Source organism: Candidatus Methanosphaera massiliense (assembly GCF_028890305.1).
GTDB classification, from domain to species: domain Archaea; phylum Methanobacteriota; class Methanobacteria; order Methanobacteriales; family Methanobacteriaceae; genus Methanosphaera; species Methanosphaera massiliense.
Window position 1 is genome coordinate 2,501 of record NZ_JARBXM010000001.1, and the last position, 57,671, is coordinate 60,171.

At 30.2% G+C, this 57,671-nt stretch carries 63 protein-coding genes and 1 tRNA gene (1 of these 64 cut by a window edge); 35 read left to right on the forward strand and 29 right to left on the reverse strand.

Annotation, left to right across the window (positions count from 1 at the left end):
- The first annotated feature begins 243 nt into the window (after window positions 1–243).
- A complete protein-coding gene (locus tag OTK55_RS00020) occupies window positions 244–1,266 on the forward strand; it encodes a class I SAM-dependent methyltransferase (RefSeq protein WP_274869813.1) in 1,023 nt (340 codons plus the stop codon).
- Between the two features lie 33 nt (window positions 1,267–1,299).
- Here OTK55_RS00020 and mtnA read toward each other — a convergent pair whose 3' ends face one another.
- The 11 genes from mtnA to OTK55_RS00075 all read right to left on the reverse strand — a co-directional run bounded on the left by mtnA (window position 1,300) and on the right by OTK55_RS00075 (window position 11,337).
- Complete coding sequence (gene mtnA / locus OTK55_RS00025) at window positions 1,300–2,244, reverse strand: S-methyl-5-thioribose-1-phosphate isomerase (RefSeq protein WP_274869814.1); 945 nt, start codon at window positions 2,242–2,244, stop codon at window positions 1,300–1,302.
- Window positions 2,245–2,401: 157 nt separating this feature from the next.
- Window positions 2,402–3,271 carry a radical SAM protein gene (locus OTK55_RS00030; protein WP_274869815.1) on the reverse strand — a complete coding sequence of 290 codons (870 nt, stop codon included), beginning with the start codon at window positions 3,269–3,271 and terminating at the stop codon, window positions 2,402–2,404.
- Window positions 3,272–3,332: 61 nt separating this feature from the next.
- Window positions 3,333–3,884, reverse strand: coding sequence for a methanogenesis marker 17 protein (locus OTK55_RS00035; RefSeq protein ID WP_274869816.1), 552 nt, complete (start codon window positions 3,882–3,884; stop codon window positions 3,333–3,335).
- Between the two features lie 38 nt (window positions 3,885–3,922).
- Window positions 3,923–5,176: a methanogenesis marker 15 protein gene (locus OTK55_RS00040; protein WP_274869817.1), complete on the reverse strand. Its 1,254-nt coding sequence runs from the start codon at window positions 5,174–5,176 to the stop codon at window positions 3,923–3,925.
- A 1-nt stretch (window position 5,177) separates the two neighbouring features.
- Window positions 5,178–5,627: a methanogenesis marker 5 protein gene (locus OTK55_RS00045; RefSeq protein WP_274871716.1), complete on the reverse strand. Its 450-nt coding sequence runs from the start codon at window positions 5,625–5,627 to the stop codon at window positions 5,178–5,180.
- The gene (locus OTK55_RS00050; protein ID WP_274869818.1) at window positions 5,627–6,268 is read right to left on the reverse strand and encodes a DUF2112 family protein; all 642 of its coding nucleotides are present in this window, start codon (window positions 6,266–6,268) and stop codon (window positions 5,627–5,629) included. Before OTK55_RS00050 ends, OTK55_RS00045 begins: the two co-directional genes overlap by 1 nt.
- Before the next feature lie 28 nt (window positions 6,269–6,296).
- A complete protein-coding gene (locus OTK55_RS00055) occupies window positions 6,297–6,695 on the reverse strand; it encodes a methanogenesis marker 6 protein (RefSeq protein WP_274871719.1) in 399 nt (132 codons plus the stop codon).
- 82 nt (window positions 6,696–6,777) lie between these two features.
- Window positions 6,778–8,310, reverse strand: coding sequence for a methyl-coenzyme M reductase-associated protein Mmp3 (mmp3, locus tag OTK55_RS00060; protein ID WP_274869819.1), 1,533 nt, complete (start codon window positions 8,308–8,310; stop codon window positions 6,778–6,780).
- Window positions 8,311–8,536: 226 nt separating this feature from the next.
- Window positions 8,537–9,520 (reverse strand): methanogenesis marker 2 protein, encoded by a 984-nt coding sequence (locus OTK55_RS00065; RefSeq protein ID WP_274869820.1) that lies wholly within the window; start codon window positions 9,518–9,520, stop codon window positions 8,537–8,539.
- A gap of 153 nt (window positions 9,521–9,673) precedes the next feature.
- Entirely contained in the window at window positions 9,674–10,801 is a 1,128-nt protein-coding gene (locus OTK55_RS00070) for a DUF2117 domain-containing protein (RefSeq protein ID WP_274869821.1), read from the reverse strand.
- Window positions 10,802–10,827: 26 nt separating this feature from the next.
- Entirely contained in the window at window positions 10,828–11,337 is a 510-nt protein-coding gene (locus tag OTK55_RS00075; RefSeq protein ID WP_274869823.1) for a PIN domain-containing protein, read from the reverse strand.
- Window positions 11,338–11,506: 169 nt separating this feature from the next.
- Here OTK55_RS00075 and OTK55_RS00080 point away from each other — a divergent pair, with 169 nt between their 5' ends.
- From OTK55_RS00080 to OTK55_RS00090, 3 genes are all read left to right on the forward strand, one after another.
- Window positions 11,507–11,779 carry a PRC-barrel domain-containing protein gene (locus tag OTK55_RS00080; RefSeq protein WP_274869824.1) on the forward strand — a complete coding sequence of 91 codons (273 nt, stop codon included), beginning with the start codon at window positions 11,507–11,509 and terminating at the stop codon, window positions 11,777–11,779.
- Window positions 11,780–11,818: 39 nt separating this feature from the next.
- Window positions 11,819–12,358 (forward strand): orotate phosphoribosyltransferase, encoded by a 540-nt coding sequence (gene pyrE, locus OTK55_RS00085; RefSeq protein WP_274869826.1) that lies wholly within the window; start codon window positions 11,819–11,821, stop codon window positions 12,356–12,358.
- A gap of 75 nt (window positions 12,359–12,433) precedes the next feature.
- Entirely contained in the window at window positions 12,434–13,000 is a 567-nt protein-coding gene (locus OTK55_RS00090; RefSeq protein ID WP_274869827.1) for a PRC-barrel domain-containing protein, read from the forward strand.
- 72 nt (window positions 13,001–13,072) lie between these two features.
- Here OTK55_RS00090 and OTK55_RS00095 read toward each other — a convergent pair whose 3' ends face one another.
- The 3 genes from OTK55_RS00095 to OTK55_RS00105 are packed head-to-tail and all read right to left on the reverse strand — an operon-like array spanning window position 13,073 to window position 14,142.
- Window positions 13,073–13,402, reverse strand: a complete 330-nt coding sequence (locus OTK55_RS00095; protein WP_274869828.1) for a hypothetical protein — start codon at window positions 13,400–13,402, stop codon at window positions 13,073–13,075.
- Between the two features lie 10 nt (window positions 13,403–13,412).
- Window positions 13,413–14,042, reverse strand: coding sequence for an MBL fold metallo-hydrolase (locus OTK55_RS00100; RefSeq protein WP_274869830.1), 630 nt, complete (start codon window positions 14,040–14,042; stop codon window positions 13,413–13,415).
- Window positions 14,014–14,142, reverse strand: a complete 129-nt coding sequence (locus OTK55_RS00105) for a hypothetical protein (protein WP_274869831.1) — start codon at window positions 14,140–14,142, stop codon at window positions 14,014–14,016. The genes OTK55_RS00100 and OTK55_RS00105 overlap by 29 nt, the downstream gene beginning before the upstream one ends.
- Before the next feature lie 515 nt (window positions 14,143–14,657).
- On the opposite strand from OTK55_RS00105, the gene OTK55_RS00110 reads away from it, so the two are divergent.
- From OTK55_RS00110 to OTK55_RS00120, 3 genes are all read left to right on the forward strand, one after another.
- Entirely contained in the window at window positions 14,658–16,604 is a 1,947-nt protein-coding gene (locus OTK55_RS00110) for an Ig-like domain repeat protein (protein WP_274869832.1), read from the forward strand.
- A gap of 151 nt (window positions 16,605–16,755) precedes the next feature.
- A complete protein-coding gene (locus tag OTK55_RS00115; RefSeq protein WP_274869833.1) occupies window positions 16,756–18,057 on the forward strand; it encodes a phenylacetate--CoA ligase family protein in 1,302 nt (433 codons plus the stop codon).
- 23 nt (window positions 18,058–18,080) lie between these two features.
- Complete coding sequence (locus tag OTK55_RS00120) at window positions 18,081–18,521, forward strand: acetolactate synthase (protein ID WP_274869834.1); 441 nt, start codon at window positions 18,081–18,083, stop codon at window positions 18,519–18,521.
- A 31-nt stretch (window positions 18,522–18,552) separates the two neighbouring features.
- On the opposite strand, the gene OTK55_RS00125 is transcribed toward OTK55_RS00120, so the two are convergent.
- Window positions 18,553–19,140 carry an indolepyruvate oxidoreductase subunit beta gene (locus OTK55_RS00125; protein WP_407652401.1) on the reverse strand — a complete coding sequence of 196 codons (588 nt, stop codon included), beginning with the start codon at window positions 19,138–19,140 and terminating at the stop codon, window positions 18,553–18,555.
- Window positions 19,141–19,145: 5 nt separating this feature from the next.
- Entirely contained in the window at window positions 19,146–21,002 is a 1,857-nt protein-coding gene (iorA, locus tag OTK55_RS00130) for an indolepyruvate ferredoxin oxidoreductase subunit alpha (protein ID WP_274869835.1), read from the reverse strand.
- A 269-nt stretch (window positions 21,003–21,271) separates the two neighbouring features.
- Between iorA and tfrB the strand changes: the two genes are divergently transcribed.
- Window positions 21,272–22,771, forward strand: a complete 1,500-nt coding sequence (tfrB, locus tag OTK55_RS00135; RefSeq protein WP_274869836.1) for a fumarate reductase (CoM/CoB) subunit TfrB — start codon at window positions 21,272–21,274, stop codon at window positions 22,769–22,771.
- 93 nt (window positions 22,772–22,864) lie between these two features.
- Here the strand turns inward: tfrB and OTK55_RS00140 are convergent, their stop codons facing one another.
- On the reverse strand, window positions 22,865–23,185 hold the full coding sequence (locus tag OTK55_RS00140) for a YbjQ family protein (protein ID WP_274869837.1): 321 nt from the start codon (window positions 23,183–23,185) through the stop codon (window positions 22,865–22,867).
- A gap of 122 nt (window positions 23,186–23,307) precedes the next feature.
- Window positions 23,308–23,844 (reverse strand): DUF308 domain-containing protein, encoded by a 537-nt coding sequence (locus OTK55_RS00145; RefSeq protein ID WP_274869838.1) that lies wholly within the window; start codon window positions 23,842–23,844, stop codon window positions 23,308–23,310.
- 211 nt (window positions 23,845–24,055) lie between these two features.
- Between OTK55_RS00145 and OTK55_RS00150 the strand changes: the two genes are divergently transcribed.
- From OTK55_RS00150 to OTK55_RS00165, 4 genes are read left to right on the forward strand one after another with little or no spacing between them, the layout of a single operon-like run.
- Window positions 24,056–24,769, forward strand: a complete 714-nt coding sequence (locus OTK55_RS00150) for a TrmJ/YjtD family RNA methyltransferase (RefSeq protein ID WP_274869839.1) — start codon at window positions 24,056–24,058, stop codon at window positions 24,767–24,769.
- A gap of 4 nt (window positions 24,770–24,773) precedes the next feature.
- On the forward strand, window positions 24,774–25,367 hold the full coding sequence (gene dcd / locus OTK55_RS00155) for a dCTP deaminase (protein WP_274869840.1): 594 nt from the start codon (window positions 24,774–24,776) through the stop codon (window positions 25,365–25,367).
- On the forward strand, window positions 25,367–27,109 hold the full coding sequence (glyS, locus tag OTK55_RS00160; protein WP_274869841.1) for a glycine--tRNA ligase: 1,743 nt from the start codon (window positions 25,367–25,369) through the stop codon (window positions 27,107–27,109). Before dcd ends, glyS begins: the two co-directional genes overlap by 1 nt.
- 11 nt (window positions 27,110–27,120) lie before the next feature.
- Window positions 27,121–27,885 (forward strand): TatD family hydrolase, encoded by a 765-nt coding sequence (locus tag OTK55_RS00165; protein WP_274871721.1) that lies wholly within the window; start codon window positions 27,121–27,123, stop codon window positions 27,883–27,885.
- A 90-nt stretch (window positions 27,886–27,975) separates the two neighbouring features.
- On the opposite strand, the gene OTK55_RS00170 is transcribed toward OTK55_RS00165, so the two are convergent.
- The 5 genes from OTK55_RS00170 to OTK55_RS00190 form a co-directional block, all read right to left on the reverse strand.
- Window positions 27,976–28,455, reverse strand: coding sequence for a hypothetical protein (locus tag OTK55_RS00170; RefSeq protein WP_274869842.1), 480 nt, complete (start codon window positions 28,453–28,455; stop codon window positions 27,976–27,978).
- A 1-nt stretch (window position 28,456) separates the two neighbouring features.
- Window positions 28,457–29,512, reverse strand: coding sequence for a DUF1611 domain-containing protein (locus tag OTK55_RS00175; RefSeq protein ID WP_274869843.1), 1,056 nt, complete (start codon window positions 29,510–29,512; stop codon window positions 28,457–28,459).
- A gap of 153 nt (window positions 29,513–29,665) precedes the next feature.
- Window positions 29,666–30,673 carry an SIS domain-containing protein gene (locus OTK55_RS00180; RefSeq protein ID WP_274869844.1) on the reverse strand — a complete coding sequence of 336 codons (1,008 nt, stop codon included), beginning with the start codon at window positions 30,671–30,673 and terminating at the stop codon, window positions 29,666–29,668.
- Window positions 30,674–30,804: 131 nt separating this feature from the next.
- The gene (locus tag OTK55_RS00185) at window positions 30,805–31,203 is read right to left on the reverse strand and encodes a zinc-ribbon domain-containing protein (protein ID WP_274869845.1); all 399 of its coding nucleotides are present in this window, start codon (window positions 31,201–31,203) and stop codon (window positions 30,805–30,807) included.
- Between the two features lie 15 nt (window positions 31,204–31,218).
- Window positions 31,219–31,713 (reverse strand): zinc ribbon domain-containing protein, encoded by a 495-nt coding sequence (locus OTK55_RS00190; RefSeq protein WP_274869846.1) that lies wholly within the window; start codon window positions 31,711–31,713, stop codon window positions 31,219–31,221.
- A gap of 88 nt (window positions 31,714–31,801) precedes the next feature.
- Here OTK55_RS00190 and sfsA point away from each other — a divergent pair, with 88 nt between their 5' ends.
- From sfsA to OTK55_RS00240, 10 genes are all read left to right on the forward strand, one after another.
- A complete protein-coding gene (gene sfsA / locus OTK55_RS00195) occupies window positions 31,802–32,518 on the forward strand; it encodes a DNA/RNA nuclease SfsA (RefSeq protein WP_274869848.1) in 717 nt (238 codons plus the stop codon).
- Window positions 32,519–32,529: 11 nt separating this feature from the next.
- A complete protein-coding gene (locus tag OTK55_RS00200; RefSeq protein ID WP_274869849.1) occupies window positions 32,530–32,967 on the forward strand; it encodes a TM2 domain-containing protein in 438 nt (145 codons plus the stop codon).
- Window positions 32,968–33,311: 344 nt separating this feature from the next.
- A complete protein-coding gene (locus tag OTK55_RS00205; protein WP_274869850.1) occupies window positions 33,312–33,587 on the forward strand; it encodes a hypothetical protein in 276 nt (91 codons plus the stop codon).
- Window positions 33,588–33,590: 3 nt separating this feature from the next.
- Entirely contained in the window at window positions 33,591–33,803 is a 213-nt protein-coding gene (locus tag OTK55_RS00210) for a TIGR04165 family Cys-rich peptide (protein WP_274869852.1), read from the forward strand.
- A 25-nt stretch (window positions 33,804–33,828) separates the two neighbouring features.
- A complete protein-coding gene (locus OTK55_RS00215; RefSeq protein ID WP_274869853.1) occupies window positions 33,829–33,993 on the forward strand; it encodes a 4Fe-4S binding protein in 165 nt (54 codons plus the stop codon).
- 8 nt (window positions 33,994–34,001) lie between these two features.
- The gene (locus OTK55_RS00220) at window positions 34,002–35,183 is read left to right on the forward strand and encodes an NAD(P)/FAD-dependent oxidoreductase (RefSeq protein WP_274869854.1); all 1,182 of its coding nucleotides are present in this window, start codon (window positions 34,002–34,004) and stop codon (window positions 35,181–35,183) included.
- A gap of 49 nt (window positions 35,184–35,232) precedes the next feature.
- Window positions 35,233–36,153, forward strand: coding sequence for a DUF5591 domain-containing protein (locus tag OTK55_RS00225; RefSeq protein WP_274869855.1), 921 nt, complete (start codon window positions 35,233–35,235; stop codon window positions 36,151–36,153).
- A gap of 58 nt (window positions 36,154–36,211) precedes the next feature.
- A complete protein-coding gene (locus tag OTK55_RS00230; RefSeq protein WP_274869856.1) occupies window positions 36,212–36,511 on the forward strand; it encodes a metal-sulfur cluster assembly factor in 300 nt (99 codons plus the stop codon).
- Window positions 36,512–36,649: 138 nt separating this feature from the next.
- Window positions 36,650–36,724 (forward strand) — tRNA-Ile (locus tag OTK55_RS00235).
- A 595-nt stretch (window positions 36,725–37,319) separates the two neighbouring features.
- Entirely contained in the window at window positions 37,320–38,270 is a 951-nt protein-coding gene (locus OTK55_RS00240; protein WP_274869858.1) for a transposase, read from the forward strand.
- 49 nt (window positions 38,271–38,319) lie between these two features.
- Here OTK55_RS00240 and OTK55_RS00245 read toward each other — a convergent pair whose 3' ends face one another.
- Window positions 38,320–38,544, reverse strand: coding sequence for a HypC/HybG/HupF family hydrogenase formation chaperone (locus tag OTK55_RS00245; RefSeq protein ID WP_274869859.1), 225 nt, complete (start codon window positions 38,542–38,544; stop codon window positions 38,320–38,322).
- 275 nt (window positions 38,545–38,819) lie between these two features.
- Between OTK55_RS00245 and OTK55_RS00250 the strand changes: the two genes are divergently transcribed.
- Complete coding sequence (locus OTK55_RS00250) at window positions 38,820–40,202, forward strand: YhgE/Pip domain-containing protein (protein WP_274869861.1); 1,383 nt, start codon at window positions 38,820–38,822, stop codon at window positions 40,200–40,202.
- Window positions 40,203–40,247: 45 nt separating this feature from the next.
- On the opposite strand, the gene OTK55_RS00255 is transcribed toward OTK55_RS00250, so the two are convergent.
- Entirely contained in the window at window positions 40,248–40,736 is a 489-nt protein-coding gene (locus tag OTK55_RS00255; protein ID WP_274869863.1) for an amino acid-binding protein, read from the reverse strand.
- A gap of 168 nt (window positions 40,737–40,904) precedes the next feature.
- Between OTK55_RS00255 and OTK55_RS00260 the strand changes: the two genes are divergently transcribed.
- The 8 genes from OTK55_RS00260 to OTK55_RS00295 all read left to right on the forward strand — a co-directional run bounded on the left by OTK55_RS00260 (window position 40,905) and on the right by OTK55_RS00295 (window position 48,852).
- A complete protein-coding gene (locus OTK55_RS00260; RefSeq protein ID WP_274869865.1) occupies window positions 40,905–42,281 on the forward strand; it encodes an anthranilate synthase component I family protein in 1,377 nt (458 codons plus the stop codon).
- A complete protein-coding gene (locus OTK55_RS00265) occupies window positions 42,278–42,850 on the forward strand; it encodes an anthranilate synthase component II (RefSeq protein ID WP_274869866.1) in 573 nt (190 codons plus the stop codon). The genes OTK55_RS00260 and OTK55_RS00265 overlap by 4 nt, the downstream gene beginning before the upstream one ends.
- Before the next feature lie 4 nt (window positions 42,851–42,854).
- A complete protein-coding gene (locus OTK55_RS00270) occupies window positions 42,855–43,649 on the forward strand; it encodes an indole-3-glycerol-phosphate synthase (RefSeq protein ID WP_274869867.1) in 795 nt (264 codons plus the stop codon).
- Window positions 43,650–43,675: 26 nt separating this feature from the next.
- On the forward strand, window positions 43,676–44,356 hold the full coding sequence (locus OTK55_RS00275; RefSeq protein ID WP_274869869.1) for a phosphoribosylanthranilate isomerase: 681 nt from the start codon (window positions 43,676–43,678) through the stop codon (window positions 44,354–44,356).
- 10 nt (window positions 44,357–44,366) lie between these two features.
- A complete protein-coding gene (gene trpB, locus OTK55_RS00280; protein ID WP_274869870.1) occupies window positions 44,367–45,548 on the forward strand; it encodes a tryptophan synthase subunit beta in 1,182 nt (393 codons plus the stop codon).
- Window positions 45,545–46,357: a tryptophan synthase subunit alpha gene (trpA, locus tag OTK55_RS00285; protein WP_274869871.1), complete on the forward strand. Its 813-nt coding sequence runs from the start codon at window positions 45,545–45,547 to the stop codon at window positions 46,355–46,357. Before trpB ends, trpA begins: the two co-directional genes overlap by 4 nt.
- Window positions 46,358–46,359: 2 nt before the next feature.
- Window positions 46,360–47,409, forward strand: a complete 1,050-nt coding sequence (trpD, locus tag OTK55_RS00290) for an anthranilate phosphoribosyltransferase (protein ID WP_274869872.1) — start codon at window positions 46,360–46,362, stop codon at window positions 47,407–47,409.
- A 135-nt stretch (window positions 47,410–47,544) separates the two neighbouring features.
- Window positions 47,545–48,852, forward strand: coding sequence for an FAD-dependent oxidoreductase (locus OTK55_RS00295; protein WP_274869874.1), 1,308 nt, complete (start codon window positions 47,545–47,547; stop codon window positions 48,850–48,852).
- A gap of 112 nt (window positions 48,853–48,964) precedes the next feature.
- Here the strand turns inward: OTK55_RS00295 and OTK55_RS00300 are convergent, their stop codons facing one another.
- The 4 genes from OTK55_RS00300 to OTK55_RS00315 all read right to left on the reverse strand — a co-directional run bounded on the left by OTK55_RS00300 (window position 48,965) and on the right by OTK55_RS00315 (window position 52,722).
- Window positions 48,965–50,014 carry a glycosyltransferase family protein gene (locus OTK55_RS00300; protein ID WP_274869875.1) on the reverse strand — a complete coding sequence of 350 codons (1,050 nt, stop codon included), beginning with the start codon at window positions 50,012–50,014 and terminating at the stop codon, window positions 48,965–48,967.
- A 191-nt stretch (window positions 50,015–50,205) separates the two neighbouring features.
- Complete coding sequence (locus tag OTK55_RS00305) at window positions 50,206–50,439, reverse strand: ferredoxin (RefSeq protein WP_274869876.1); 234 nt, start codon at window positions 50,437–50,439, stop codon at window positions 50,206–50,208.
- Window positions 50,440–50,594: 155 nt separating this feature from the next.
- Window positions 50,595–51,569 carry a cell wall biosynthesis protein gene (locus OTK55_RS00310; protein WP_274869878.1) on the reverse strand — a complete coding sequence of 325 codons (975 nt, stop codon included), beginning with the start codon at window positions 51,567–51,569 and terminating at the stop codon, window positions 50,595–50,597.
- Window positions 51,570–51,666: 97 nt separating this feature from the next.
- Entirely contained in the window at window positions 51,667–52,722 is a 1,056-nt protein-coding gene (locus OTK55_RS00315; RefSeq protein ID WP_274869879.1) for an mRNA surveillance protein pelota, read from the reverse strand.
- A gap of 170 nt (window positions 52,723–52,892) precedes the next feature.
- Between OTK55_RS00315 and OTK55_RS00320 the strand changes: the two genes are divergently transcribed.
- The 4 genes from OTK55_RS00320 to OTK55_RS00335 all read left to right on the forward strand — a co-directional run.
- A complete protein-coding gene (locus OTK55_RS00320) occupies window positions 52,893–53,201 on the forward strand; it encodes a hypothetical protein (protein ID WP_274869880.1) in 309 nt (102 codons plus the stop codon).
- Between the two features lie 53 nt (window positions 53,202–53,254).
- Window positions 53,255–54,586 carry a prephenate dehydrogenase gene (locus OTK55_RS00325; protein WP_274869881.1) on the forward strand — a complete coding sequence of 444 codons (1,332 nt, stop codon included), beginning with the start codon at window positions 53,255–53,257 and terminating at the stop codon, window positions 54,584–54,586.
- Between the two features lie 356 nt (window positions 54,587–54,942).
- Window positions 54,943–57,135: a CDC48 family AAA ATPase gene (locus tag OTK55_RS00330; RefSeq protein ID WP_274871722.1), complete on the forward strand. Its 2,193-nt coding sequence runs from the start codon at window positions 54,943–54,945 to the stop codon at window positions 57,133–57,135.
- A gap of 201 nt (window positions 57,136–57,336) precedes the next feature.
- Window positions 57,337–57,671, forward strand: partial view of an adenosylhomocysteinase gene (locus OTK55_RS00335; RefSeq protein WP_274869882.1) — the start only. Its footprint extends 919 nt past the window's final position; only the first 335 of its 1,254 coding nucleotides appear in the window; it begins with the start codon at window positions 57,337–57,339; its stop codon lies off the right edge, out of view.

The following is a 57,671-nucleotide window of genomic DNA, read 5'->3' on the forward strand; positions in this document are numbered from 1 at the left end:
GTACCAGTTCATGTGTTTCGCTTTTTGTAGCACATACTATACTCACCACAAGAACCATCACAAGAAAAATAGAAAATACTGCACAAAAATATTTTGTAGAATATAATTATCTAACAAAAAAGATAGATAAAAAAAAGTACAGAGAACATAATATAATAAAAAAAATTCAATATTATCTTATAACAGGAAATATATGATAAAATAGAATAATCCCTTTTTTTCATCAATTAAATGAGTGTTTCTATGAATGGTATAAAAATTAGTAAAAAAAATGCAAATGAATTACGAAAAAAATTAATCAAAGAAAATCAAGTGAACATGGAGTATAAGATACGAAATGATAAGACAAATGTATATATTCCACTTAGTGATAACTATGACAAAACACTGATTAAGAAACTATCAGAAGAATATCCCTTTAAACTGGATAACTATGATTTTTCTATGTCAAGACACAGAGCAAAAAATTTCATGGAATATTTAAATGATAAAATACCTGAAAAAGAATTAAAAGATATAAGAAAATCATTTGATATAATTGGGGATATTGTTATACTAGAAATTCCACCAGAACTAGAAAATGAGAAAAAAATTATTGGTGAAGCAGTTCTTAAATTCACAAAAAGAAGAAGTGTATACTACAAGAAAAGTAAAATTCATGGAGTTAGAAGAACACGTGACTTAGAATTTCTTGCAGGAGTTGATGATTTAGAAACTATTCATAAAGAATATGGTATCCGATTTAAACTAAATCCTTCAACAGTATACTTTAGTCCAAGACTTGCTACTGAAAGATCCAGAGTAGTAAATGAAGTGAAAGAAGATGAGATAATTATAGATTTCTTTGCTGGTATTGGTTCTTTTCCTATAAGTATTGCTCATGTGAAAAAATGTAAAATATATAGTGTGGATATTAATCCTGAAGCATACAAGTATGTTAACGAAAATATAAAACTTAATAAACTTGTTGGAGAAGTAATTCCTATTGAAGGTGATATAAGAAATGTTATAGTTGACCTTCCATTAGCTGACAGAATAATTATGAATCTGCCTGGAATGGCTAAGGACTTCCTGGATATAGCAGTTAATCATCTGAAAAAGGGAGGTATTCTAAATTATTATGAATTTGCATCAGATTATGAAACCGTTATTAACCGTGTGAAAAATGTTGCATATCCACGAAAAGCTGAAATACTTAACATTAGAAAAGTAAAATCCCAAAGCCCGGGAGTATGGCATATCGGTGTGGATGCAAAAATTATCTAAAAAAAAGAGGAAATTTAGGTTAAGGTGTTAATTTTATAATGGTTTTTTAATACCTTCCTCTGTTATGATTCCTGTTATTAAATTTGATTCAACAATGTCAAATGCAGGATTTTCTACTCTTGTTTCTTCTCTTGCAATATATTTTCCATTAACTACCAGTACCTCTTCAGGATTTCTTTCTTCTATTTTTGTATCGAAAATATTATTTTCAAAGTCAAATGTACTTATTGGTGCTGCTACATAAAATGGTATATTATATCTTTTTGCTGCTAGTGCAACCATTAAGGAACCTATTTTATTTGCTACTCCGCCCTTGGCTACTCTGTCAGCTCCTATAACCACTTTATCAACTTCACCTTTCTGCATCATATGTCCTGCTGCTCCGTCTACTATGAGTCTTACAGGTATATTTTCCTCCTGCATTTCAAATACACTTAATCTTGCACCCTGAAGTACTGGTCTTGTCTCATCACAAATTACATTAATATTCTTATCATGTTCATTTGCTGCTCTTATTACACCTAATGCTGTTCCATATCCTGCACATGCCAGTGCTCCTGCATTACAGTGTGTTAGTATAGTATCACCATCATCTATAACAGTATTTCCATATTCACCTATTTTTTTGTTGATTGATATGTCCTCTTTTTCCATTTGTATTGCTGTATCCACTGCTGTGTTTCCTTGTTCTACTGATTTTAGTACTTTATCTACTGCCCAGAACAGATTAATTGCTGTTGGTCTTGCCTGTTTTATTTCCTGTCCTGCTTGTTCTAAGTTTTCACCCTGTACTTCTGCTAGTGCCATTGCATATGCTGCTGATACACCAATTGCTGGTGCTCCTCGTACTTTCATTGTTTTTATTGCTGTGATTACTTCCTGATAAGTTTTACATTCACAGTATTCTATTTCATGTGGCAATATTGTTTGATCTAACAGGTATAATTTATTGTCTTTCCAGTATAATGTTTCTATCATAACACTCATTTACTCCATAATATTTTCTTTTTAGATTATTTACAATTCTCTTTACTTATTACATTATATTTATTTTATAGAATTAGAATCTAACTACTTTTAATTTTATAGAAAAAAAAAGATTTAAAAAAAGGGGATTGGTGGTTATTATAGGGTACTAATAATGACTATTAGGCACCATTTCTAGTGAGAAATCCTGATTCTTCTTGCCAGGTATTCCAAATGCATCTGCCCTGCACTGAGTACAAGCCCGGAATACTGGAAGATATTCCTCAACTTCCTCTCTTACGGTGCTTAACATTCCACATCCTGGTCTTTCAACATCCTTAAATTTATTGAGTGGAATTAGTGGCAGTACATTCATAATTGATGCACCCTTACTTTTCACAACTCTTGCAATCTCAACTATATGCTTATCATTAACACCTGGTATAAGTACACTGTTAACCTTTACTATTACTCCGAGATTTGATAACATCTCTATACCCTTCAACTGATTTTCCAGCAGTATGTTGAATCCATCTATTCCATGATAGACTTCACCATCATATTCTATGTCATCATATATCTGAGCACCAATCTCCGGGTCTACAGCATTTACTGTGACAGTCACTGTCTTTACTCCTACCTCTGCTATTTCCTCAGCATATCTTGGTAGTAGCAATCCATTAGTACTCATACATAGAATTAAATCCGGAAATTCCTCCCGTACTCTTCTGAATAACTCCAGTGTACCTGAGTTACATAAGGAGTCACCTGGACCTGCTACGCCAACTACACTAATAGGCATTTTACTAGTTGTTTCGCGTATATGTTCTAAAGCCTGATCTACTGTCATGACACATGAAGCTACTCCAGGCCTATTTTCCTTGCCATCTAGTTTTCTTGTGCAGAATCCACATTGTATGTTACAGCTTGGTGCTATAGGTATATGGATTCTTCCTACTTTATCATGTATCTTCTCATTAAAGCAGGGGTGTGCCTGTGTTACATGGGCAAAGTGTTTCATCCTCTTTTCATCATCCATAATAAAAACACTCCTTATTATGTTACTGGTTTTACATGCCAGCCATGATATTCACTAATCTTTATTGATTTTTTACTTCTTCAATTACTTCATTAAATTTCTTGTTCCATTTTTCATCAATAATTTCATCACTACTCATGAGACAGACAAGATTTCCTTCACTTGCATTACGTGTCATACGGAATCCTTCAGGCATTACCCTGAATAATGCATCATATACTCTGCGTTTTAGTTCTTTTGATGGGTCAACAACCATTAGATTCTCAGGGTCTATTGTCGGATTAGATATTTCAATCTTATACCTGTCTGGCTGTGCAACATTAACACGGCCTTCCTCTCTCCATAATACTCTTAACAAGTCAGGAGTATAATTCTCATTATCTATAAGTATCTTTAGTAAATCACCCTCATACTTATATGATGCCATGTCTTTCAGGTATATTGGCTGAGAAGCTTTCTCTAATTTTACAACAGCTATGAATATTGCATCTCTTGGGTCTATAAATACTTTCACTGCATTAATTGCACGTGCTAGTTTTAGTTCCTGAAGTGCATGTCTTAGTAGTGTATCATATACTTCTGCTCCTACCTCATCATAACATTCTACATACATCTTAAGTTAACCTCCACAAATAAAATGATATAAAATTCTTAGTATTTTTTACTATCATCAATATCTGTATCTTTAAGTCCTGATACTAGCATTGCTGCTCCTATAGAACCAATGTACTGTGAATATTCTGGTACAATTATCTCTATTCCACCAAGAATGTCCTGTACAGCATCTACTAATCCGCCAATTAGTGATGTTCCACCTACCTGTATTAATGGTTCACGAATATCAATTTCCTGTAATTGCTGTTCATATACCTGTTCTGCTACAGAGTGACATGCAGCACTAGCAGCATCTTCCTTCTTTGCTCCTCCTGCAAGAGATGTTACAAGGTCCTGTATACCGAATACAATACAGTAACTGTTTAGTAATGCGTTTTTATAGTTACCTTTCTGTGCCAGTGGTCCTAGTTCTGTAATATCCACCTCTAGTCTTCTACTGGTCATATCTAGGAAACGTCCTGATGCACCAGCACATATACCACCCATGGTAAAGTTATCAGGTATACCATTATTTACAGTGATTACCTTGTTATCCATACCACCAATATCCAGTACTGTTGCTTCTCCTTTCTGAGCATCAGCCAGATATACGGCACCCTTACTGTTAACAGATATTTCTTCCTGTATAAGTTTTGCTCCAAGAGCTTTTCCTATGGTCATACGTCCATAACCAGTTGTTCCTATTGCTTCCACATCGCCTAAGTTATAGTCTGTTTCTGCAAATGCTTGTTTCATTGCATCATCAGTACATCCCAGTATATCTCCTGTCGGAACCCATCCTGTACCTATTACTTCATCATTTTCCATGAGTGCTACTTTTGTTGTGGTGGATCCGCTGTCTATTCCAAGAGTAAGTCCTTCCTGTTTTTCACGTGCAAGTATACTTTTTCGTGATACAACTGTTGTTAATGCTTCCATACGTATAAATAACTCTGATGCTTTTGTTTTCTCTGTGAAGGAGTATGTTACTACTGGCAGGTCTGTATTATTTTGGATTAATCTACGTACTTCATTTCTTGTAATAGCTGCTTCTGCACATCTGAAACAGGTACATATGAATACTGCATCTGCCTCGTTTTTACCTTCTACTAATGACATTGCTCTTGCTATCATCAGTTTTAAACTAGAACTTGCACAGTTTAAACCAAATTTTTCAAATGCTTCGTCAATATCATCAAGGTTTACATCAGGTAATACCATCTGTGCTCCGAACATTTCAGCTGCTTTTTCTATTTCCTTTTGTATACCACTGTATTCAGTACCACATGATAATTGTGCTATCTTTATCATATTATTCCTCCTCCTCTTTTAGATTGTCAAGAAATGTATTTATTTTATACACCATTTCTACTGTAGCATCTCTAGATGTTGGGTACTCTAATTCAAGAATTGGAATGTTTCGTCTTCTTAGTGAAAATACTGTTAATTCTGCAGAACGTGCGCATCCCACACATCCAAATCCATATGGTGCTTCACTCATTATTATTGCTGCTTCTGCTTGTTCTATTATTGGTCCAAATAGAGACATACGACCTCTTACACCGGAAGGCACTTCAATTGCAGCATATTTAAGTCCATTTATTGGGTCTTCTTCTGTCATGTTAAATGGTGGCGCATCTATATCCGGACTTGTTACTTTCTGCTTCATTTCTTTTTGAACTACTAGCGGTTCATGTCCACTTCTAACTATCATGTCTGCTAGAATCATAGAGTTAGGTGGAAATATTGCAACTTTCATAATTATTTATTCTCCTTATTAAATCTTTCTTCTTGTTCTACTTCATTTACTATATTTCTAAATTCATAGGGTGTTATTTTTTTATTAGATGGTCTTAACTCTACAGTTAAGTTATCATCATTTATTATTCCCGGCTTTATCTCATCAGTTCCCAGTTTCTGAAGAAAATCATTTACTCTATTAATTAGACTTATTATTTCATCTCTATTAGTAGGGTATGCTAATTCTAGTATAGGAATATTCTTCTGTTTTAGTAATTTCACTACTAATTTATATTGATTTGCACAGCCAATACAGCTGAATAATATTAACTCATTTAGATTGTCATACATGTGCTTATACTTACGTGGAGGCGGTCCTAATATTATTGCCGCTTCTGAATTCTGAATTATATTATCAAATAATGATAAACGTCCTCTTAATCCTGATGGTGTTTCACAGGAGGCATATTTATTACCAGCCATTACTTCATGTCCTTTCATATTAAATGGTGGCTCATCACGGTCAAAAGCTTCATCTGCATATGGGTCTCTGTCACGTAATTTATCTTCACTCATATTTGTTGCTGATAATACTTCATGACCATTCTTTGTTACTAGATGTGTGATTATCATTGCAAGGTCAGGTAGTACTGCAACCTCCATATTATCATCCCATGAGTCTTTTTTCTATTTACTTGTTTTTCTCTGTTTCTTCAACTATTTTCTTAAATTCTTCTACAGGAATCTTTTTTGGAGGATTTAAGTCAACATGTTTCGGATGTTCTAATGCATAACTTACATCAGGTAATAATTTATATTCTGCTTCTAGTTGATGGAATCCTTCACGGGCTCCTCCTCTTTTTGCCCTACATCTTCTAGGGTCACCTGGTGGAAATCCTCTGAATTTTATGAAAATATGTGTTGGATCTAATGCTCTTGCCTTAGTAACAGCTTCCATAACATACTCCGGAACACCATTAATATTTGCTCCATAGCATGTTAGACGAATATTTATTGGTAGTTCTAGTAAATGTAAGAAGTTCATTAATTCCTTTGAACTTACAGCACATCCAGGTCCTAAAACTATCATCCTGGTTATTTTATCTTTTTGATCAGAATCCCTGTATGTTCCATCCCCCATAGGGATATGACAGAATTCTGTGTCAATATCTTTATCGTTCTTTGACATAAACAGTATCTCCTTCCTTGAATGCTTTGAAGTTTTCAAATCCTGCAGTTACTTTTCCTATTATATTTGTTCCACTGAATGATTCACCAGTAGGACCAAATTCATCATTATCTATAAATCTGATTCCTATGTTACCAACGTGTTTTGTTGCAGTGTTACTTACACAGATTTCCCATGCTTTTACTTCTCCGTCTGGTAATTTTTCAGGTATTAGACCTTTTGCTTCTTTATTCACTGCTTTAAACATTATCAGATTCATTTCAGGTATGGCCATGTTTGTTCTTAAGTGTCCTACATCACCACTTAATAGTCCTGATATCTTTCTGAAATACCATACTGAGCTTGGACTTTCATCTTCATATAATTCTATTTCTACAAAGTCCTCTGGTGGTACTCCTAGTGTTTTTATTTTCTTGGATTTATCTATATCTACTGTGTATAATGGGTCTTGTGCTACTACCACTGCATCATCATCTGTTAGACCATCACGTGTATGTTCTATTCCTCTAGATTCTAGGTATTCATCTGCTTCTTTTTGTGTTAATGCTACTGTTGATATTCTCTCAGGATTTGTTATTATTGTTATTTTATCGTTTTCTTTAATTGTGTCTAGTAATTGCATTCCTTTTGTAACATGACCTACAATATTATGTGTTGGTACGGATACTCTGTCTTCTCTGTAGATGTATATTTTACCTACACCTGCACCTTGATTTCTTAGAGTAACTGCACCTCTTTTTCTTTTCTCGATTACCTCAGAATCTCTTTCTAAACCTTTTAATGTATCGTTTTCGACGAATGTTTCTGATTCATAGTCTACTTTTAGTGTTCCTTTTTCTATGATTTTTAGAAAGTGTTCGAATGATACTGGTGCATCAGGGTTTGCTGTGACTTCTAAATATGTGAAGATTTCATTTCCTTCTTGTAGTTCTGTTGAGAAATCTGTTACAGCTGCACTTTTTATAACGCTTTTTCTTTCAATTACAGGTTCTATATCTATGATTTCATCAGTATTATCTAGTTTTAGTAAGTTTCTTTTTCCACCTACTACTGTTGCGAATATTCCTTTATTTTGGTCAGGAACACCATATACTGATTGATGTTTAGATTTAGAGAAGATTATATGAGTAGCCTCATTTGAAAATCCGGATAAGCTTATTATCACATCCCACCTATTATATAAAAATTCATCATTAGTAGGTTCTAAATCAGATACTATTGAACCCATTGCTACTTCATGAGTAGTGGTCCACCGTATGACTTTACTAATAAATTCTTTATAATTATTCTTCCAGAAATCAGTTAAAATATCAGCATTTTTAACTAATTCAATAATTATACTGCCCTTTGTAGTTTTTATTTTATACTTATTAACATGGCCTTCTAGTACCTCTCTTCCTTCTATTAAGGCAATAGCTGAGCCATCTATATAAGGAGCATTTGATTTTTTTATAGCATCTTCAACGGTTGAACCAGCATTCATATCCATTTCAACATCATTGATTTTTATTTGCATTTTTTCGCCTCAATAAGAACTAAAATTTTTTTTGATTGAAAAAAATTATCAATTCTTAAATATATATTAGAAATTATTTTTGAAGTATTTCTATATTTTTAATTTATAAGTTTTATAGTATTAATAACTTCTAATTAATTAGATATTATCTTAAATAAGAAGTAGTAAAAAAGGCTGATAATAATAAATTATCATAAAAAGAGAATAAAAGGAGATTATAGTGGATTTATTTGTCCTCTGAGAATCCCATGATAATTTCTGAGCTAAAATCAAAGACTGTTTTTTTATCATTTTTGTATGACATAGATAGTTTATGATTATCTGTTACTTTACCTATACATTCTGCATTGATGTGTGAATTGTTAAGTAATCTGATTGCTTCGTCGGTTGTTTCTTCTGGTGCTGTTAGTACAAATGCACTTCCAGGATACATTTTAAACCATTGTATCCAGTCAATGTTATCTGCTCGTGGTATTTTTTCCATGTCTATGTCTGCACCCATATTAGATGCTTCTAATAGCATTCCTAAAGTTCCTACTATTCCAGGGTTACTTATATCTTTTCCTGCATGTACTAATTGTTTTTTACCTATTGTGTTCATTATTTTTATTTGGTCTTGAACGTATTGTGGTGTTTTATCGCTTGTTGTATCCCAGTTGATATCTGTTCCTGGGTATACTTGACCATCTAGATCTATTGCTACTATTACATTGTCATCTTTTTTTGCACCACAGCTTGGTATTATTGCATCTTTATCTACAATACCACTAATAGCAACATCTAATGCATTGTATGGTGTGTCTGGATGAGTATGACCACCAACCATTGGAACACCAAATTTCTTAACACCCTCTTTTATTCCATCCATAATTTGTGATGTGATATCAGAATCAGATGATGATAATACATTAGTCATTCCCATTGGAAGTCCGCCCATAGCAGCTATGTCATTTACATTTACTAGTACTGAACAATAACCTGACCACCATGGGTCCACACTCATTAATGAACCCCATATACCATCAGTTGCTAGTAACATTAACTGATTATTACCTATATCTACAGCTGCTGCATCATCGCCAAAAGCTAGGTAAACATTACCTGATATATTATAAATATCTTTAAGTTTTTCACGTACATCTGCTATGGAGTGTTTTCTTGTTACTCCCTTAAATGTTCTTATTGATTCAATTATTTCATTAAAATCCACTGTTCATTCCTCGTTTATTCTATAAATAATGTTATGCTATGAAAAAATAAAATTATTTTATATATTCAATCTAATTAGTAGTTATGTTTTTCTAGTATAAAATAATATTATTCATTATCAATGAATAACCTTTATTGTAATTATATTCTATTACTATTCTAATTGTTTATCAACAAATTTATAATCCAGTCCTGATTTATCAATAACATCCAATAAACTATTAGTGAATGTAGATATATCATCTATGTTTATCTTTTCTTTACCATCAAATAAACAATCATGTATTTTATGACCAATTATATCATCATTTCCCTGTTCAACCTGTATAATAATTGAGTCTTTATGTTTAAATCCTTCAAGTACAACTTTATCTAAATCTCCATCAGTAATACCAATTATAGGAATATTAAACCTATAAAGAATATCAGAAGATAACAATGTAGTATCATCACCTACACTAACAAGTAAATCAACATCCCTATACTTATAAATATCCTCAGCTGCATGATCAAGAAATGCCACAACGAGATTATCGTTAGACTCATGTTCAATAATTCTAGGCTTTATATTATCTGCCTTTCTTAATAATCCCGTTTTAACTATAGCGGTAGATAAATCAACCTCACCTAACTTCTCCAGGCCATGTTGCTTTATAATACCACCAATCATCTCAACAATATGATTATCTTCACCAATAATTACCAGCTCATCTGAAGTAGCTTTTCCAACAATTGTACCATTAACCATTATATTCTCTCCAGGTGACACCCCTGCTATCTTACGTTCAATACGAGAATTATTCTTATCATACCCTGTTAAATCTTTTACTAATGATTTCACTTCATCTGCCTTTATAACTGGAAGATTTAAATCAGTAGCTACACTATTTATTAAGGTCACATCTGATTTTTCATTCCATTGTATAATAGTTCCATCATCTTCACCCGGTCTTTCTATTTGCACAAGATTAATATCATTACCTGCATTACCTAACACCTTATATCCGAAAGTATGGCCAGTAACAGTTGATTTACCATAATTTAAAAGAAACAGTACGTCATTATTATTAGATAATAATTTTATTGACTGACTAGGTAATAATTTCTCACTAATATCAATAATATCCTCTAAATTACCATCAATAACGGCAGTTCTTCCCATTGTTCCACCAAGCTTACATGAAACAACACCATACTTTGATAATACTTCAATAATTTTCTTTGCATAACCTGAATCTATAATTCCTGGACCATGCACTATTACACCAATTCTTAGAGTCATGTTTCAATCCCTTTTTTTAATTATATTTAATGATTACTATGTGCATTCACTCTTTTTCTTATAATTGGAGAACCACATATTTCACATACTTCCTCAGTACTATCACTAGGATATTCCTTTCTGCATCCCTTACAAATTCTCTTCCACTGGACCGTACTATTAATACCCTTTGTTCTAACCGACTTAAATTCAATGTTTAACAGTTTTAATGAATTTTGCATGGAATAATCATCAGTAACTGTAACTACATCATCACCATCTTGCTTATGTTTTAATGCAAGTGCAATAATATCCTTATCAGTACTAGAAAGTCTCATAAGATCACCACTAGATAATAATACCTCCCTAATTTCAGGATTATCATCATAATTAACATCTTCTATATGAATAAGACCCTCATTTATACAATTCTCCAGTAATATTTGAGTATTAATATCTTTAATTTCAGATACTGTTGAAGAGGTCATAAAGTTAGGTGATTTTTTTGAATAAAAACCATTAATTAAACCAGATGCATCTAAGATATAAACTTTCATAATAATCTTCTTTCCTTCCCAATTAAAGTTGTTATCTAATATATTATATTAAACTTAATTTATTAATTATTTAATAATAAAAAAAACTTATTACATGAATTATAAATAAGTATGTATAATCAAAAATTCTAAGAAAATTAATAAAAAGATAACTATCAAAGTGATAAAAATGCGTTTATTAGATGACATAATTGGTAAAGAAGTATTAGATAATACTGCTTCTGTGATGGGAAAAGTTAAAGATATTGAATTAGATACATCTTCAAACAAACTAGAGTCCATTATAGTTACTAAAGGTGGAATTTCTGAAAGTATTGGTATATCCAAGAATGAAATTATTGTTCCTTTTGAAATGATTAAACGTGTTGGTGACAAAATACTTCTTAAAAAAACTATTGATGATGCGGAAATCATGGTAGAAGAACTAGAAAACGATTTATAAAATAATTAATGTGAAAATAAAAAAACAAAGGGTTATAATATGACAGATTATAAAACTAAACTAATTGAATTACTAAAGGCTAACGATGTAATTAAATTCGGTAAATTCACTTTATCATCAGGTAAGGAAAGTGACTACTACGTGGATATGAAAAAAGCTATTACAATGCCTGAAATACTTGAATGTGTTGCCCACTTAATCACCGAACAAATCAAGGATGATGAAGTAGATAAAATCGCAGGTCCAGCACTAGGAGCTGTTCCAATAGCTACAGCAACATCACTCATATCAAAAAAACCAATGCTAATGATAAGAAAACAAAAGAAATCATATGGTACTAGTAAACAAATTGAAGGTGAATTACTAGAGGGAGACAATGTAGTAATAGTAGAAGATGTTACTACAACAGGAGGATCATTACTAAAAGCAATAGATGTAATAGAAGATAATGGTGGACATATTACACAAGCATTTGTGATTGTTGATAGAGAAGAAGGAGCACAGTCAGCATTCGAAGAAAAAAATATTAAATTTAACCCTTTATTAACTATAAGTGAATTTAAAAGTTATCTAGATTAGAAAAATAATAAAAAAGATATATATGAAAATAGATATACTAAAAAATTAATGAAATAATTGATTAATGGTGAAAATATGAATACTAAAGATGTATTTGGAATGAAAATAATAGATAAAAATGCTAAAGAAGTAGCAAAAATTGCAGAATTTGAATTCAACGTGAAAACATACAAAGTAAACAAAATATACGGATCCTTCGGAAACCCTATAAATAAAAAATACTACGAAATAGATCCTAACACTATAATATCCATAGGAGATTACTTATTAATCGACACAACAGTTGAAAAACTATCCGAAAACACACTCGATAAAATACCAAAAGCAGAACAAAACGATTTAAAAGTAAATGAAGCAATGGGAAAAACAGTACTTGACGCAGAAGGAAATACCGCAGGAAAAGTAAGTAACATAGACATAGACTTTGATAATTTTGAAATAACAAATATAACAATAAGCAAACAAACATCCTCCTTCGGAAAAAAAGATGTGAATGTAATACATAAAGATGAGATAAAAGGTATGGGAGACTACGTAATAGTAGACAAAGTATTCAACGGAGAAACTAAAGACTCTGAAAAAGAAGATAAAAAAGAAGATGAAAGCAACGAAAAAGTCAAAGTCAACATTAACATTGACTAAATCTATTTATTCTGTGTAAAAATAAAATAAAGGGGAATACCAAATACAAGTATTCCATACACACTATTTTTTTTAAACTAGTTTTTTTAACTCATTTAAATTCATTTTAATAAAATCAGTAGCATTAGGCTTAGCAAGAATTTTAAACTGTTTCTTATTAGTTTTTTTATAAGCTTCAAGCATGACAGCCTGTAATTCCTTAACATCTGATGTTAATATTAAATCTAACTTTTCTCTCTCATCATCAGATAATCCCTCTAAATTAGAAAGAACAACATTATTAAACTTCTTAACTAAATTAGTATTTCTTTTCACCATAGTACCTAACAAAAATGAAGGTGCAATAGTAAATAACGATTCATATGGTTTCAAATCAGAATATGTAATTTTTCCATCAGTCATAAATATCATCTCATAAACTATGTCCCAGTATAATATTAATATTATATTTATCTTTAAATCTTAAAATTCTTTCTAAAGACTTCTGAGATACATTTTTATTCCAAGTATAATCAGAAGCAGTAACACCATACTTCAAGCCATGCCTAGTATAACACGCGTCACCAGCAAACAAGACCTTATTCTCACCATTAAGTAAGTATGATAAATGACCAGGAGTATGACCAGGAGTATAAATAGCATAGAATGATGAATCACCGAACACGTCAAAACATCTGCCGAGAATAGGTGTATCAACAAAAGAATCCACATCTAAAACTTGAATAAACTTCTTAGACCTAAAATATTCAGCATAATAAAAAGGCTTTAAATCCATACTCTTCTCCCTATTAGAGAAAAATATGGGAATACCATCATCCAAATCAACAATACCCGATACATGATCCACATGAGTATGAGTCAAGAAAACACCAGATAAGTCAATTTCTCTTTCTTCAACAAAATCAGATATACTAGAACCCTCTTCTTGAATAAAAAAAGAACCATAATCCTTCAGTAAACTACCACGACAACGACCAAAACCATTAGTAGCATAAGATTTATCTAATCCAGCATCAACAAGAAAAATATCCGAATTTTTCATGAACAAATATATGAGATAATACAGGCACATAAAAACTAACGTCAGGCACGTCATCAATAAATTCATAATCAACACTAACCGTACCTCGTAAATTTAACATAACTTTACCCGATATAATAGAATCAACAAAATGAATATCACAATCTAAAGATAAAACATCATCCCAACAACTAAAATCATTACCATTACCTTGAAAAGAACTAATATTCATATTAAAAACTTCCATAAAAAATCTAAACAAACATCTGCTAGAATAAACATTTCTTAAAAGATATACTCTGTTTAATTGTATTTTCTAATTTAAATAAATTAATTATCAACATTAGATAAAATTTATATATTCTATATCAATAACTTTTCTTGTTGATTGTTTATTAGTGTTTTATTTTATTTCTGTTTGTTTTATTTTCTCATTAAATATTATATTAGTAACTACTATTTTTTTTACTGTGTATACTGTTTTTTTCATTAAAGATTATTAAATAAACTTTTATATGTAATAAAAATGTTATATTTAATTATGTTAGTTATTAGAAAATAATTAACTTCGAAAGTTGAATAATATAATATCCAAATTTCATTAAGGAGGTTTAATTCATAAAGGGTTATTTTGGAATGATTCTATTAATTATCACAGTTATATTTTTAGTAGGATCAGTAGCAGCTGCTGATACTGCATCCAATGATAACACAATAATTCAACATGATTCAAGTACTACTGAGGTAAGTACTAGTTCAGTTGTATCTGATACTTCTAGTGTTTCTACTTCAGATAGTTCTAAAAGTTCCTCATCTTCAAGTAGTTCAGTAGGTACCAGCGTTGGTACTACAGTCAATGCAAGTTCTTCCAGTAGTTCTAGTCATAGTTCTAGTAAATTAATTAGTAATACCTCTAGTAAATCTATTAAAAGTAGTTCAGATAGCTCTACCTCTTCAAAAATAAAAACTACCACTTCAGTAAATAATGCTGAAGTAGGTGGATATGATACTTTAATACTGAATGCTACAGTTAAAAATTCTAATAACAAGGTTATTTCGGATGGTACTGTAGTATTTGAGATTAATGGAAATAAAATTGGAACAGCTACCGTTGATAATGGTTATGCTATTTATAAGTATAATATACCTGGGTATGCTGCTAATAAATACACAATCAGTGCTAATTACTCTGGTACTGATAAGTATTATTCTAGCAGTGATAAAAGTACATTAACTGTAAATAAGTATAATACCAACATTAAAATTTCATCTATACACGCTACGCCGGGTAAGACAATTACTCTGAAGGCAACTGTTAAAACAAGTAGTGGATCTAATGTTAAGAATGGAAAATTAACATTCAAAATTAATAAAAAATCCATTAATACTGTGAGAGTGTCTAATGGTGTAGCTACTACCAATTATACTATCCCAAAATCATGGGCTGATAGAACATATTCATTATATGTCGTGTATGGAGGTAATAGTGTATATAAATCATCAACAACTGATGATGGAAAATTATACTTAAATAGTGTTGTTAATACAAAGGTAACTGTTAAAACTGTTTCCGTTACTGCTAGTAATACTGTTACTTTAAGTGCAAGTGTTAAAGACGCTAAGACTTCAAGTAATATTAATGGTGGTAAACTCTCTTTCAAGATTAATGGTAAAACTATTGGAACAGTAAAAGTATCTAAAGGAGGAGCAACCTTAAAATATAAAGTACCTGCAACATGGAAGGGTTCTTATAAAATTTCAGTAGTGTATGGAGGATATAACGAATATAAATCAGCAAGTGCTACAGGTACATTAAAAGTATCTCAAGCACCATCAACAAAGATAACAGTAAGTAATATTAAAGGTGCAGCTGGATCAAATGTTACCTTAAAAGCAACTTTAAAAACTAGTACTGGTAGTCTGGTAAAAAGTGGAAAAATTGCTTTTAAGATTAACAGTATAACAGTTAGAACTACTACTGTTAAAAATGGTGTTGCAACGCTGAAATTCCATATTTCATCAGAATTTGCTGATTCATCATACACTATTTCCGCTGTATATGGAACTAATAATAACTATTTATCAGCAAGAGCTAATGGTACATTATCCATTATCGCTAAGGATAATATCCCATCAAATCTAAAGGAATATCTTAAAGCTACAAGAAATTGTGAAGTAAATAGTAAAACAATACAATCCATTGCTAAAAAATTCTCTGGATATACTAGTACAAAAGCTAAAGCTACAGCAATATTTAATTACTTAAACTCTATTACATCATATAGTGGTTATTATGATACTAGATATGGTGCAGTAGGTACCTATCAACGTAGATATGGTAATTGTGTGGATATGTCACATTTATTAATTGCTGTTTCAAGAGCTTCTGGTATTCCAGCAAGATATTGTCATGCTACATGTACATTCCGTAGTGGACTTGTAGTAGGTCACGTATGGGCGGAATTATATGTGAATGGTAAATGGGTAAGTTGTGATTTAACATCCAGCAGTAATCGTTTTGGTAAGATTGTAAACTGGAGATCACATACAACAATACATAGATATATATCCTTACCATTCTAAGCTCCTCCACAAAAATCTCATTTTTTTCTTTTTTTTATTTTATTATTGTAATCATTGTTCAATTGCTATTTTTATTTTGATTAGAAAAAATTTAATTAAACACTTTTTATAAATCTATTATTTAATAACAACTTTAGGGAGTAGTAATTAAATGATATGGGATGAAGAAATTGAATGCATGTCCAAGGAAGACATGGAAGAATTACAACTAAAACGATTACAGGAAGTCGTTACAACAGCTTATAACAAAGTACCCTATTATCATAAGAGATATAGTGAAGAAGAAGTATATCCTGAGGACATAGAAACTCTTGAAGATATAGAAAAATTACCATTCACAACAAAAACTGATTTAAGAGCATCATATCCCTTCGGATTATTTGCAGTACCACAGAAAGACATAGTAGAAATCCACACATCCAGTGGAACTACAGGGAAACCAACAGTATCTGGTTATACAAGAGCAGATTTAGATATTTGGTCAGAAGTTATGGCTAGAGGTTTGACTATGATGGGCATAACTGATGAAGATATAATACAAAACACTCATGGTTATGGGTTATTTACTGGTGGTTTTGGTGTACATTATGGTGGACAAAAAATTGGTGCAACAGTAATACCAATATCTACTGGTCAAACACTAAGACAAATCGAGTTAATGAGAGATTTCCAGACAACAATGATAATTTTCACTCCATCCTATGGATTACACATAGCAGAAGAATTAGAGGAAATGAATATCAAGCCATCTGACCTAAATCTTAAAGTTATTGGTTTTGGTTCTGAAAGTTGGACAGATGAAATGAGAAAACAAATAGAAGATAAATTCCAAACTCCAGCATACAATATCTATGGTTTAACAGAAGTAATGGGTCCTGGTGTAGCAATGGAATGTTCAGAACAAGATGGACTACATTTATATGAAGACCACTTCTATCCTGAAATAATTGACCCAAACACTATGAAACAAGTACCTGAAGGACAAGAAGGCGAACTAGTTTTAACAACATTAACAAGAGTAGGAATGCCATTAATACGATTTAGAACTAGAGATATTACAACATTACAGCATGGAAAATGTGGATGTGGAAGAACACTTGCAAAAATAAGTAAAATAAAAGGAAGAACCGATGATATGCTTAAAATCAAAGGTGTAAGCGTATTCCCATCACAAATTGAGAAATCATTACTGTCTATTGAAGGTGTAGAACCACACTACCAGATTATATTAACAAGACCTGATGTTTTAGACCAAATAGAAGTTAAAGTTGAAGCATCCCCAGAAATATTCTTCGATAATGTGAAAGAATTAGTGGGTATAAAAGACAAATTAGCTGAAGCAATACATGACGAGATAGGATTAAGAGTTAATGTAACACTTGTAGAACCAAAAACTATAGACCGTGTTGATTCAGGAAAAGCAAAAAGAGTAATTGATAAAAGAAATGAATAAAAAAAATATTAAGATGTGAAAATATGTCAGACATTTATGTAAACCAATTATCTATATTTTTAGAAAACAAGGAAGGAAGAATGTTAAACACCCTTGATATCATAGAGAAATTAGGCATTAATATAAGAGCATTATCCATAGCTGATACATCTGAGTTTGGTATACTTAGATTAATTGTTACAGAACCTGAAAAAGTAAAAGAAGTTCTAGAAAAAAATAATTTCATTGTAAAAATTACAAAAGTATTAGCTGTTTCAATTAGTGATGAGCCTGGAGGACTAAATCAGGTTCTAAGAATATTAGATGATGCAAATATAAACCTGGAATACCTATATGCATTTGTAGAACAAAAAACCTACCATGCTATAGTTATACTAAAACTAGAAGATATGGAGAAAGGAATAAAAATATTAGAAGAAGGAAATGCAAATATTATTTCTCCAGAAGAAATATACTCCATATAATCATTTCCTTAAACTTTCACTTTTTTTAATACTATTTTTTACATGAATTATATCCATCACTAAATGCTTTGATGTTAATATCTATTGATTTTGGTGGAAGATTATCCTTCATTGTATCAATTACTGATTCTGTATCTAAGGGGAATGTTGATATTGCTGTTGCTCCACCAAGCATTGCCATGTTCATAGATAATGGATGTCCTGCATTTAATGCTATTTTATTTGCATCCATACTATAAACCTCTGCTACTTTACTATCTAACTCGGATAATATATCATCAATTTCTGGATAGTCAATGTCTTGTTGATTAATTGTTGATGGAAGTACAGGAGATGTATTTAATACTATGATTGTATCCTTACTTGTTTTTTCTAGTGCACGTGAAGCTTCTATCGGTTCAAATGCTAGAACTAAATCAGCATGTCCACTTTGAATTATAGGACTTTGATCTTCCCCAATCTTTAATTCTGTGGAAACTACTCCCCCTCTCTGTGACATTCCATGTATCTCACTCATAACAACATTTTTATCTAATTTAAGTGCTGTTTCCCCTATTACTATAGATGTTTTTATTATACCTTGTCCACCTATACCACAAATGTAAATATTATATGCCATGAATATCACTCCTGTTTATGAATTGCACCTGTAGGACATACGTCTACACAAACTGCACAATTATTACAATCCAGATTGATTGTTATTTCACCATTTATTTCATTTAAACTAGGACATGCTAGTTGATCTATACATTTATTACAGTGTACACATTTACTATTATCAACTACTACCTTATAATTACGTGCTCTTATTTCTTTCTTATTAATTAAATTACATGGATATTTAGCAATAATTACAGATACTCCATCATAATCTAATGCTTTCTTATAAACATCAATCATATCATTAACATTTAATGGATTAATTGTTTCAACAAATCCTACACCAATAGATTTTACAAGTGCTTCTATGGATATTGCTGGTGCTTCATCACCCATACCATCAATTGGTATTCCAGGGTTTGTTTGTCCACCAGTCATAGCAGTAATTCTGTTATCAAGTACTACTAGTGTGAATTTGGTTTTATTATGAACAGCATTTATAAGAGGTGGTATTCCTGCATGGAAAAATGTTGAATCTCCAATAAAACTTATTATTGGCTGGTCTTCTGTTGCTTTACTAAAACCGCAACTTGTACCTACACTAGCACCCATTGACATAAGATAGTTTGCCATGTTATATGGTGGTGCTATTCCTAGAGTATAACATCCAATATCTGATGGATGTATACTTTCAATATCTAAGTTTAAACTGTTTATTGCTTGCCTTGCTGCATAGAATGATGCTCTATGTGGACATCCAGAACATAATGTAGCTGGTCTTGAAGGTAGTGGAATATCAGATTTAGTATTAGCAATTACATCAGTATCTACTGATAATAGTTCACATAATGCATCACTTATAATATCTGGAGTATATTCAAATATCTCAGGAAGCATACCATCCTTTTTACCATGAATTTTAACATCAATATTATTTGCTCCTGCAACTGCTAATGTTTCCATTTCATTAATTGGATCTACTTCTTCCACAACAAGTACCTCATCATTATCTACTAGGAATTGTTTAACAAGTTCTTCAGGAAATGGATGTGAAAATCCTAGCTTTAAAATGTTAACATTAAAATTATTTTTATTAACTACATCTGCTACATAGTTATATGCTCCACCAGATGTGATTATTCCAATGTTAGAACCTTTATCAATTACCTTGTTTAGTGGACTGTTATTTGATACTTCTCGTATATCTTTTATTTTTTCTACCAGATTTTTATGCATTGTTCTTGCTATTTCTGGTACTGGTACATGTAATCCTTCATTTTTGAATTCACCAGATGTAATCTGATTTTTTGTGTATTTACCTGTTTCAACAATACCTCTCATATGTGAAACTCTAGTTGTTGTTCTTACAATAACAGGAGTGTTAAATTTATCTGAGATATCATATGCATATATGATAAAATCTTTTATTTCCTGAGGATTTGATGGCTCAAATATAGGTATATTTGCCTGTCTTGCAAAGTGTCTTGTATCTTGTTCATTTTGTGATGAAAATGTAGAAGGATCATCTGCTACTAGTAATAAGAAACTACCCTCTACTCCCATGTATGCACTGGTCATTAATGAATCTGCAGCCACGTTTACACCTACATGTTTCATGAATGAGAATGTACGTAAACCAGAACTTGCAGCTGCTGATGCTACTTCAACAGCTACCTTTTCATTTGATGAAAATTCAAAGTATACATTAGCATCTTTTGCTATTTTAAATAAGATATCCCCTATCTCTGAAGAGGGTGTTCCCGGATATGTTGCTGCTAATGAAAGACCAGCTTCTAAAACTCCACGAACTGCTGCTTCATTACCTAGCATGAAATATTTCTCATTTTCACCCGGACTTAGTAAGTCATTTATAATCATATTTCTTCTCCTTATAAATTCATAAAATAGTATTAATAAAAAGTCTTAATTATCATAGATGAATTCTATAATTAATAATTATGATAATATATCTATTTTATAAAATATTTAAGTTATGATAATAAAAATAATATTTACTTTAAAATGAAATATATAATAGATATAACAAAATAATAATTATATACTAGAATTATAATAATTCGTTAGACATATTAAAATAATTTAATAAAAAACATGTTAATTATAGTTATAAAAATTAGGGGTAGCATATGATTACTGTTAACGTTAAAAGATATGATCCAGAAGAAGATAAACATTATATTGAATCATATGAAATTGAAAAAACAGATAATATGAAAGTTTTAGATGCATTACAGCAGATAAACAATAAATATGATGCGAAAATAGCCTACAGATACTCTTGTAGAGCCGGACAATGTGGGTCATGTGCAATAAAAATAAATGGAAAAGCAAAACTTGCATGTAAAGCAGAAATTAATGATAATGACACATTAGAGCCATTAGATTTCAAAGTATTAAGAGATTTAATTGTTGACCGTGAACCATTAAACTCAAAAACAAAAGAATTAAATCTATATATGGCATCAGAAGATTGCGTTTCTAACCAAAAAGAACCATCCAAACTAAAACCAGAAACATATGCAAGAACAGAACCATTACGAGGATGTATAGACTGTTATTCATGTATATCCATGTGTCCAGTTATCAAAAAAACAAATGAATATGTAGGTCCATACTTCATGAGAGCATACTCAGATATATGTTTTGATCCACGTGAAGATTTCTCAAGAAGTGAAGAAGCAGTAGATTCAGGAATATACTGCTGTACATCATGTGGTCAATGTTCTAAAACATGTCCGAAAGAAATTGACATCTATGGAAAAGCAATAGAAAAACTAAGAGCTCAAATATGTTCTGAAAAAGAAGGACCATTAGCTAAACATATAAAAATAAGAGAAGCAGTACTTGGAACTGGTCGCAGTGTACAGCCCGATGAGAATAGTAAATATCCTGAAGGATTTATAAAAGAATACAACAAACAACATCACTTCGAAGAAAAACCAAAAATAGCATTCTTCACGGGATGTATGATTGATAATAAACTTCCATGGATTGCAGAGTATTTCGTGAAAATATTATCAAAACTAGGATATGAAGTAGATATTCCAGAAGGACAAGTATGTTGTGGCTCACCATTAATGCGTACAGGACAGGTGGATATAATACCAGACCTTGTAAATACAAACTATGAAATCTTTAAAGATTATGATTTAGTATTAACTGTCTGTGCTGGTTGTGGATCAACACTGAAAAATAATTATCCTGATTATGGTGTAAAACTCAACGTAATGGATATTACAGAATTCCTACAGGGCAAACTTAACACTGAAGATATGAAAAAATTAAATCTTAGAGTAACCTATCACGACCCATGTCACCTAGTTCGTGGACAAGGAATATCCGAGGAACCACGTAACATATTAAAACAGATGAATGGTGTAGAATTTATAGAAATGGATAAACCAGATCTCTGTTGCGGTGCTGGTGGAGGAGTAAAATCAGGAAAACCAGAAATAGCAAATGCATTAGCAGATGATAAAGTAGAAATGATAGAAAAATTAGATGTTGATTATGTTGTAACTATTTGTCCATTCTGTGAATTTAATATACAAGATGCATTAAACAGAAATAACTCTGATACATCAGTTATCAATTTAATGGAATTATTAAACCAAGCATATGAATAAAAAAAATATTATTATTCATATCTTTTATTTAATCTCTTTTTTTAAAAAATAATTATTATTACTATACTTAAAATAATAGATACAATCCTCGCCTTAATATAATACTGCTGTTCCATTAACACTAACTAGTATAGTATTACCCATAGTACCGCCAAGATTACTGTATTTTATCCTAATATTTAGTATTGCATTAGCACCTAATAATTCAGCCTTCTCTACCATACTATCTATTGCTACTTCTCTTGCTTTTCTTAGTTCTATTTCATATGATGATGTTCTTCCACCTACAACATCTCTCACACCAGAAAAGATGTCTTTATAGACGTTAGCTCCTACTAATCCTTCACCATTTACTATTCCATAATACTTTTTAATGGTTTTTCCTTCAATATTAGGTGTTGTTACTAATAACAAAAATTATCAACTCTTAGCATTGTATTAATAATATTTTATGTTTGTTGAAGTTAATAAATATTAAAAAAAAAATAATTTATGAAAAAGAAGGTTAAGTTTAGAAATAAAAAAAAATAATTTTTTTATTCAGATTTTTGTATATCAATATATTCCTGTCTTGTTAATGTAAAACAGGATAATATTCCCATTAATATTAACCAGATTCCTATAACTACTCCCATGTTCCATGGATTCTTAACTATTACACCTACTAATATGTATATAATACCAAATATTACGTCAAGTATTCCCATAATACGTAGAGGTTTAAATTTCCATGTTGCAATTAGATGTGAAATACCTGCTATTATCATTATAAATCCAAGAATATAAATCATGTAACTTGCAATTACTGAGATTACAGCAGGATTAAATAATAATAACCAACTGAATATTATACTAATAACAGCAAGAATTATTGATAAAATACCAACTGCTTTATTAAAAACCATTTGACCTGCAGCTATTGTAAATAACATTAATGCAACCATTAAAAACATGAAACCGGATATAATACCTATAGTCATTGTTGATACTAATGGAAAGAGAATAGATATAAGTCCCAGTAATATCAATATTAATGCAGAGAAGTTTAATTGAAAATTCCTTTTAAAATTCATCAGCATTATCCCTCCTCTTATTTTTATTAAAATATTATATGTAATACATTTATAAAATAATTGTTTATTAAAGAAATAATTCCCCAAGTTCAATATTGAAAAATGTTATTTATTCTAATTGTATAAAAATTCATTCTTAATAGGATAATAATTATTTGGGCTAGTTAAATATTTTAAAAATATCAGACAAATATATAGATAGTGATTCTTTTTGAAAATTTATACAGTATTTGTTGAACCAGAAACATCAGGAAACATAGGTTTTCTTGCAAGAAGTATGAAAAACTTTGGATTAACCGATATGGTATTAATTAATCCATGTGAACTAAAAGATGATGCATATTACCAAGCAATGCATGCAAAAGAAGTAGTACAGAATGCATCAATCTATGATACTTTAGATGAATTCTTTTCAGATAAAGAAATAACTTCAATAGTGGGAACTACAGGTACTCCTGGTGGAAGTTATAATATTCCAAGAATTCCAATAACACCTGAAGAACTTGGAAAGAAAATGAATGTGAACGGCAATATAGCTCTACTATTTGGAAGAGAAGGTGATGGATTAACTAATGAAGAACTAGAACAATGTGATGTTCTAGTATCCATCCCTACAAGTGATGAATATCCAATTATGAACATAACCCATGCTGCAACAATTATATTCTATGAAATATTCAAAAACAAGAAAAGCTATCCTATAGACAACTTAGACGTTGCAAGCTATGAAGATAAACATGTGCTAACACAACTATCCGAAAGCATAATATCTAAATTAGATTACCCAGAACATAAAGAAAGACAAGCAAATATAATTGTAAAACGTATAATTGGAAGAGCATTTATAGCAGGCCGTGAATCACGAACATTAAGAGGTACATTAAAACGTATAAATTCAAGAATTAATAATTCTCATGAGGAATAAATCTATGGCAATACTTAGTGACATTGATATAAAAAAATACCTAGATGAAGGTAAAATTGTAATTGACCCATTAAAGGATGAGAAACAAATACAGCCATCATCAGTAGATTTAAGAATAGGAAATGAATTCAAAGGATTTAAGATAATAACAAAACCATTTATAGATCCTTTTGATGATACTGATTTAGAATCATACATGAGTTCCTTTACAATAGAAGAAGGACAACCATTCATAATACATCCAGGAGAATTTACATTAGCAACAACATATGAAACAGTTAAACTACCAGCAGACATTGTAGCACGGGTAGAAGGACGCTCATCAATGGGAAGACTTGGAATTACCATGCACGTAACCGCTGGATATATAGACCCTGGATTTGAAGGTAAAATAACTCTTGAAATTTCTAACATAGGAAAAATGCCCGTAGCATTATATCCGGGACAAAGAGTATGTCAAATAGTATTTGAAACAATGACATCACCATCAATAAAGCCATATGGTCATGAAGATAGAGATAGTAAATATATGGGACAAACAGGACCACAAGTAAGTAAAATAAAAGAAGATTTTGATATTAAAAATGGGGGAAAATAATGGGAAATGAAGAAATGATGAGTATATCAAAGAAAAGAGGATTTTTATATCCATCCTTTGAAATATATTCAGGAGTAGCAGGATTCTATGATTACGGACCACTTGGAGGAATACTAAAAAACAATATAATGAATCTCTGGAGAAAATATTATGTTGCACGTGAAGGATTCTATGAAATAGAAGCACCAACAATAATGCCAAGAGAAACATTAAAAGCATCAGGACACGTAGATAACTTCACAGATCCAATGACACAATGTACAGAATGTCATGAAGTATACCGTGCAGATCATATTATTGAAGCTGCAATAAACAAAGAAGTAGAAGGATTACCTGACGAGGAATTAACAAAGATAATTGAAGATAATAATATAGTATGTGAAAACTGTGAAGGTAAATTATCTCCTGTAAGAAGCTACAATCTCATGTTCAAGACAGAAATAGGTGTAAGTGGAAAACAAATAGGATACATGAGACCTGAAACAGCACAGGGTATATTCATAGCATTCAAAAGAATCAGCAGATTCTACAAAGATAAACTACCATTTGGAATAGTGCAACTAGGAAAATCATACAGAAATGAATTATCTCCAAGACAAGGAGTAATCAGATTAAGAGAATTCACACAAGCAGAAGCAGAAATCTTTGTTGACCCATCAGATAAAAGCCATAGATACTATAAAAACATAGAAGACTATGAATTAGAATTATACAGTCAAGAAGAACAATTAAATGATAAAAAACCAGTCAGGTTAACAGTGAAAGATGCAATAGAATCTAATGTTGTCTCAAGTGAAATGCTAGTATACCAATTAGTATTAGCACGTGAATTTTTAAAAGATCTTGGAATACCTAATGAAGCTATCAGATTCAGACAACACTTACCAGATGAAATGGCCCACTATGCAATAGATTGCTGGGATGCTGAAGTAAAAACAGACCAGTACGGATGGGTGGAAATCATAGGAATAGCAGACCGTACTGATTTTGATTTAAAATCACATATCAAACATAGTAAAGAAGATTTATCAGTATTCAAAGAATATGACACTCCTAAAAAAGTAGTTAAAACAACACCATCATTTAACATGAAGAAGTTTGGTCCAACATTCAAAGGAGATTCTCCTAAAGCAAAGGAAATCCTAGAAAACACAAATCCTGAAGTAATTATTGATTCATTCAAGACAAATGGAACCTATAAATTCAATATAGGGGATAATGAATATGAAATTGATGATAGTTTCATAACCTTTGAAACAAAAGAGGAAGAAATACGTGGAGAAAGAATTGTACCGCACGTAATAGAACCATCATATGGTATTGATCGTATAATCTACTCAACACTCCTACACTCATATACTGAAGATGTATCAGATGAGGGAGAAAAAAGAGCATATCTTAAAATACCTGCAATAATAGCTCCAATAAAAGTAGCTATACTACCATTAGTAAACAAGGAACCATTAGTGGATATTGCAAAGGATATAGAAATAACACTTCGTGAAAACAACATGATTTCATCATTTGATGGTAGTGGAACCATAGGAAGAAGATATGCACGTGCAGATGAAATAGGAGTTCCATTTGCAGTTACAGTAGATTATGATACTATTGATGATAAAAAGGTTACAATACGTAATCGTGATACCTTTGAACAGAAGAGAGTAGCAATAAGAAGACTACCAATAATAATTAAAGAACTTGTAGAAGGAAATATTACTTTTGAGGAATTAGAAGAATAGTAGTGATTAAAATGATAATTGATGCTCATATGCATGCAGATACAAGACCAATAGAGAACTTTAAAGATATAAAAATGGCTGGAGTAGATGCAGTAGTAACCTGTGCCCACGACCCCCTTGAAATGAAAAAATCAAATGTAACTCTCGAACACTTAAACAGAGTAGTATATCAAGAACCTAAAAGAATCAGCAAACATAATGTTAAAGTATATGCAGCGGTAGGTATACATCCAAGAGCAATACCTGATGATTATGAGAATGTTCTAAAAGAATTACCTAATTATATGAAGGAAGATCATGTAATTGCAGTTGGAGAGATTGGACTAAACTCAACAGCACAAATAGAACAAGAAGTTTTTATAAAACAGTTACAATATGCTGATGAAAATAACTATAATATTATTGTTCATACGCCAAGAACAGATAAACCTACTGTAACTAAAAGAACAATAGAATTAATGGATGAATATATTAATCCTAAACAAGTTCAATTAGATCATATAGATTATTCTATTGTAGATATGGTTATTGATAAAGAGTATACTCTTGGAATTACAGTTCAACCGGAAAAAATGTCTGTTGATGATACTGTTAAAATGTTAGATGAGTATGGTTTTGATAAGTTTGTCCTAGATAGTGATATGAGTTCAGCACCATCAAATCATATGTCACTTCCTGAAACTAAGCATAGTTTAGAAGTAAATGGATTTAATAAGAATGATATTGATAAAGTCATATATAAAAATCTTGTTAAATTCCATAATCTTAAAATTTAAACTCCCTTTATCTTATTTTTTTATAAAAGACTAAAATAAATAAATATTTAAAAAAAAGTTTGAAAAAAAATAGAATACTGTAAAATAATATTATTGTTTAAGTAATCTTATCTCTTTTGGAGTTACTACAATAACATTACCAGTACTACCTAAAAGAACTACGTTTGCATTTGTTGTATTTTTGAATGCTTTTAATGTTGACCCTACTTTTTTGAATTCGGATAGTTTTCTTTCTTGAAGATATTTAAAATCTATAATTGCTGGAACACCAGTCTTATTAATATTATCTAATTCATCAGATAATGCACTTAATGATCGTATTTTTATTAACCGTATTGTATCAATATTATTTCCTTGATTTGGTTCAATTAAAACATCGTCATCATCAGAATGATCAATTACAATATCTTCATAATCATCATCATATTCATTCTCTATTGAGGATATTACATTATCATTTAACATTTTTTGATCATTATCAAAATTTGGCTGCATATTGTAATCCCCATCATATTCCCGGTCTATAGATTTTTTTATATTAATAGTAAAATCTTTTAATGTGTTTTCCATGTTATTCACCTACATAATCCAAGACTGTTTGAAGTAAACGTTTTAAACCACCATTAGAGTCTGTATGTAAGTCAACTGTTGGTAGATTAAATTTCTCTTCAATTTCTTCTAAAGATACATCCGGAGCATTCCTTCTATTAATTGATAAACCTATAACTTTAGTAGGTTCTACTGCTTCTATAGCTTTTAATTCTTCAGATATGCCTATTGGTTCTCTGAATGGATGGTTTGGTCTGTGACATAATATTACAGCATCAGGCATTGCTCCAAATAATATTGCTGCAGATAGTCCTTTTGGATGAGGGTTTCCTGTTTCTGTAAGACTAGATTGTCCTTCAATAAATATAATATCAGGATTCTTATTTTCTTCCATGTATTTAACGGTTCCCATTATTGCTGCTGGAACATCCATTACTGATAAACTTCCTGCTCTGAAATTTATATCTGTTGGTTCGTCTAATCCCATTTCATCTGTTGAAAATATTATAGCATTAAGTCCTAATTCTTTTGCTGCTTTACCTAATTTTCTTGTTGTGGTTCTTTTTCCACATTCTTGTGAGGTTCCACCTACAAATATTACTGGTTTTTTGTGATAGTATGTTATTTTTGGTAAAACTTCTGTTACTTTATCTGGTGCTGTTCCCATAACTTTTTTAACATTATCTAATCGTGAGCTAATTTCTTTGATTTGTACACCTTTTTGATTAGCAAATTTTATTAAGGATGGATTTTCTTCGAGTGGTAATGATCTGAATGATGTTAAAACATTTTGTCCTAAATCAATTGCTTGAACAGCATATTTTAGTGCAGCTCCTTCAGCTCCTATAGGTAACATTATAGCAACTGATTTTGAATTAGTTTCTTCAATTAATTTTTTTAAATCAGAGCCTACTATATGACCACAGAACTCTTTTCCTTGTTTTTTCTCATTATCATCTAAGAAGCCTGCTGTTTCTACTCCTGTGAAATTGGAAAATTTCTCTCCACCTCCACCAGCGCCTATAATGATAAATGGACTTAGTTCTCTAAAGTCTTCACTAGATGTTATAGAATACAAAAAATCACTTCTCCAAAATATTAATTTATAAAAATTTTTATCTTATATCTATATTCTATTTTATAAACTATATAATTTAAACTATACTATAAAAAATAGTTTTTGAAAATAATTTAGATGAAAAAAAGTTGATATGGTGATGATATTTTAAAGTTAATATCTTATTTTTCCTATATGTCTAGTACTTCCAGGGTCTTCACCATTGAATATTGAAAGATGATATATGAACCATTCTAATGGAATTATAAGTACAAATGGAGTTAATAATGGATCTATATCTGAGTATTCTTGTAAGTCAAATACTATATTATTTACTCTGAGATTTTCACAGAATTTAATTGCTCTATCTGTAACTTCATCAGGTTGGTCACCAGATCTTAGAAATACTACTGTAACTCCTTCTTCTACACGTTCTATTAAACCATGTCTGAATTCTCCAGAGTATATTGGACAAGCATGTTTTAATGATCCTTCCATGAACATTGTCATTGCTAGTTTATATGCTAATCCGAAGTTTAATCCACTACCCATGCAGTAAAATAAGTCTACATCCTTATTTTCTTCTGCGATTTTCTTAGATTTCTCTTCTGTTGATTTAATTAATTCTTCTATTAAATCAGGTACTGTGTATAATTGTTCTAGAACATGCTCTGCTCTTTCAGATTTTACCATCTTAAAGAATATTAGATATAATGCAAATAACTGGGTTACATATGTTTTTGTACCTATAATTGCTAATTCAGTGCCGCCTAATGTTATTACTGCTTCATCTGCTTCTTTTGCCATGGAACTATCTTTTTCATTTGTTATTGCTACTGTTTTTATATTATTTTCCTTTGCCTTTCTTAAAGCAGATAATGTGTCAGATGTTTCACCCGATTGTGAAGTTAATATAACTCCAACATTACTATCTTTCTCTAAATATTGGTTATCAACAAATTCATAACCTGTTTGAACATCTATATCTATTGTTGATATTGTTTTTATTGCATCTTTTATTGTGTAACATGTAGATATAGAACTTCCACAACCAATTAAGTATATTTTATCAAATTTTGAGTATTCTTCGGATATCTGTTCTAAATGTTCTTTTTCTGATTCTATAGTGCGCTTCAGTGAAATTGGTTGTTCCATTATTTCATTGTACATTTCATATTCCATTATTTGTAACTCCTTTAGTTGTACGTATTATCTATTTAACAGTAACTATATTATATATAATATATTTCTCATTTGATATTTAAATATTCATATCTTAAACTAATTAATTAATAAAAATAGTAATAATAAGTTTAGAATCGAATGATTCCTTGATTTATTAACTTTGTTAATTTAATAACCTTGTATATTTGAAATATATATAATACAAACCATGTTAACACAACCAAATAAACTCCTATTTCTGAAGAAATATTATACGTTGTAGAATAAAATGCTGCAATTACAGCATAACTAATAAAAATTAATGGAATTAATAATAAAAATAAAATTCCACTATACCACTGCTCAATATAAAAATAACTGATACCTGGCAGAAATATTGCTAATAATATACTAATTACCATATTTTTTTGTTTTATAACTGTTTTATCAGAAGCATTATCTAAGTTACTTATTAATTTAAATCCACAGTATATACAGTACTTGTCATTATTTTGATTATGAAAACCACACCTTGGACATTTAATCATATGAATCTCCTTCCCTTAATCTAATAACATTGCTTGTCGATATGTATCACATATACCTATAATATATACTAATAAACTAGCTAAAAACATCATATACACAATTATATATGATTCTAATAAATTGAATAATATTATTGTGAAAAATAATAAAAATAATTGACTAGCCAGAAATACTAAACCTCTGTCCAATTTATGTATATAGAAATATCCAATTCCCGTGAAAAGAGCTGATAATAATGTTGCAATAAATTGTTTTTTTGATACTGTGTAATAACTATCAGGATAATAAGAATCTGTATTTGTAGAATTATTCCCCTTGATGTAATCATCATTCATAAAATTATTTGATAAAAAAGAATAATATAAATCTCTTAAATCATTGTTTTTTTGATTATCTTCTTGAATGATAATGTTAAAATCAGCATCTTGAGAAAATAAAGCTTTAGAGCAGTGCATACAATATTTACTTCCCTCAACATTCTCATATCCACAATATTTACATTTAACCATGATCAGTCACTTATCATTTTTATATAATATATTTATATAGACTAGCATTTAATATAATTTTATATAAGCGCTAGTTGAGTAAATTAATATGAAAATCAATGATTTAATTGAAGTTAAATACATATCAAGACCTAATCGCTTCACAATCAAATTTAAAAACTCGGATAATAAATTAGATATAGCACATTTACATGACCCTGGAAGATTAAAAGAATTACTAATAGAAAATACGCCCATTTTAATAAAATATGTACCTACCTACAAAAAAACTAACCGTAAAACTAAATACAATGTAATAGCCATTAAGGATAAAGAAGATTGGATATTACTAAACAGTAATTACCATAACAAAATTGTAGAAGAATTAATTGATAATCATGAAATTCCGGGACTTGAAAAATATCATGTTGAAAAACCAGAATATACCTATGGAAATAGCAGATTAGACTTTCTTTTAACTGATGAATATAAAAATAAGATGTATTTAGAAGTTAAAGGTTGTACATTACAAATAAATAAATTAGCAAAATTTCCAGATGCACCTACAAAAAGAGGTACAAAACACTTAAACGAATTAATAAATATAAGAAAAAACCATGGAAACAGTGCTGTTGTCATATTAATATTACATAACAAAGCAGAGACTTTCATGCCAAACTATGATACAGACCCTGAATTTAGTAATACACTGAAAAAAGCATATGAAAATAATGTGGAAATATACCCATTTCATATGATAACAAAAACAGAAAATGATTCCTTAATAATAGAAGCAGACAAAAAATTACCATTAATATTAAAATAGAGTGATTATTCATGAAATGTGATAGATGTTATTATGAAAACCCTGATGATGAAACATACTGTATTAATTGTGGTAAAAAATTACCTGAAAAAACAAAACCTACTGTTATTACAGTGATAACCATACCTTCAAAAAATAAAGAAAAAAAGGAAAATGATTACTACTCTATTGAATATAAAGGTCCTGAAATAACAACTCAAAACCAAAATAATACGAACAATGATGAAGATATTGAAAACAATGACTTAATTGCTATATTTCTAAGCTTTCTTTTTCCAGGATTTGGACATCTATACATAAAACAAAACATAAAAGGTATTATATATCTATTCATAGCTATAATACTAGGATATATCTCAACAATTAAACAGGAAGTAATATATGTATTAGTAGTAGTCTATTTAATTCAAGTTATGGATGTTATAATATGTTGTAGACGAAAAAAATAATTTATATTAACCAAGACTTTTACATAACCCTATTAAACAATATTAAATAGTATATTTTAAAATGGAAATATAATTACTCTAATTCTTACTTTTCCTCTTAATATATTCTTCTAATAAATTATTTAAAAACATTTATAAGAATTAATATATCATTTTTAAAATATTTAGAAAATTAATATAAGAAATATTTATTTAAACATTAATTGGATTCACTATAATTTATATATGAAAATAGATATATAATATTATCAACATACTATGAAAAGAGTTAATAAACTAAAAAAAATATAAATATAAATAATTAATTTTTTAAACAAGAGATAATATAATATGAAGGATAATACATGTCTGCAAGAATCATAGAAGGATACAAATTATACAAGGATAATGCTGTAATTGTAGAACATTATGAACCAGACCATGTTATATTCAAAGTAAAAAACAAAAAAAATACAGATTATTATCTCGTATCCATGATGTATGGATATTGGAATTGTGACTGTGCAGACTACCAGTACAGAAATCAAAGACAACCCGGTAGTTTTTTCTGTAAACACTTAGAAGCAGCACAATTTAAACTTCTTGACTTGTTAAACAATTCCGATAAAGAAGGAGACTAGAATATGAAAATAGAGGAATTATTAAAACCTTGTCCTGAATGTGGTTCCAGAGACAAGACCCAACATAGAGATTTTGACAGAGAATTTCTAGCATATGGATCTAATGCTGAACTAAAATGTTCCAACTGCGGACATATATTTATTACTAGAGATGAAGCAATAGATATGAGAAGAGCAGAAGAGAAAAAACTAGAAGAAAATAAAAAAGAAGAGTAAATATGATGAATAAGGGGATTGAATTATGATAGTGAAAGATATTTGTATGTACTGTGGAGCATGTGCAGGAGTTTGTCCTACTAATGCAATTCAAGTACAAGAACTAACAGTAGTTGTTGATGATGACACATGTACAAAATGTGGAATATGTGTAAAAGCATGTCCAATTGATGCATTAGAACTAGAATAGGTGATAATATGATAGAAACAGATATCTTAGTAGTAGGAGCTGGACCTTCAGGATCACTTGCAGCAAAAGAAGCTGCTTTACACAGAGCAAAAGTCATACTAATCGATAGAAAATCAGCAATAGGCTCACCAAAAAGATGTGCTGAAGGAGTATCCAAGAATGGATTAGCAGAATTAGGCATAAAACCAGACCCAAGATGGATTGCAAGAGATTTAAAGGGAGTAAGACTAGTAGCACCTAATGGTACAAATGTATGGTTAGATAATGACACAATACAACTACCAGAATCAGGATATATTCTGGAAAGAAAAGTATTTGATAAACATATGGCAATGGATGCAGCACGTGCTGGTGCAACTATAATGATAAAAACTAATGCTACAGCATTAGAAAGAGTAGAAGATGGTATTATCATTACTGCAGACCATTTTGGTGAAGAAATAAAAATCCACGCACATATTGTTATTGCAGCAGATGGTCCAGAATCAAAAATTGGTCGCTGGGCTGGATTAGAATCTAGTACTGCACCAGAATACATGGAATCATGTGCTCAATATGAAATGGCTGGAGTAGAAATGGAAAATAATAGAGATATCGCTCTATTCTTTGGATCAGTTTCTCCTGGAGGATATGCTTGGATTTTCCCTAAAGGCGATGACATAGCAAATGTAGGATTAGGTGTACTAAAAACACACACAGATAAAACAGCAATAGAACACTTAAATGAATTTGTAAAAAACTGCCCAGAAACAAAAAATGCACAGCCAGTTGAATTAAATGTAGGTGGAGATCCTGTAGGTGGAATAATAAAAGACCGTATTGGTGATAATATCCTAGTTGTAGGAGATGCTGGTGGATTTGTAAATCCATTAACAGGTGGAGGAATCAACAGTGCCCTTGAATCAGGAGTATATGCAGGAATAGTAGCTGCTCAAGCAATTCAAGAAGGAGATTACAGTAAGAAAAAATTTAAAGAATATGTTAAATTAACTGACGAGAATATAGGTAAAAACTATAAAAAATACGATAAAGCTAAAGAATATTTATTATCATTAAATGATGATGAATTAAATGATATAGCAAAAGAATTTGAAAAAGCAGATTTCTCAGAAGTCAATCCTAGATCATTAATAAAAATGCTAGTTAAAGTATCTCCTAAAGCATTATTAAAACTAGGAAAATTATTCTAATCCCCTATTTTTACCTTTTTTTTAACATATTTTTAAAGAGAAGATAAGTATGAATAATACAAAAATACCATGTGTAACTGAATTATCATTACATAGACCAGAAGTAATTAGATGGCAAGAACGAATGAAACTGTTAGAACCATACAGTGATACTATCATAGTTCTACCATGTAGTATGAAAAAGCCATATTCACAATCTAAATCACATAATATATTCAAGAAGTATACTAAAGGATTACAGGAAGTAATACTAACTTCACCATTTGGGATATGTCCAAGAGAAATGGAACGAACATATCCTATACAATCTTATGATGCATCAACCACAGGTGACTGGTCTGATGAGGAAATAAAAGCATCCGGAAAATGTCTAAAAGAATATGTTAAAGATTACAAAGTAATTGCACACGTAACTGGAGGATACCGTGCAGCATGTGAAGAATTCCTAGATAATGTGGTGTACACGTGTGATGATGGTAACACAAGATCAAATGAATCATTAAATAATCTAAAAGCAGAAGTAAAGAAAGCTGACAAAATTGGTCATAATAAACATAAGATACATGATCTTAGATCAATAGCAAGATACCAATTTAACACAAAAAAAGCGGATGCATTAATACCAGAAAATACTCAGACTAGAGGCAGATTTAATACACGTATACTTGTAGATAAAACTCAAATTGCAACATTGCACTTTGACACAGGATTATTCACATTAAACTTACCAGCAGGAGAAATACTTAAAGAAAATGAAATAAACAGAGTATATATTAACTTTGATTTACAATCAAACACATTATTTACCCCTGGAATTGATGATGCTGATGAAAATATCATCCCGGGTGACGAAGTAGTGATAATAAAAGATGATGAAGTCATTGGTGTTGGAAAATCTATGATGAATGGTAGAGAATTAGTTGACTCTACTAAAGGTGTAGGTGTAAAAATACGACATCAAATCAAATAAGCTTAATAAAAAAGTATATATAAACAAAATTTTAATAAGTAAATATGGAGAGATAAAAATGGCAGAAGCAGAATTAAAACAAGAAATTAAAGATAAATTAGCATTAATCGCTGATCCTCATATGGGTATAAGTATCGTAGATATGGGTTTAGTAAGAGATATAGCAATAGATGAGGAAAATAAAAAAGTAAATATAACCCTATCACCTACAAACCCTGGATGTATGAGTATCGCAAATGTAGCAATGGCTTCTAAAATAGAAATTGAAAAATTAGAAGACGTTGACAAAGCAGAAATTACTGTTATTGATCATATGATGGCAGATACCATAAATGAAATGGTCAATAAAGAAGAATAAATATTCCATCATTTTTGATGTTTAACACATCATATTTTTTTTTGAACAACATAAAAAGATAAAGTATATATATAAGAAACATACAATATAATAATAGTTGCTTACAAAGCACAAGCAATATTAATTTTAAACATTTGAGGGCGCGTGGCTCAGCTTGGTTAGCGCGCACGGCTGATAACCGTGAGGTCCTGGGTTCGAATCCCAGCGTGCCCATTTAATAAAAACTATTTTCTATTTTAAAAGATTTAAAAATTATTTTTTCATGTAACTTATTTTTTTTCATTTTATATTAATTTTTATTCATACTAATTAATCCAAATTTATTTAAAAATAGACTACTAAAAAAATAAAACATCATTATCAAATAACATGAAAAAAACAACACAAGATAGAAATATTAAGAAATAATAGAACATAACACAATCAAACTAATTAAACACCACAATAAATAATCTGCATAAAATATAAAATAAATTCAATGAAAAAAAACTAATAATAACAATAACCTTATTTTCTTAAAAAGAATAATAGAAAAATAAGAAATTATATGGAATAATATAAAATATACACTACTTTAAAGCCTAAAAAAATAAATTAATAAAATATATTAAGTAATTTTAATATAAAAAAAAATGGAGCAAATGGTAAGATACGGTTAAAAAAAACTCACCATATTTTACCTACTTAATTCATTAAAAACTACTAATTTTAACACTATTACTTATTTAATAATTAAAAAAAGAATCATCTTTATTATTTAAACCATATAAATTATTATATAATATACATCATGAAAAAGGTGTTTTATATGTCATATATGAATAATGATGAAAATCAGACAAGATTAACATTTAATAGACTAGATTCTAACATTCCTAATAACCATATTTCCCATTTTATAAAGAAATTCACAGCCAAACACTTCAAAAAAATAGATGAAAAATATGAGAAAAAACGTGGAAGACCAGCATTTCCCAAAACAGCACTACTAAACATAATATTATATGGAACATATGATAATTTAAAAACATTTCAAGAAATCAGTCAATCCTGCGAATATAATATATACTATAGATACCTTACTGGCGGTTTAGTACCATCAGAACGTACAATTCAAAGATTTGCTGAAGATCATGGTACAATAATCACAGAAGTTCTTGAGAAAATAGTTGACTATGCTAGCAACACCCACTCTATAAAACAAATAACATTAAATGGAGACATCCAGCCCGATAACAGAGAGGATAAAGTACAACTTGAAGAAATAAATGATTTTACATACGATTTAATAAAACTTATTAGAAAATATGAGAAAAATAACAGAATAATAAATAGAGAATATGAACTTAGTAGAAATGCAATACTAATTTTTGAAGATAATAATATCAGCCCATTAGAGAAAATAAATACCATTAATAACATCCAAAAGAAATTAAAAAAATCAAAAGAGGAAAGTGTATTCATTAACAGTCTTGATGCATTATTAAATCTGGAAAAAACAAGACTTTATCCTATAACTTATAAAATTGATACAAAAGATTATAACCCTAATTTTATATCAAAAATTAATATTACATCAAAAGAACCTGAAAAAATAGATATATCAAAAATTCAGAATAATATTACACTATTATCCTGTGTTTATAATCTTAAAATAATAAATAATATTAATCAGGAAAAAATGAATTATAAATTAATATATAAATTTATGGAAGTTGTTCAGAATAAGTATCCTGATATTAAATTTATCGTAAAGTAAAAAATAGTGAGTAAAATTCAGATTATAAAAAAAAAGAATTGAAAAAAGATTATTCATTTTCTAATTCATCAAGTAATTCATTCCAGGTGTTTAATGTTTCTTTAGCTGCTTCTTCGGTTAATACTTCTATAGCATAACCAGAGTGTATAAGAACATAGCTTCCTATATCTGCATCAACTAAGTCAAGTTTTGCTTCTTGTTTAACTCCACCAAAATCACAAGTTGCTACATTATCATTTATTTCTAATACTTTTGCAGGTGCTGCAATACACATATTAACTCCTCCTTATCATTAAAAAAAAATTATAATTAATCACTTTATTTTTTATATTATTAATCATTTAATTATATATTAGTTTTATTATTTATAGGTTCATAAAAAGAAAAAAGAATATTATATATAATAAATAGTATGTATAAAAAATTATATATATAAAAAAAAATACACTAATTATATGAATACTTTAAAAAATTAACTTTTCTAATAATTTTCAAATTAAGTACACAAAAAGAAAAATTAGAATTATTAATTTAATAAAGTGTGATATAATGATTGATAATATTAAGAAAATTATTAAAGACGATTCTGAGGCAATGTTTAAGAATCCAATAGTAGTTATTGTATTAATTGCATTAATCATTCTTCCATCACTATATTCCGTTATAAATGTTTATGCTTGTTGGGATCCATATGGTGATACAGATAATATAGATTTTATTATTGTAAATAATGATAATCCTGTAACCGTCAATGGTACAACCTATTCTTATGGTACTCAGGTAATACAAAGCCTACAAGAAAATAACAATTTTAATTGGGTGTATAAAGATGAAGATGATGCAAGGGATATGGTAAAAAATGGAACGAGTTACGCCGCCATAATAATACCTCCTGATTTCACAAAAGATGTGTTATCAGTGTATTCCGGTAATCCAACACAGGCTCAAATTGAATACTTAGTTAATGATAAAACTAGTCCAGTAGCACCTAAAATCACAGGTAATGCTGCTACTAATGTTAATACAGCAGTCAGTGATGCTATAATTGAAAAATTTAACACTAGAACTTATGGATCAACTACTCAATCCCCAGTAGCAGTTCAACAAACTCAAGTATCACAAAATGCTACAACACAAAACGCAACAACACAAACTGCTACAGCTCAAAATGCTGCAACAGGAAATGTTACTAATGCTAGTACATCTAATATGACTACTGCAGAATTAACTCAGGCAAGTTATAATCAAAAAGTATCAGAATACTTCAATTCACCTACCGAATTAACTAATCATACATATTACAAAGCAGATAGTTATGCTCAACAAGTAGCACCATTCTATACTGCATTAGCTTCATGGGTAGGTTGTATTATATTAATAGCATTATTAAGTGTTAAACCAGTGAAAGATGAAGATAAATATTCACCTATAGAAGTTTACTTCGGTAAAATTGGTTTATTCTTAGGAATGAATACTTGTCAATCTATTGTAACATTTATTGGTTTATGTATTCTTGGAATACCTATGAGTAGTGGATTAACTGTATTGCTTGTTATGTTACTAATTGGATGGGTTTTCATGACAATAGTATACACGTTAGTATCCTTACTGGGTAATATAGGTAAAGCAATAGCTTTAATTATATTAGTATTCCAAATATCCGGAACTAATGGTATTTATCCTATTGAAATCATGTCACCATTATTCCAAGGATTAATGCCATATCTACCAATGACATATGCAATATTACTATTAAAAGATGCAGTATTCGGCGTAATTTGGCCAACATTCATAAGAAATATTGGATTCCTTATAATATTCCTAATCGCTGCTTTAGCTATTGGTATTATTGTCAAAGAAAAACTTGATAAAAGAGCTAAATACTTTGATAAAAAACTTAATGAAAGTAGATTATTTGAATTACGTAAGTAATTCTTACCACTTTCATCTTTTTATAAAAAAAGAGAGACTATTTTTTTAATATAATGAAACTTTTGACACACCATCTATTTTTAATAATAATTGAATTAAATCTCCTTCTAATTGTTTATCTGTAATTATTGTTATGTGAGGTATTGGATCTATTTCTGGGTCACTTGCATATGCCTGCCTTATACTTATATTTTCTTCTGCTAGTATTTTTGCAATCTTATATAATATTCCTGCTTTTTGTCCTAGTCCTTCTATTTCTATTACTCCTAAGCCTAGTACATTAGATATGTTTGTTAATACTGGTCCTGAAGGATATATGTTCATGAATATTTTTTTTAATTCTTCATCTTTTAATATATTTTTAATTGTTGAGGTGATTACTCTTCGGTCTGTGTTCAATGATTTTGCTAGGGAGGATATGTTTATTTCTACATCTTTACAGTAGATTTTGTTATTCGTATCAATTCTCAGTCCTAATTCTAGTAATTTTTTTACTACTTTTTGTTGTGATGGATATTTTTCAAATTTTTCCATTATATTGTTCCACATTTTATTAATTCCTTTTTTTATTTTATTGTTCTATATTTTATTTTGTTATATCTACTATTTATCAATAATGTATAAATTTATACACCAAACATTTAAATAGTACATTGATGTAATTATTATATAACAACAAGAGGTTGATAAATATGAATAAGAGTGAATGTTTTTGGCAACTTAAAAAAATTAATTAAAAAACCAACAACTAAGAAAATAGACATAGATAATCCATTTAAATTATTTAAAAATTTATATTATAACTATAACGATGCATTTCTATTAGAATCAATGGAATCAGATAATGGACTAGCAAGATATTCAATAGTAGGATTTAACCCTGTAGCAAAAATAAAAGCACATGACCACCATGTAACCATCACTACAGACACTGAAACAATAGAATATGAAGCAGAAAATCCATTACTTGACTTAAAATCATTAATAAATAATGATTACGAACAAGAAGGATTCAGAGGCGGCTTAATGGGATATGTCTCATATGAATCCATCAAATACTTCGAAGACGTACCAACACATAAAAGTATTTATCCTGACTTCGAATTCGGATTATTCCTAGACTGTGTAGTATATGATAATATCCATGAAACATGTGAATATACAACATTAAATGAAGATAGAACAGAATTAATAAAAAAAATCTACCAAGAAGAACACACAAACGGAATATTAGAATACAAAATAATAAAAGAAGATTTCGAAGAAGATGAATATAAAGACGCAGTCCAAGAAACAAAAGGCCTAATAACTGATGGAGAAATATTCCAAGCAGTAATATCAAATTCAGAAAACCTTGTACTAAAAGGAAGTAAACTACCCTTATACGAACACTTACGAAAAATAAATCCATCACCATACATGTATCATATCAAATTAGGTGAACGAGAAATAATTGGATCAAGTCCTGAAATGTTAATGAGACTAGAAAAAGGAATAATAGAATCATACCCAATAGCAGGGACAAGACCAAGAGGAAAAACACCAGAAGAAGATAAAGAACTTGAAGAGTCATTATTAAATGATGAAAAAGAATTAGCAGAACATTTAATGCTAGTTGATTTATCACGTAATGATATAGGAAAAATAAGTAAAAGAGATTCCGTAGAAGTAGAAGAATTTTATGGAATAAGAAAATTCTCACATGTACAACATATAGTATCACATGTAACTGGAAAAATCAAAAACAAATTAGATGCAATAGATGCGTTCATGTCATTATTTCCCGCAGGAACATTAAGTGGAGCTCCAAAAATACGTGCCATGGAAATAATCAATCAAAAAGAAAAATATGCAAGAGGTCCATATGGAGGAGCTGTAGGATACTTCTCCTTAAATGGAAATGCAGACTTTGCAATAACAATAAGAACATTAACAACTAACAAAGAAAGAGCAGAGATACAGGCAGGTGCAGGAATAGTTTACGATTCTATTCCAAAATCAGAATATGAGGAATGTAGAAGAAAAAGACAAGCTATTGTACAGGCACTTCAAGAATCAGGTAGTGAGGTAATACAATGATACTCATAATAGACAATTATGATTCATTCACATACAATTTATATCAACTAGTAGGAAAATTCACAGCAGATATAAAAGTAGTGAGAAATGACAAAATAACCATTTCAGAAATAAAGGAAATGAATCCGGATCATATAATAATATCTCCAGGACCTGGAAATCCTATGAATAAAAAAGATTTCGGTATATGTGGTGAAGTAATAAAACAATTTAAGAAAACTCCAATATTAGGTGTATGTCTGGGACACCAGGGAATATATTACACATATGGAGGAAAAATATCAAAAAATAAACCAGTGCATGGTAAAACAGATACTATCAAACATGGTGATTCTTCACTATTTACTGATGTACCTGAAGAATTTGAAATTGTAAGATATCACTCATTAATCTGTGACAAAACAGATGTCCCAGAGGATATTAAGATAACTAGCTACACAGAAGATGGAATAATAATGTCCATAGAACATGAAAAATATCCAACATTTGGAATACAATTCCATCCAGAATCAATAGGAAGTAGCTATGGCGATACTATAATAAAAAACTTCTTAGAAATAAATGGCTGATAACATGAATGTTGTAGAAGAAATAGTTAAAAACAAGAAGAAAACATTAACAGAACTAAAAAAAACTAAATCAACAAGTCAAATAAGAAAAGAAGCCATAGATTACGTGTCAACAAAAAATAATAAATTCAGATTTCAAGAAATTTTAAAAGATAAAAACTCAACAAAACTCATAGCAGAATACAAACCAGCAAGTCCATCACAGGGAGATATCAGTACACTTAAACCTGAAGATGTAATACCCCTGTATGATAAAAACAACGTAGATATGATCTCAGTGCTAACAGAGGAGTCTTATTTCAAAAGTAACCTTAACAACTTTAAGAAGGCAACAACATTAACAGAAAAGCCAATACTTAGAAAGGATTTTGTTATAGATAAATACATGTTATATGAAGCAGCTGCAAATAATGCTAGTGCAGCTTTATTAATCACAGGAGTATGTCCAGATATAGAAGATTACTTAAACACATGTTATGATTTAGGATTAGATGCCATAGTAGAATGTCATACACTAGATGACATTGAACAAGTAGTAGATTATAATCCTAAAATTATAGGTGTAAATAATAGAAACTTCAATGATTTATCAATAAATCTTGAAACAACGAAGAACTTACGAGAATATGTACCTAACTATCTGATATCAGAAAGTGGAGTAAAAACTCTAAACGATGCAGAAAAACTAAAAAGCTATGGTGCAGATGCACTGCTAATAGGTACCAGTCTTCTAAAAAATAATAATGATACGGAAATTGTGGAATTCATAAATAAATTAGATAATATATTAAAATCTTAAAAAAACACGGCTATTGAGGTATTAAAATGACCCTTAAAATAAAAGTATGCGGAATAACAAATGAAAAGGAAATGAAAGAAATAGAAAAATTAAATGTTGACCGCATAGGTTTTATAAATATTGAAAGATCAAAAAGAAATGTTTCTCTAGAAGAAATAGAAATCTTAGAAAAAAAATTATTAAATAAAAGATTAAGTACAATAGTTCTAGAACCAAACAATGCATATGAAGCTTTATTAAAAGCAAATAGAACTAAAATATTTAATTTACAATTACATTCACTTACATGTTTTGATATAAGATATATGACCTGGTTAAATCAATACCACAATGGTGAAAGATTAAATATAACAAAAGTAATAGGATTAAGAGATAAAATAAATAGAAAAGATGAAAAAGAAATAAAAAATCATTGCTTATACTCTGATAATATATTATTTGATTATGTTAAAGATGGAAAAACAGGTGGAACTAACACACACATTCCAATAGACACTGCTATAGAAGCAAGCAGATTAGTTAAGAAATATGATAATAGAACAGAAGTAACATTAGCTGGTGGATTAAATCTCGAATATTTAGAAGAAATTTATGATAAACTACACTATTTTGATAGAATTGATTTAAATAGTGGTGTGGAAGATAAACCTGGAAGAAAGAATATTAAAGAGATAAAAAAGATTATAAAATTAGTAAACGAAGAATAAAAGTGATATTATGAAACATGACGGAAAATTTGGTAAATATGGAGGTATATTTGTACCTGAACTACTAATACCTGCAGTAGAAGAATTAGAAGATGCATTCTATAAATATAAAGATGATGAGAAATTTAAGAAGGATTTAGAATATTATTCCAGAGAGTTTACAGGTAGACCAACAGGATTATACTACGCAGAAAATCTTTCTAACAAATTAGGATGCAAAATATATCTTAAAAGAGAGGACATGTTACACACAGGAGCACATAAAATAAACAATGCAATAGGTCAGGGCTTACTAGCAAAATACATGGGTAAAACACAATTAATAGCAGAAACAGGAGCCGGACAACATGGAATAGCAACAGCAGTGATAGGTGCAAAGTTAGGAATGGATGTAAAAATATTCATGGGATCAAAAGATGTTGAAAGACAGAAATTAAATGTATTCCGTATGGAATTATCTGGAGCAGAAGTAATACCTGTAGATATGGGTTCACAAACATTAAAAGATTCCATTAACGAGGCATTCAGGTATTGGATTTCTAATTTAGATACCACGCACTACCTAATTGGAACAACAATGGGACCTCATCCATATCCAACAATGGTCAAATACTTCCAAAGTGTAATTGGAAAAGAAGCACGTGAACAAATATTAGAACTAGAAGGAGAACTACCAGATACTGTCATAGCATGTGTTGGTGGTGGAAGTAACTCTATAGGAATATTCAGCGGATTTATGGATGATGAGGAAGTAGATCTTATAGGAGTTGAAGCTGGTGGTGAAGGTATAGAAACAAGTGCACATGGTGCAACCATGACAAAAGGTACTGATGGAATATTACACGGAGCATTATCACTAGTATTACAGAGTGATGAAGGACAAATTCAGGAGACTAGTAGTGTATCAGCAGGACTTGATTATCCTGGTATTGGACCAGAACATGCATATCTAAAAGAAATAGGTAGAGCTAAATATGTTCCAATAAATAATGATGAAGCATTAGAAGGATTTAAAGCATTATGTGAAATTGAAGGAATTATCCCGGCATTAGAAAGTGCACATGCAGTAGCATATGCTATTAAGTATGCTAAGAAAGAAGAGAATAAAGGAAAAACAATTATTGTAAATTTATCAGGACGTGGAGATAAGGACATGTTCACAGTCGCAAAAGAATTAGGGGTGGAAATATGAATATGCAGACATATCAGGAAATGTTTGAAAAAACCAAAAAAGATAATGAGGGAGTTTTCATACCTTTCATAGTAGCTGGAGATCCAGACTATGATACTTCTCTACAAATAGCTAAAACATTAATTGATAATGGTGCTGATGCTCTTGAAATAGGATTTCCTTTTTCAGATCCTGTTGCTGATGGTAGAAGTGTACAAAATGGTGACCTCAGAGCATTCAAGAGTGGTATGACTATTGCTAAATGTTTCACATTCCTAAAAGATTTACGGGAATATACTGATAAACCATTTGGACTATTATTATACTATAACCTAGTATATCAACATGGAATTGATGAATTTTACAAAAAATTAAGTGAAATTGGCGTGAATTCTGTATTAATAGCTGATCTTCCACCAGAAGAAGCAGATGATGTTATACTAGCTTCAAAGAAATATGGTGTGGAAGAAGTATTTATAGTATCACAGGCTACAAGTAATGAAAGATTAGCAGATATAACTAAGATAGTAAGTGGGTTTATATACATAGCATCTGTAATGGGAACTACAGGTGCACGTAAAGAAGTAGAACATGACTCAACAGAATTAATTAAACGTGTACGTGAACACACGAATCTTCCATTATGTGTAGGATTTGGAATATCTAAACCAGAGCATGTTAAAGAAGTATTAGATGCTGGTTCTGATGGTGCTATTGTTGGAAGTGCTATATTAAATATTATTGAAGATAATTTAGACAATGAAGATGTAATGTTTGGAAAAATAGCAGAATATATTCAAGAAATGAAAAGTGCTACTAAGAAGGAGTAATTATGATTGATGATGTATTAGAAGACATAATTGATGATAAACGGGATTTAACAGAAGAAGAAGCATACAAATGTATGGATGATTTAATAAGTGGAGATTATCCTGATGTTAAAGTTGCAGCTTTTTTAATTGCATTAAGAATGAAAGGTGAAACTATTGATGAAATTACAGGATTAACTAAGAGTATGAAAGATCATGCTGTTCAAATAGATTATGATCCTGATGAGTACCTTATTGAAACATGTGGTACCGGTGGAGATACTTTTAAAACATTTAATGTTAGTACTGCTTCATCAATTATTGCAAGTGCTGGTGGGGCTAAAATATCTAAACATGGTAATAGAAGTGTAAGTAGTAAGTTCGGTGGAGCTGATGCTCTTGAAGCTTTAGGTATAAATATTAAGTTATCACCAGAACAGGTTATTAATTCCATTGAAAAATGTAATTTTGCATTCATATTTGCACCAATTTATCATAAAGCTACTAAAAATGTTATGATGATTAGAAAAGAATTAAAAACTAGAACTGTATTTAATGTTCTTGGTCCTATATCTTGTCCATCCAATGTTACTGCTAGATTAACTGGTGTATATGATCCGGACCTTGTAGAACCTATTGCCAGAGTTGCTAGTAATTTAGGAGTTAAAAGAGGTATGATTGTCCACGGATTTGATGATGAAGGTAATCCTGCTATGGATGAGGTATCTAATATTGGAAAAACTAAAGTTGCATTCATAGATCATGGAGATATTGAAGTTAAGTATATTAGTCCTCATGATTTCGGTCTTGAGTTCTCTAATCCCGATGATATTCGTGCTCCCGAGAGTTCTGAAGAACATTTAAAAATTATTTATAATATCATAGATAATGTAACTGATACTAGTAAGGATAAGGCTCGTCTAGATTTATGTCTTATGAATTCTGCTTGTATATTATATTTAACTGAGAAAGTAGATTCCTTAGAGGAAGGCGTTGAATTATCAAGAAAAATAGTTGAAGATGGAACTGCTAGAAAACAGTTAGATAAGATTATTAAAATTAGTAATGAATAATTACTTCCCTTCTTTTTTTATAATTTATTTTATTATCTTTTTTTATCAGAATATTTAATTTAGTATATTAACAAACTAACTTATTATATTAATTATAAATACTATCATATACTAGAACAATATTAAGTGATTAATATGACTAAAATAATTATTATTGGAGCAGGACCTGCAGGAAGATTCTCTGCTATGGCTGCTGCCGAAAAGGGAAATGATGTAACACTTATAGAAAATAAACATATAGGCGGAAAATGTTTAAATCAGGCATGTATGGTTGTATGTGCACTCAGTGACATTTCTAAACACTTACTTGATGTAGAGAATTTTAATAATTTAGGAGTGATTGAAGCTACACCTAAACTAAATTATAGTGTTGCTACTAGCCTAGTTAAGGAAACTCAAAAGAAAATAAGACATGTTATAACCAAGGAAACTACAGGTACTGGTGTTAATTATGTACATGGTACAGCTGAGGTAGATGCTCAGAGAAAAGTGGTTATTGTTAATGAGGATGATGAGTATGAATATGATAAGTTACTAGTTTGTACTGGATCTTCACCATACATTCCTAACATTCATGGTGCTGATAAAGCTTATACTTATAAAGATACTTTGAAGTTTAAAGAAGTTCCTGAAAAACTAGTTATTATTGGTGGTGGTTCTACTGCTGCAGAATATGCCGGAATCTATTCTAGTATGGGTAGTCAGGTAGAAATATTATGCAGATCACAGTTCCTTAAAATGCTAAATGACCCAGAAGCTGAGGAATATATTGTAAGGAATTTACTTAAAAATACAATAATACATGAAAATGTAGAAATTAAGGAGATTACAGATACATCAGTTATAACAAATTTTGGAGAAATTAAAGGTACAGTATTATTAGCAACAGGTGTAACACCTAATTCTGAAATAGTAAAAGACGTAGTAAAACTAGACGAAAAAGGCAATATCATTGTAGACCAGTACATGCAAACATCAAATGAAGACATATATGCAGCAGGTGATGTTATTGGCGGAATTCTTTCCACACCAGTATCACGAATGGAAGGAATGACAGCAATTAAAAATATAATGGGAGAACAAATAACACCAGACTACTCATTAATACCATTAACAATCACATTACCATATGATGTAAGCTATGTACTAGGAAATCAAGTTTCAGATATAGGAACTAGTGCAAAACTACCTGGAGCTGCAGGACCTGGAACATTCTGGCACATGTTAGATGGAAAATTAGGATATACAAAAGAAGTAGTAAATAGCGATGGTGAAATAACAGACATACTTGCAATTACGCCTTCATCCAACATTGCATTACCTTACATGATTAAATCAATAAAAGATGGTAACAAGATAACTGATTTTGATAACTTCCTAGAAATACATCCATCTACTGATGGAATATTCAAGTTAGCAGAATATTTCAAAAGGTATCTTTAATTACTGGATAATCATCCCCAATATCTTTTTTTTAAAAAATAGTATAACAATAATTTTCATTAAAAAATAAGTATTTAAAAGAGAGTAAAAATAAGAAAAAAATAGTAAAGATTTATTTCATATGTTTCATTACAAAATTTACTAAATGATGAGGTCCATTAATAATTCCCTGTGAATACTTAGCAGCGGCTTTTTTCATCTCTGTCTCATTATCTAATGCTTTATTAACAACTTCTGTTATGTTATCAGCATGACTTTCTAGTACTGCACCATCAAATACCTTTGATAATCCATGATATCTACCATATTTAACTCCAATCACAACAACAACTGGTATTTCACAGGCAAGAGTTTCATGTAAAGTTAAACCATCATCAGTTATAACTGCTATATCTACAAGATCATATAAATCCTTAATATAATTAATATAACCTAAATTAATAATATTAGGATGATCTATAATCTCTTTAATACCATCATGTAATGGATCACCAATTAAAAATATGTTGACATCATCATTTTCCTCTGCATAATTACGTGCTGCTTCTGCCATACCATCGAATAATGTTGATCCTGAAGAAAATAATATTGATTTCTTATCTGGGTCAAATTGTTCAGGTAATATATCCATGATGTTATTTTTATTACCCTCTATTATATCAAGTTTAATTGGAGAGTATTGTTTTTCAAAATCATATTTTGATTCTATGTTATTACTAGTAAATAGTGGTGATTCTGGTAATATTAATGTTGGATTACATTTAAGTGAAACTTTGGTATCAGTAGGTGTTGCAACAATTCCTACTGCTGGTACTCTAGCTAGTTTAGCAGATAAACATCCTATTACAACACCACCACCAATAACACCTACTACACCATCAGCTTTTTCTTTCTTAATTAAACGTGCCCCAGATATTGCTGCTCGTATAGATTTTAAAGCTGCTTTGAATAATTTTGTTTTTGATGCTGCATGTCCACCTGCAGCAGGTATTGGTGATTGTAACCATGTTATATCACGTTTTTTTAAGTAGTATCCTGGAGCTGAGGGATCTAATACTATTTTAGTATCTATACCTACTTCTTCTAATTCTTTTGATATATTGTAGGCTGTTACAGCATCTCCCCCAATTCCTCTACCTGTTACAAAAATTAAATACTTCATTATATAACCTACTCTAGTTTATATGAGAAAAAATAATATCCCTTATAATATTTTTTTTAGTTAATATTATGTTATATTGTAATTTATTAATAAAATCCACTGATAGAAAAAGGAAGGGAGGTTATCTTGAATTGGTGTGAAAAAGGGAAATGTAAAAAAAGCAGTGATTATTTCCCATAACCTTAAGTTATTTATACTGGATTTCCTTCATCATCGTATACTTCTATACATTCACCTAAGCAGTTATCTGCTGCTTCCTTATATATTTCAATGTCGTCTACTTCATATTCGTCGATTTCATCGTCCCGTGTTGACCCTATTATTGTAGCTCGGTCGTCATCGTCAAATTCAAATAGTGTATCATCAACGTCTATACAGTGTCCACACATTGTACAATCGTCTCTAACTAATATTACTTCATACATTTTTTTAATCTCCCATGAAAAAATATATATATTCTAAAATAATGTTAGTACGTTGCATATATAAATGTTTTGTTTTTTTATGAGATTAGTATAATAAGAATTTATAAATATTGAGTATTTTTAAAAAAAAATAAAAAAAAGAGTTTTGTTTAGGATTATAGTAATCCTTCTTCATCTTCTCGTAGGTGTGGATGTTTTTCTAATGATTCTTTTTTATTTGAATTTCTTGCGTGGGGATTATAGGCTAATCTTCTACCACCTAATTTTATTGCTAATGTATTGTTAACAGCATATTGCTTGTTTTCTAAGATTAATCTTCTAAATAAATCTCCTAATCCTCCACCTGTTAGAACATCCATCACATAGTCACCATATGTTGGATTTTCTATGTGTAGATAGTTTTCTAAATAATAATGTAACGTTTCCTCTCTTAATTTAGCAATAATCATTGTTGTGATTAAGAATAATACAATCATTATTAAGAATTCTACAGGATAGAAAGCAGTTGCTGTCACTGTTTTAGCTAATGCTGCTGAAACTAATGCAAGACATATACCTAAAGCTACTCCGAAAGAATGATTTCCTATTTCTCCCATCATAATATATCCTGAATAATCCTGTGAAATATAACCTAAACAAATAAATAACAGAAGCACAGGCAAATAATATGCTGGTGAACGTAGAATTGCTAGTATTGCAAATGATATCACTGACATTATTACAACAGTTAAACAAGCAGTTCCTGGTTGCATATCTGCAATATTAAATATTTGTACCATTAATGCCACTAGAATTGCTACAGGTCCCATTACAAAGTAACCGTATATCATAACTACAAGAATACCTATTCCCCTAAAGAATTGACCAATTTCCATATATGGACCTAATTTCCTGCGTCCAATAATATCATCAATAAATGCAGTTATACCTATGACAGCTATAAGATAATTATAGGGCACTGGGAAAAATAACACCATTACAATAAATGGTGCTATACCAACACCTCTAGGTATTCCACCACGTATGTCTTCAAATAGATTTCCTTTGATTTTAGTAAATAATACTGTGAATATTATTGTTAAAATCAGTGAAAGAATAAATGCAGCTATCCACATTTGATAAATTTCCATATATTCACCTAAATCTATTGATTTTACAGATATTTGAAAAAAAATATCTTATATTAATAGTTTATTGACGTAAGTATAAAATAATTAGCATAATTAATTATATAGGAAATCTTAAAAATGCTGCTATGGAACCTAGAGCTTGAAGTTGTTTACCTGCATCATGTTCACTACTAATTATTTCTACCTTTCCACCCATATACTCAACAGTATTCATTGTTTTCTGTGTATTTTTATTACGTACTAATTCATCAAGTACTAATAGTTTTTCAATAGCACCCATATTAGCAGCATCAGCTACCTGTTTTGGTCCATATATTACAGTATTTGATGATTTACCTATCTGTTCTAATAGCTTATTTACAGAGGCTGTTTCAGTAGCAACTTTTGCATCTTTAGATAATGATTCAATTAGACCATTTTTAAGCACTTCCTGTATTCCTGCATGTCCCCCTGAACCTGTATTTTCCAGTATGGATTTTTTTGCTAAATTAGGATATTTATCTTCTAAGAAATTATAATAATCATTTTTTGTAAATCCTGGACCTATTATTATTAATTTATTAATGTTTTCATGTTGCTGAACTGTTTTTGTTACTTCCTCATAGTATTGGTTTATTTTTTCTTTTCGATTTTTTTGTATTTGACGTTTACCTGATATATCTCCCATTATATGGCCTATGTATTCAATTCCATATTGTTTTATTATTCCTAAATCAGTTGTATTATCTTCCATTGCTACGATTATTTCAGTGGGTCTTTTTGATGCTTTTACTGCTGTATTTAATCGTTCCAATGACCATTTATTCCATGTTTTTTGTATTTTAATACTGTTATTTATTTGTACATTTATAGTATGATGTGAACCTAGTGGTACTAAATCCTCTGGGCCTGATTCGATTATTCCTGTAAATCTTAACATTCCAGTGTATTTATGAAAATTAATTTTTTCTACCCGTATCCCTAGGAAGAATGTTTTTTTAACTCCCCTGTCTGCCCTTGTTTTTCCACTAGTTTTATCTTGTATTCTTCTTGTTGTTAATGTTGAAACATAGTCTCCTTCTTCCACTATGTGTGATAGATGCCATAAGTCATCAATTGTTTCAGGTATTACTTCAATTAATCCTATTTTTTTGTCTTGATTTTTTATTTGCATATTTCTTTCCTTGTTGTTCTACTTTAATAATTATATATTAATATTTGATTAGCATAATTATTTAATTAAAACATAGTATTACATATTAATATAAAAAGTAATACTTTTTTATAGTGGAAATAATAAAACATTATAATACAAAAAAAATACAAGGTGAAAAAAACAATATCATGAATAGCGAACAAAAAAAGATATTAGTAAAAGCAATCGAACAAACAAGTCCCTGGGAAAGAATACCTACAAGCATAGAAGGCGTGTTTGTAGTTAAAACACCAGAACACAATAATATACAAACCATATTTGTAGAATTAAATCCTTCAATAAAAGGACAGCCCATAAAAAAGAGAGGAGTATATCTAAAAAATATTAATGAACTAGAAGCATTCCAGGAAATTATCAACAACCCCAAAATACACGAATTACTAGATACAATAACTCAGTACTACAGTAGACAGAGTGTAACTAGAATAGAAATATAAACTAATAAAAACAAAAAGAAATACAACTAATAATAAAAATGGATGGATTACTTATGACTTGTGAAGAAAAAATAAATATAACAATAATTGGAGGTTCAAGAGGACTAGGAAACTGGATTGCTCGAGAACTAAAAAAAGACAATTATAACGTGACAATCACAAGTCGTAACAAATCTTCCGGAGAAAAGATTGCACAAAGAATGGGAGTAAACTACAATAATAACAATATAGATTCCATAAAAAATGCAGATGTGATAATATTTAGTGTACCTATAGAATACATGTTAGATACTATTAAAGAAGTTGCACCTCACGCACCAGCAAAAGCATTATTAATGGATATCACATCAGTAAAGACAGAACCAGCAAAAGCATTGGAGGACTATGCTCCAAAAAATACTGAAATATTACCATGTCACCCCATGTTTGGACCAAGAGTACCCTCATTAGAAGGACAGGTTGTTATATTAACACCTATAGAAAATAGATGTAATTCTTGGTATGATAAAATAGTTAAATATCTAAAGAAACATGATGCAAATGTTGTTATAACTACCCCTGAAGAACATGATAAAACAATGAGTGTAGTCCAGGGATTAACTCATTTTTCATATATTAGTATAGCTAATACAATTAGAAAACTGGGAATAAGTGTGAAAAAATCACGGGAATTTGCAAGTCCAGTATACAGTTTAATGTTAGATATGATTAGTCGTATAGTCTCCCAAAACCCATACCTCTACTATTCAATACAAAAATCAAACAAACAAACTGCAATATCAAGAAAGACTCTGATTGAAGAAAGTAATAGGCTAGCAAAACTTATTGATGAAGGAAAAGAAGAAGAATTTGTATATGAAATGAGTGAATCAGCAAAACATCTTGATGAATTTGAAGAAGCATTAGGTAGATCTGATAAAGCAATCAGTTTACTTACTCAGGATTTAAATACATTGAAAGCATCTATTGGTAAAGAAATAGGATTAGAGCATCAATATTCAAAGAATATACATGTAGGTATTGTGAAATCTGTGACATCAGATGAAGTAACAATAACTGATTTAAGAGGTAATGATGTTACATTAAAAATTTCTAATGTAAATATATTACCACGTGAAGAAGTGTATAGTTGGAAGAAGAATAACCTTCAAATACATAGGTTTGATGTTTCCGTTATACTACCTGAAACATGTGATACAAATATTCTCGTACATATGTTTAAAAATATTGACCCTGTAATTGATGTTAAAGTAAAAGAAGTATATACTGGAGAACAGATTGAAGATGGATATATTAGTATAACATTTACATATACAACATTTAATAAAGAAGACAGGAAAGTTGTTGAAAAGTATCTTGAGGGAATCGGTGGTACAATACGCTAAATAATTTATAGCAATTTATTATTCATTCTTCTTATATATCTTTTTAAAATTAGTTCTTAATTTAATTAATACTAGTTATTAAAATTTATTTAAATTTATAACAGATTTATTTATCTTATTTTTTATTTTAAACTATTGTAATCAATTTTTATTTTATATTTTTGATAACTGAACCGAAAGCTTTATATAATATTATGATTATATTTATAATTACAAAAAGTAACTAAAAGATGATTAAAAAATAAATAATTTAATAACCTTTATATACTAAAAGATATAGACTTATAATTACAAAAAGTAAATAAAAAAAATAATTAAAATTATCAAATCATACAAAATAAATATTAGGAGATGATATTATGGCTGACGAATTAAAATTAAAAGTAGCCGAAGCATTCTCACAATCAGATATTGGAAAATCTTTAGCTAGAATCGATCCAAAATGTATGGATGAGCTAAAACTACACGATGGTGATGTAATAGAAATCGAAGGAAACAGAATCACCACAGCAACAGTAGTAGCATCACAATCAGATGTAAGTCTAGGAATACTAAGAATAGACAGTTACCTCAGAAAGAACGCGGGAACATCAATAGGGGAAGAAGTAACAATCAGACCAGCACAAGTAAAAGAAGCAAAAAAAGTAAAACTAGCACCAGTAGACCAGGAAATAGCAATCCAAGGAAATTTAAATAGTGTCTTCCTAAACAGAACCGTAAACAAAGGAGACATCATAGTTACAGGAATCCGAAAACAACAACCAAGAACCTCAAGCATGATGTTCGACGACCTATTCAACCAAATGATGTCTAACATGGCATCAATCGGTGAAATAAAATTAGCAGTAATTAACACCAAACCTCTTGGCCCAGTAAAAATAACAGATAACACTCAAATAGAAATGGAAACAAAACCAGTGGATCCAAGTAAATTCGAAGGAGTAGAAAACCTAATAGATGTATCCTATGAAGATATAGGTGGACTTCAGAATGAAGTTAAAAAAATAAGAGAAATGGTAGAAATTCCATTAAAAAGACCAGAACTCTTTAAACAATTAGGAATATCTGCTCCAAAAGGAGTACTATTACACGGCCCACCAGGTACAGGAAAAACACTCCTTGCTAAAGCTGTTGCAAACGAAACAAACGCACACTTCATACTAATCAACGGACCAGAAATCATGAGTAAATACGTTGGTGGATCAGAAGAACAACTACGAGAACTATTCGAAGAAGCAGAAGACAATGCCCCATCAATTATATTCATAGACGAACTTGATGCAATAGCACCAAAAAGAGAAGAAGTAACTGGTGACGTTGAAAGAAGAACCGTAGCACAATTACTAACATTAATGGATGGACTTAAAAGCAGAGGAGAAGTAGTAGTAATTGGTGCAACTAATCGACCTGATGCAATCGACGAAGCACTAAGAAGACCAGGAAGATTCGACAGAGAAATAGAGATTGGTGTACCAGACAAAGACGAAAGAAAAGAAATTCTTGAAGTACACACAAGACGTATGCCACTAGCAGAGGATGTAAATCTCGATGAAATAACAGAAGTAACCCATGGATTCGTAGGAGCAGACCTCGAAGCACTATGTAAAGAAGCTGCAATGAGAGTACTAAGAAGAGTACTACCAGAAATACAGACAGATAAAGAAGTACCACCAGAAATACTTCAAAAAATGGTACTACACAAAGACGACTTCAAAGAAGCATTAAAAGAAATACAACCATCAGCACTACGTGAAGTGCTAGTACAAATACCAGACGTAAAATGGGAAGATGTAGGTGGACTAGAAGATGCAAAACAAGAATTAAAAGAAGCAGTAGAATGGCCACTTAAAAATCCTGAAAAATTCAAAAAATTCGGAATTACTCCACCAAAAGGAGTACTACTAACTGGTGTTCCAGGAACTGGTAAAACCTTACTAGCAAAAGCAGTTGCAAACGAAAGTGATGCAAACTTCATATCAGTAAAAGGACCAGAACTATTATCTAAATGGGTAGGAGACTCTGAAAAAGGAATACGAGAAATATTCAGAAAAGCAAAACAAACAGCACCAACAGTAATATTCTTCGATGAAATAGATGCAATTGCATCAACAAGAGGACAAGGAAACGATAGTGGTGTAACAGAAAGAGTAGTAAACCAACTCCTTACTGAAATGGATGGAATGGAAGAATTACATGATATATCAGTAATTGCAGCAACAAACAGACCAGATATATTAGACCCAGCATTACTTAGACCTGGAAGATTCGACAGACATGTAGAAGTAGGTTTACCTGATCAAAAATCAAGAGAAGCAATTTTCAAAGTACACACTAAAGACATGCCATTAGCAGACGATGTAGACATAGAAGAATTAGCAAGAAAAAGTGAAGGATTCGTAGGAGCAGATATTGAAGCAGTATGCCGTGAAGCAGTAATGTTAACATTAAGAGAAGACCTCGAATCTGAAGAAGTATACATGTCAGAATTCGAAAAAGCAATGAAAAAAGTAAAACCTAAAAAAGAAACTGAACTAGTATCATACAACTAAGTATAATACTAAAATAGGAATGTAGAATTCCTATCTACATTCCTGATTTCTCCATTTAACTAATTTTTATAAATAAAGTAATATTCTATTTTTTTTAACAAATATCAACTATTTTTCAACCATAAATAAAATATAAACTAATAATAAGAATCAAATAGATATATATTATTAAGAAATATTTGTTGAAAGAGGATGAAATTAATGACATATGATATAAAAGATATTAATTTAGCTCCAGAAGGAGAAAAGAAAATCAAATGGGTACAAAGACATATGCCTGTACTAGAAACAATCAAAAAACAATTCAAAGAAGAAAAACCATTTGAAGGAATAACTATTGGTTCATGCCTACACTTAGAACCTAAAACAATAAACTTAGGTCTAACATTACAAGCAGGTGGAGCAGAAGTAGTTATGACAGGATGTAACCCTTTATCCACACAGGACGATGCAACAGCAGCAGGTGCTAAGTTAGGATTAAATATGTATGGATGGACTGGTGAAACAAACGAAGAATACTATGAACAACTTAACAA

Excerpts from the sequence above, each read along its gene's own strand:
- OTK55_RS00020 (WP_274869813.1), top strand. The coding sequence starts at position 244 with ATGAATGGTATAAAAATTAGTAAAAAAAATGCAAATGAATTACGAAAA.
- mtnA (WP_274869814.1), bottom strand. The coding sequence starts at position 2,244 with ATGATAGAAACATTATACTGGAAAGACAATAAATTATACCTGTTAGAT.
- OTK55_RS00030 (WP_274869815.1), bottom strand. The coding sequence starts at position 3,271 with ATGGATGATGAAAAGAGGATGAAACACTTTGCCCATGTAACACAGGCA.
- OTK55_RS00035 (WP_274869816.1), bottom strand. The coding sequence starts at position 3,884 with ATGTATGTAGAATGTTATGATGAGGTAGGAGCAGAAGTATATGATACA.
- OTK55_RS00040 (WP_274869817.1), bottom strand. The coding sequence starts at position 5,176 with ATGATAAAGATAGCACAATTATCATGTGGTACTGAATACAGTGGTATA.
- OTK55_RS00050 (WP_274869818.1), bottom strand. The coding sequence starts at position 6,268 with ATGGAGGTTGCAGTACTACCTGACCTTGCAATGATAATCACACATCTA.
- OTK55_RS00055 (WP_274871719.1), bottom strand. The coding sequence starts at position 6,695 with ATGATAGTTTTAGGACCTGGATGTGCTGTAAGTTCAAAGGAATTAATG.
- mmp3 (WP_274869819.1), bottom strand. The coding sequence starts at position 8,310 with ATGCAAATAAAAATCAATGATGTTGAAATGGATATGAATGCTGGTTCA.
- OTK55_RS00070 (WP_274869821.1), bottom strand. The coding sequence starts at position 10,801 with ATGACTCTAAGAATTGGTGTAATAGTGCATGGTCCAGGAATTATAGAT.
- OTK55_RS00075 (WP_274869823.1), bottom strand. The coding sequence starts at position 11,337 with ATGAAAGTTTATATCTTAGATGCATCTGGTTTAATTAATGGTTTTTAT.
- OTK55_RS00080 (WP_274869824.1), top strand. The coding sequence starts at position 11,507 with ATGCGTTTATTAGATGACATAATTGGTAAAGAAGTATTAGATAATACT.
- pyrE (WP_274869826.1), top strand. The coding sequence starts at position 11,819 with ATGACAGATTATAAAACTAAACTAATTGAATTACTAAAGGCTAACGAT.
- OTK55_RS00090 (WP_274869827.1), top strand. The coding sequence starts at position 12,434 with ATGAATACTAAAGATGTATTTGGAATGAAAATAATAGATAAAAATGCT.
- OTK55_RS00095 (WP_274869828.1), bottom strand. The coding sequence starts at position 13,402 with ATGACTGATGGAAAAATTACATATTCTGATTTGAAACCATATGAATCG.
- OTK55_RS00100 (WP_274869830.1), bottom strand. The coding sequence starts at position 14,042 with ATGAAAAATTCGGATATTTTTCTTGTTGATGCTGGATTAGATAAATCT.
- OTK55_RS00105 (WP_274869831.1), bottom strand. The coding sequence starts at position 14,142 with ATGTTAAATTTACGAGGTACGGTTAGTGTTGATTATGAATTTATTGAT.
- OTK55_RS00110 (WP_274869832.1), top strand. The coding sequence starts at position 14,658 with ATGATTCTATTAATTATCACAGTTATATTTTTAGTAGGATCAGTAGCA.
- OTK55_RS00115 (WP_274869833.1), top strand. The coding sequence starts at position 16,756 with ATGATATGGGATGAAGAAATTGAATGCATGTCCAAGGAAGACATGGAA.
- OTK55_RS00120 (WP_274869834.1), top strand. The coding sequence starts at position 18,081 with ATGTCAGACATTTATGTAAACCAATTATCTATATTTTTAGAAAACAAG.
- OTK55_RS00125 (WP_407652401.1), bottom strand. The coding sequence starts at position 19,140 with ATGGCATATAATATTTACATTTGTGGTATAGGTGGACAAGGTATAATA.
- iorA (WP_274869835.1), bottom strand. The coding sequence starts at position 21,002 with ATGATTATAAATGACTTACTAAGTCCGGGTGAAAATGAGAAATATTTC.
- tfrB (WP_274869836.1), top strand. The coding sequence starts at position 21,272 with ATGATTACTGTTAACGTTAAAAGATATGATCCAGAAGAAGATAAACAT.
- OTK55_RS00145 (WP_274869838.1), bottom strand. The coding sequence starts at position 23,844 with ATGAATTTTAAAAGGAATTTTCAATTAAACTTCTCTGCATTAATATTG.
- dcd (WP_274869840.1), top strand. The coding sequence starts at position 24,774 with ATGGCAATACTTAGTGACATTGATATAAAAAAATACCTAGATGAAGGT.
- glyS (WP_274869841.1), top strand. The coding sequence starts at position 25,367 with ATGGGAAATGAAGAAATGATGAGTATATCAAAGAAAAGAGGATTTTTA.
- OTK55_RS00165 (WP_274871721.1), top strand. The coding sequence starts at position 27,121 with ATGATAATTGATGCTCATATGCATGCAGATACAAGACCAATAGAGAAC.
- OTK55_RS00170 (WP_274869842.1), bottom strand. The coding sequence starts at position 28,455 with ATGGAAAACACATTAAAAGATTTTACTATTAATATAAAAAAATCTATA.
- OTK55_RS00180 (WP_274869844.1), bottom strand. The coding sequence starts at position 30,673 with ATGGAATATGAAATGTACAATGAAATAATGGAACAACCAATTTCACTG.
- OTK55_RS00185 (WP_274869845.1), bottom strand. The coding sequence starts at position 31,203 with ATGATTAAATGTCCAAGGTGTGGTTTTCATAATCAAAATAATGACAAG.
- OTK55_RS00190 (WP_274869846.1), bottom strand. The coding sequence starts at position 31,713 with ATGGTTAAATGTAAATATTGTGGATATGAGAATGTTGAGGGAAGTAAA.
- sfsA (WP_274869848.1), top strand. The coding sequence starts at position 31,802 with ATGAAAATCAATGATTTAATTGAAGTTAAATACATATCAAGACCTAAT.
- OTK55_RS00200 (WP_274869849.1), top strand. The coding sequence starts at position 32,530 with ATGAAATGTGATAGATGTTATTATGAAAACCCTGATGATGAAACATAC.
- OTK55_RS00205 (WP_274869850.1), top strand. The coding sequence starts at position 33,312 with ATGTCTGCAAGAATCATAGAAGGATACAAATTATACAAGGATAATGCT.
- OTK55_RS00210 (WP_274869852.1), top strand. The coding sequence starts at position 33,591 with ATGAAAATAGAGGAATTATTAAAACCTTGTCCTGAATGTGGTTCCAGA.
- OTK55_RS00215 (WP_274869853.1), top strand. The coding sequence starts at position 33,829 with ATGATAGTGAAAGATATTTGTATGTACTGTGGAGCATGTGCAGGAGTT.
- OTK55_RS00220 (WP_274869854.1), top strand. The coding sequence starts at position 34,002 with ATGATAGAAACAGATATCTTAGTAGTAGGAGCTGGACCTTCAGGATCA.
- OTK55_RS00225 (WP_274869855.1), top strand. The coding sequence starts at position 35,233 with ATGAATAATACAAAAATACCATGTGTAACTGAATTATCATTACATAGA.
- OTK55_RS00230 (WP_274869856.1), top strand. The coding sequence starts at position 36,212 with ATGGCAGAAGCAGAATTAAAACAAGAAATTAAAGATAAATTAGCATTA.
- OTK55_RS00240 (WP_274869858.1), top strand. The coding sequence starts at position 37,320 with ATGTCATATATGAATAATGATGAAAATCAGACAAGATTAACATTTAAT.
- OTK55_RS00245 (WP_274869859.1), bottom strand. The coding sequence starts at position 38,544 with ATGTGTATTGCAGCACCTGCAAAAGTATTAGAAATAAATGATAATGTA.
- OTK55_RS00250 (WP_274869861.1), top strand. The coding sequence starts at position 38,820 with ATGATTGATAATATTAAGAAAATTATTAAAGACGATTCTGAGGCAATG.
- OTK55_RS00255 (WP_274869863.1), bottom strand. The coding sequence starts at position 40,736 with ATGGAAAAATTTGAAAAATATCCATCACAACAAAAAGTAGTAAAAAAA.
- OTK55_RS00265 (WP_274869866.1), top strand. The coding sequence starts at position 42,278 with ATGATACTCATAATAGACAATTATGATTCATTCACATACAATTTATAT.
- OTK55_RS00270 (WP_274869867.1), top strand. The coding sequence starts at position 42,855 with ATGAATGTTGTAGAAGAAATAGTTAAAAACAAGAAGAAAACATTAACA.
- OTK55_RS00275 (WP_274869869.1), top strand. The coding sequence starts at position 43,676 with ATGACCCTTAAAATAAAAGTATGCGGAATAACAAATGAAAAGGAAATG.
- trpB (WP_274869870.1), top strand. The coding sequence starts at position 44,367 with ATGAAACATGACGGAAAATTTGGTAAATATGGAGGTATATTTGTACCT.
- trpA (WP_274869871.1), top strand. The coding sequence starts at position 45,545 with ATGAATATGCAGACATATCAGGAAATGTTTGAAAAAACCAAAAAAGAT.
- trpD (WP_274869872.1), top strand. The coding sequence starts at position 46,360 with ATGATTGATGATGTATTAGAAGACATAATTGATGATAAACGGGATTTA.
- OTK55_RS00295 (WP_274869874.1), top strand. The coding sequence starts at position 47,545 with ATGACTAAAATAATTATTATTGGAGCAGGACCTGCAGGAAGATTCTCT.
- OTK55_RS00300 (WP_274869875.1), bottom strand. The coding sequence starts at position 50,014 with ATGAAGTATTTAATTTTTGTAACAGGTAGAGGAATTGGGGGAGATGCT.
- OTK55_RS00305 (WP_274869876.1), bottom strand. The coding sequence starts at position 50,439 with ATGTATGAAGTAATATTAGTTAGAGACGATTGTACAATGTGTGGACAC.
- OTK55_RS00310 (WP_274869878.1), bottom strand. The coding sequence starts at position 51,569 with ATGGAAATTTATCAAATGTGGATAGCTGCATTTATTCTTTCACTGATT.
- OTK55_RS00315 (WP_274869879.1), bottom strand. The coding sequence starts at position 52,722 with ATGCAAATAAAAAATCAAGACAAAAAAATAGGATTAATTGAAGTAATA.
- OTK55_RS00320 (WP_274869880.1), top strand. The coding sequence starts at position 52,893 with ATGAATAGCGAACAAAAAAAGATATTAGTAAAAGCAATCGAACAAACA.
- OTK55_RS00325 (WP_274869881.1), top strand. The coding sequence starts at position 53,255 with ATGACTTGTGAAGAAAAAATAAATATAACAATAATTGGAGGTTCAAGA.